This window comes from Chitinophagales bacterium, assembly GCA_041392475.1.
GTDB lineage: Bacteria > Bacteroidota > Bacteroidia > Chitinophagales > UBA2359 > JAUHXA01.
The window spans coordinates 2,825,904-2,883,574 of the sequence record JAWKLZ010000001.1 but is presented as its reverse complement, the minus strand read 5'-3'; the positions used below and the strand labels follow the sequence as shown (position 1 = coordinate 2,883,574).

Annotated in this window: 53 protein-coding genes (2 of these 53 cut by a window edge); 25 read left to right on the top strand and 28 right to left on the bottom strand. The window is 38.7% G+C overall.

Features of this window, described 5'->3' with window-relative positions:
• Nucleotides 1–2,804 carry the 3' portion of a T9SS type A sorting domain-containing protein gene (locus R3E32_10715; GenBank protein ID MEZ4885188.1) on the top strand. 538 nt of this gene lie to the left of the window's left edge, so the window shows 2,804 of its 3,342 coding nt (coding positions 539–3,342); its start codon lies beyond the left edge, outside the window; its stop codon occupies nucleotides 2,802–2,804.
• 158 nt (nucleotides 2,805–2,962) lie between these two features.
• On the opposite strand, the gene R3E32_10710 is transcribed toward R3E32_10715, so the two are convergent.
• Nucleotides 2,963–4,450, bottom strand: a complete 1,488-nt coding sequence (locus R3E32_10710; GenBank protein MEZ4885187.1) for a hypothetical protein — start codon at nucleotides 4,448–4,450, stop codon at nucleotides 2,963–2,965.
• Nucleotides 4,451–4,548: 98 nt separating this feature from the next.
• Between R3E32_10710 and R3E32_10705 the strand changes: the two genes are divergently transcribed.
• The 3 genes from R3E32_10705 (at nucleotide 4,549) to R3E32_10695 (ending at nucleotide 6,432) form a co-directional block, all read left to right on the top strand.
• Nucleotides 4,549–5,613 carry a T9SS type A sorting domain-containing protein gene (locus R3E32_10705; GenBank protein MEZ4885186.1) on the top strand — a complete coding sequence of 355 codons (1,065 nt, stop codon included), beginning with the start codon at nucleotides 4,549–4,551 and terminating at the stop codon, nucleotides 5,611–5,613.
• A gap of 287 nt (nucleotides 5,614–5,900) precedes the next feature.
• The gene (locus R3E32_10700) at nucleotides 5,901–6,149 is read left to right on the top strand and encodes a hypothetical protein (protein MEZ4885185.1); all 249 of its coding nucleotides are present in this window, start codon (nucleotides 5,901–5,903) and stop codon (nucleotides 6,147–6,149) included.
• On the top strand, nucleotides 6,133–6,432 hold the full coding sequence (locus R3E32_10695; GenBank protein MEZ4885184.1) for a type II toxin-antitoxin system RelE/ParE family toxin: 300 nt from the start codon (nucleotides 6,133–6,135) through the stop codon (nucleotides 6,430–6,432). Before R3E32_10700 ends, R3E32_10695 begins: the two co-directional genes overlap by 17 nt.
• An 8-nt stretch (nucleotides 6,433–6,440) precedes the next feature.
• Here R3E32_10695 and gltX read toward each other — a convergent pair whose 3' ends face one another.
• The 3 genes from gltX to R3E32_10680 form a co-directional block, all read right to left on the bottom strand.
• On the bottom strand, nucleotides 6,441–7,979 hold the full coding sequence (gene gltX, locus R3E32_10690) for a glutamate--tRNA ligase (GenBank protein MEZ4885183.1): 1,539 nt from the start codon (nucleotides 7,977–7,979) through the stop codon (nucleotides 6,441–6,443).
• 1,011 nt (nucleotides 7,980–8,990) lie between these two features.
• Entirely contained in the window at nucleotides 8,991–10,181 is a 1,191-nt protein-coding gene (locus tag R3E32_10685) for a glutathionylspermidine synthase family protein (protein MEZ4885182.1), read from the bottom strand.
• Nucleotides 10,174–10,707 (bottom strand): hypothetical protein, encoded by a 534-nt coding sequence (locus tag R3E32_10680; GenBank protein ID MEZ4885181.1) that lies wholly within the window; start codon nucleotides 10,705–10,707, stop codon nucleotides 10,174–10,176. Before R3E32_10680 ends, R3E32_10685 begins: the two co-directional genes overlap by 8 nt.
• Before the next feature lie 190 nt (nucleotides 10,708–10,897).
• Here R3E32_10680 and R3E32_10675 point away from each other — a divergent pair, with 190 nt between their 5' ends.
• Both R3E32_10675 and speD read left to right on the top strand, forming a co-directional pair.
• Nucleotides 10,898–12,448, top strand: coding sequence for a polyamine aminopropyltransferase (locus R3E32_10675; GenBank protein ID MEZ4885180.1), 1,551 nt, complete (start codon nucleotides 10,898–10,900; stop codon nucleotides 12,446–12,448).
• On the top strand, nucleotides 12,427–12,798 hold the full coding sequence (gene speD / locus R3E32_10670; protein MEZ4885179.1) for an adenosylmethionine decarboxylase: 372 nt from the start codon (nucleotides 12,427–12,429) through the stop codon (nucleotides 12,796–12,798). The genes R3E32_10675 and speD overlap by 22 nt, the downstream gene beginning before the upstream one ends.
• 18 nt (nucleotides 12,799–12,816) lie before the next feature.
• On the opposite strand, the gene R3E32_10665 is transcribed toward speD, so the two are convergent.
• On the bottom strand, nucleotides 12,817–14,097 hold the full coding sequence (locus R3E32_10665) for a cyclic nucleotide-binding domain-containing protein (protein MEZ4885178.1): 1,281 nt from the start codon (nucleotides 14,095–14,097) through the stop codon (nucleotides 12,817–12,819).
• A 239-nt stretch (nucleotides 14,098–14,336) separates the two neighbouring features.
• Here R3E32_10665 and R3E32_10660 point away from each other — a divergent pair, with 239 nt between their 5' ends.
• Nucleotides 14,337–15,701: a dipeptidase gene (locus R3E32_10660; GenBank protein ID MEZ4885177.1), complete on the top strand. Its 1,365-nt coding sequence runs from the start codon at nucleotides 14,337–14,339 to the stop codon at nucleotides 15,699–15,701.
• 227 nt (nucleotides 15,702–15,928) lie between these two features.
• Here the strand turns inward: R3E32_10660 and R3E32_10655 are convergent, their stop codons facing one another.
• The 3 genes from R3E32_10655 to R3E32_10645 all read right to left on the bottom strand — a co-directional run bounded on the left by R3E32_10655 (nucleotide 15,929) and on the right by R3E32_10645 (nucleotide 19,935).
• Complete coding sequence (locus R3E32_10655; protein MEZ4885176.1) at nucleotides 15,929–17,419, bottom strand: SDR family oxidoreductase; 1,491 nt, start codon at nucleotides 17,417–17,419, stop codon at nucleotides 15,929–15,931.
• A gap of 197 nt (nucleotides 17,420–17,616) precedes the next feature.
• Nucleotides 17,617–18,621, bottom strand: a complete 1,005-nt coding sequence (locus tag R3E32_10650) for a PfkB family carbohydrate kinase (protein ID MEZ4885175.1) — start codon at nucleotides 18,619–18,621, stop codon at nucleotides 17,617–17,619.
• 102 nt (nucleotides 18,622–18,723) lie between these two features.
• Nucleotides 18,724–19,935: a pyridoxal phosphate-dependent aminotransferase gene (locus R3E32_10645; protein MEZ4885174.1), complete on the bottom strand. Its 1,212-nt coding sequence runs from the start codon at nucleotides 19,933–19,935 to the stop codon at nucleotides 18,724–18,726.
• A gap of 370 nt (nucleotides 19,936–20,305) precedes the next feature.
• Here R3E32_10645 and R3E32_10640 point away from each other — a divergent pair, with 370 nt between their 5' ends.
• The gene (locus R3E32_10640) at nucleotides 20,306–21,511 is read left to right on the top strand and encodes a GNAT family N-acetyltransferase (GenBank protein ID MEZ4885173.1); all 1,206 of its coding nucleotides are present in this window, start codon (nucleotides 20,306–20,308) and stop codon (nucleotides 21,509–21,511) included.
• Nucleotides 21,512–21,569: 58 nt separating this feature from the next.
• On the opposite strand, the gene R3E32_10635 is transcribed toward R3E32_10640, so the two are convergent.
• Nucleotides 21,570–22,319, bottom strand: coding sequence for a PKD domain-containing protein (locus tag R3E32_10635; GenBank protein ID MEZ4885172.1), 750 nt, complete (start codon nucleotides 22,317–22,319; stop codon nucleotides 21,570–21,572).
• Between the two features lie 151 nt (nucleotides 22,320–22,470).
• A complete protein-coding gene (locus R3E32_10630) occupies nucleotides 22,471–23,181 on the bottom strand; it encodes an NUDIX domain-containing protein (GenBank protein ID MEZ4885171.1) in 711 nt (236 codons plus the stop codon).
• A 200-nt stretch (nucleotides 23,182–23,381) separates the two neighbouring features.
• On the opposite strand from R3E32_10630, the gene R3E32_10625 reads away from it, so the two are divergent.
• Nucleotides 23,382–24,086, top strand: coding sequence for a fatty acid desaturase (locus tag R3E32_10625; GenBank protein MEZ4885170.1), 705 nt, complete (start codon nucleotides 23,382–23,384; stop codon nucleotides 24,084–24,086).
• Here the strand turns inward: R3E32_10625 and R3E32_10620 are convergent.
• Nucleotides 24,070–24,915 (bottom strand): Hpt domain-containing protein, encoded by an 846-nt coding sequence (locus R3E32_10620; GenBank protein ID MEZ4885169.1) that lies wholly within the window; start codon nucleotides 24,913–24,915, stop codon nucleotides 24,070–24,072. The two genes, R3E32_10625 and R3E32_10620, sit on opposite strands and share 17 nt — an antisense overlap.
• A 325-nt stretch (nucleotides 24,916–25,240) precedes the next feature.
• Between R3E32_10620 and R3E32_10615 the strand changes: the two genes are divergently transcribed.
• Together R3E32_10615 and R3E32_10610 are read left to right on the top strand one after the other, a co-directional pair.
• On the top strand, nucleotides 25,241–25,819 hold the full coding sequence (locus R3E32_10615; protein MEZ4885168.1) for a sigma-70 family RNA polymerase sigma factor: 579 nt from the start codon (nucleotides 25,241–25,243) through the stop codon (nucleotides 25,817–25,819).
• Nucleotides 25,820–25,829: 10 nt separating this feature from the next.
• Nucleotides 25,830–26,366: a hypothetical protein gene (locus R3E32_10610; protein MEZ4885167.1), complete on the top strand. Its 537-nt coding sequence runs from the start codon at nucleotides 25,830–25,832 to the stop codon at nucleotides 26,364–26,366.
• 390 nt (nucleotides 26,367–26,756) lie between these two features.
• On the opposite strand, the gene R3E32_10605 is transcribed toward R3E32_10610, so the two are convergent.
• The 3 genes from R3E32_10605 to R3E32_10595 all read right to left on the bottom strand — a co-directional run bounded on the left by R3E32_10605 (nucleotide 26,757) and on the right by R3E32_10595 (nucleotide 28,660).
• On the bottom strand, nucleotides 26,757–27,395 hold the full coding sequence (locus R3E32_10605) for a Crp/Fnr family transcriptional regulator (protein ID MEZ4885166.1): 639 nt from the start codon (nucleotides 27,393–27,395) through the stop codon (nucleotides 26,757–26,759).
• Nucleotides 27,396–27,446: 51 nt separating this feature from the next.
• Nucleotides 27,447–27,923, bottom strand: coding sequence for a rhodanese-like domain-containing protein (locus tag R3E32_10600; GenBank protein ID MEZ4885165.1), 477 nt, complete (start codon nucleotides 27,921–27,923; stop codon nucleotides 27,447–27,449).
• Nucleotides 27,924–28,000: 77 nt separating this feature from the next.
• The gene (locus R3E32_10595) at nucleotides 28,001–28,660 is read right to left on the bottom strand and encodes a protein-tyrosine-phosphatase (protein ID MEZ4885164.1); all 660 of its coding nucleotides are present in this window, start codon (nucleotides 28,658–28,660) and stop codon (nucleotides 28,001–28,003) included.
• A gap of 138 nt (nucleotides 28,661–28,798) precedes the next feature.
• Here R3E32_10595 and R3E32_10590 point away from each other — a divergent pair, with 138 nt between their 5' ends.
• Together R3E32_10590 and R3E32_10585 are read left to right on the top strand one after the other, a co-directional pair.
• On the top strand, nucleotides 28,799–29,737 hold the full coding sequence (locus R3E32_10590) for a mechanosensitive ion channel (protein MEZ4885163.1): 939 nt from the start codon (nucleotides 28,799–28,801) through the stop codon (nucleotides 29,735–29,737).
• On the top strand, nucleotides 29,734–30,234 hold the full coding sequence (locus R3E32_10585) for a DUF6702 family protein (protein ID MEZ4885162.1): 501 nt from the start codon (nucleotides 29,734–29,736) through the stop codon (nucleotides 30,232–30,234). Before R3E32_10590 ends, R3E32_10585 begins: the two co-directional genes overlap by 4 nt.
• Before the next feature lie 78 nt (nucleotides 30,235–30,312).
• Here R3E32_10585 and R3E32_10580 read toward each other — a convergent pair whose 3' ends face one another.
• A complete protein-coding gene (locus R3E32_10580) occupies nucleotides 30,313–31,935 on the bottom strand; it encodes a lamin tail domain-containing protein (protein ID MEZ4885161.1) in 1,623 nt (540 codons plus the stop codon).
• Nucleotides 31,936–32,055: 120 nt separating this feature from the next.
• On the opposite strand from R3E32_10580, the gene R3E32_10575 reads away from it, so the two are divergent.
• Entirely contained in the window at nucleotides 32,056–32,847 is a 792-nt protein-coding gene (locus R3E32_10575) for an FRG domain-containing protein (GenBank protein ID MEZ4885160.1), read from the top strand.
• Nucleotides 32,848–32,959: 112 nt separating this feature from the next.
• Here the strand turns inward: R3E32_10575 and R3E32_10570 are convergent, their stop codons facing one another.
• The 4 genes from R3E32_10570 to R3E32_10555 form a co-directional block, all read right to left on the bottom strand.
• The gene (locus R3E32_10570; protein ID MEZ4885159.1) at nucleotides 32,960–33,724 is read right to left on the bottom strand and encodes an outer membrane beta-barrel protein; all 765 of its coding nucleotides are present in this window, start codon (nucleotides 33,722–33,724) and stop codon (nucleotides 32,960–32,962) included.
• A gap of 8 nt (nucleotides 33,725–33,732) precedes the next feature.
• Complete coding sequence (gene ubiE / locus R3E32_10565) at nucleotides 33,733–34,476, bottom strand: bifunctional demethylmenaquinone methyltransferase/2-methoxy-6-polyprenyl-1,4-benzoquinol methylase UbiE (protein MEZ4885158.1); 744 nt, start codon at nucleotides 34,474–34,476, stop codon at nucleotides 33,733–33,735.
• A gap of 243 nt (nucleotides 34,477–34,719) precedes the next feature.
• Nucleotides 34,720–35,349, bottom strand: a complete 630-nt coding sequence (locus R3E32_10560) for a metallophosphatase domain-containing protein (protein MEZ4885157.1) — start codon at nucleotides 35,347–35,349, stop codon at nucleotides 34,720–34,722.
• A gap of 11 nt (nucleotides 35,350–35,360) precedes the next feature.
• Entirely contained in the window at nucleotides 35,361–36,746 is a 1,386-nt protein-coding gene (locus R3E32_10555; protein MEZ4885156.1) for a DUF1343 domain-containing protein, read from the bottom strand.
• Between the two features lie 428 nt (nucleotides 36,747–37,174).
• Here R3E32_10555 and R3E32_10550 point away from each other — a divergent pair, with 428 nt between their 5' ends.
• From R3E32_10550 to R3E32_10530, 5 genes are all read left to right on the top strand, one after another.
• Nucleotides 37,175–38,527, top strand: coding sequence for an FtsX-like permease family protein (locus tag R3E32_10550; protein ID MEZ4885155.1), 1,353 nt, complete (start codon nucleotides 37,175–37,177; stop codon nucleotides 38,525–38,527).
• A 424-nt stretch (nucleotides 38,528–38,951) separates the two neighbouring features.
• Nucleotides 38,952–40,661 (top strand): hypothetical protein, encoded by a 1,710-nt coding sequence (locus tag R3E32_10545; protein ID MEZ4885154.1) that lies wholly within the window; start codon nucleotides 38,952–38,954, stop codon nucleotides 40,659–40,661.
• 23 nt (nucleotides 40,662–40,684) lie between these two features.
• Nucleotides 40,685–41,509: a hypothetical protein gene (locus tag R3E32_10540; protein ID MEZ4885153.1), complete on the top strand. Its 825-nt coding sequence runs from the start codon at nucleotides 40,685–40,687 to the stop codon at nucleotides 41,507–41,509.
• A gap of 23 nt (nucleotides 41,510–41,532) precedes the next feature.
• Nucleotides 41,533–43,542 carry a T9SS type A sorting domain-containing protein gene (locus R3E32_10535; GenBank protein MEZ4885152.1) on the top strand — a complete coding sequence of 670 codons (2,010 nt, stop codon included), beginning with the start codon at nucleotides 41,533–41,535 and terminating at the stop codon, nucleotides 43,540–43,542.
• 9 nt (nucleotides 43,543–43,551) lie between these two features.
• Nucleotides 43,552–45,219, top strand: coding sequence for a M4 family metallopeptidase (locus R3E32_10530; protein MEZ4885151.1), 1,668 nt, complete (start codon nucleotides 43,552–43,554; stop codon nucleotides 45,217–45,219).
• Nucleotides 45,220–45,239: 20 nt separating this feature from the next.
• Here R3E32_10530 and R3E32_10525 read toward each other — a convergent pair whose 3' ends face one another.
• Entirely contained in the window at nucleotides 45,240–45,992 is a 753-nt protein-coding gene (locus R3E32_10525) for an IS5 family transposase (GenBank protein ID MEZ4885150.1), read from the bottom strand.
• Nucleotides 45,993–46,139: 147 nt separating this feature from the next.
• Between R3E32_10525 and R3E32_10520 the strand changes: the two genes are divergently transcribed.
• The 3 genes from R3E32_10520 to R3E32_10510 all read left to right on the top strand — a co-directional run bounded on the left by R3E32_10520 (nucleotide 46,140) and on the right by R3E32_10510 (nucleotide 47,606).
• Complete coding sequence (locus tag R3E32_10520; protein ID MEZ4885149.1) at nucleotides 46,140–46,619, top strand: hypothetical protein; 480 nt, start codon at nucleotides 46,140–46,142, stop codon at nucleotides 46,617–46,619.
• Between the two features lie 73 nt (nucleotides 46,620–46,692).
• Nucleotides 46,693–47,307 (top strand): hypothetical protein, encoded by a 615-nt coding sequence (locus tag R3E32_10515; protein ID MEZ4885148.1) that lies wholly within the window; start codon nucleotides 46,693–46,695, stop codon nucleotides 47,305–47,307.
• Nucleotides 47,304–47,606 carry a hypothetical protein gene (locus R3E32_10510; protein ID MEZ4885147.1) on the top strand — a complete coding sequence of 101 codons (303 nt, stop codon included), beginning with the start codon at nucleotides 47,304–47,306 and terminating at the stop codon, nucleotides 47,604–47,606. The genes R3E32_10515 and R3E32_10510 overlap by 4 nt, the downstream gene beginning before the upstream one ends.
• A 13-nt stretch (nucleotides 47,607–47,619) precedes the next feature.
• Here R3E32_10510 and R3E32_10505 read toward each other — a convergent pair whose 3' ends face one another.
• Nucleotides 47,620–48,102 (bottom strand): transposase, encoded by a 483-nt coding sequence (locus tag R3E32_10505; GenBank protein MEZ4885146.1) that lies wholly within the window; start codon nucleotides 48,100–48,102, stop codon nucleotides 47,620–47,622.
• 19 nt (nucleotides 48,103–48,121) lie between these two features.
• Nucleotides 48,122–48,634, bottom strand: coding sequence for a winged helix-turn-helix domain-containing protein (locus R3E32_10500; GenBank protein ID MEZ4885145.1), 513 nt, complete (start codon nucleotides 48,632–48,634; stop codon nucleotides 48,122–48,124).
• A 54-nt stretch (nucleotides 48,635–48,688) separates the two neighbouring features.
• Here R3E32_10500 and R3E32_10495 point away from each other — a divergent pair, with 54 nt between their 5' ends.
• Both R3E32_10495 and R3E32_10490 read left to right on the top strand, forming a co-directional pair.
• On the top strand, nucleotides 48,689–49,036 hold the full coding sequence (locus tag R3E32_10495) for a hypothetical protein (protein ID MEZ4885144.1): 348 nt from the start codon (nucleotides 48,689–48,691) through the stop codon (nucleotides 49,034–49,036).
• Between the two features lie 176 nt (nucleotides 49,037–49,212).
• Entirely contained in the window at nucleotides 49,213–50,322 is a 1,110-nt protein-coding gene (locus R3E32_10490) for an Mrp/NBP35 family ATP-binding protein (GenBank protein MEZ4885143.1), read from the top strand.
• Nucleotides 50,323–51,092: 770 nt separating this feature from the next.
• On the opposite strand, the gene R3E32_10485 is transcribed toward R3E32_10490, so the two are convergent.
• Entirely contained in the window at nucleotides 51,093–52,442 is a 1,350-nt protein-coding gene (locus R3E32_10485) for an MFS transporter (protein ID MEZ4885142.1), read from the bottom strand.
• 183 nt (nucleotides 52,443–52,625) lie between these two features.
• Between R3E32_10485 and R3E32_10480 the strand changes: the two genes are divergently transcribed.
• Nucleotides 52,626–54,077, top strand: coding sequence for an NAD(P)/FAD-dependent oxidoreductase (locus tag R3E32_10480; protein MEZ4885141.1), 1,452 nt, complete (start codon nucleotides 52,626–52,628; stop codon nucleotides 54,075–54,077).
• 3 nt (nucleotides 54,078–54,080) lie between these two features.
• Here R3E32_10480 and R3E32_10475 read toward each other — a convergent pair whose 3' ends face one another.
• The 5 genes from R3E32_10475 to R3E32_10455 form a co-directional block, all read right to left on the bottom strand.
• Nucleotides 54,081–54,524 (bottom strand): hypothetical protein, encoded by a 444-nt coding sequence (locus tag R3E32_10475; GenBank protein ID MEZ4885140.1) that lies wholly within the window; start codon nucleotides 54,522–54,524, stop codon nucleotides 54,081–54,083.
• A gap of 114 nt (nucleotides 54,525–54,638) precedes the next feature.
• Complete coding sequence (locus R3E32_10470) at nucleotides 54,639–54,845, bottom strand: GDCCVxC domain-containing (seleno)protein (protein MEZ4885139.1); 207 nt, start codon at nucleotides 54,843–54,845, stop codon at nucleotides 54,639–54,641.
• Between the two features lie 93 nt (nucleotides 54,846–54,938).
• Nucleotides 54,939–56,060, bottom strand: a complete 1,122-nt coding sequence (locus tag R3E32_10465; GenBank protein MEZ4885138.1) for an acyl-CoA dehydrogenase — start codon at nucleotides 56,058–56,060, stop codon at nucleotides 54,939–54,941.
• Between the two features lie 105 nt (nucleotides 56,061–56,165).
• A complete protein-coding gene (locus tag R3E32_10460) occupies nucleotides 56,166–57,350 on the bottom strand; it encodes an acyl-CoA dehydrogenase family protein (GenBank protein MEZ4885137.1) in 1,185 nt (394 codons plus the stop codon).
• 119 nt (nucleotides 57,351–57,469) lie between these two features.
• Nucleotides 57,470–57,671: the 3' end of a phosphotransferase family protein gene (locus R3E32_10455; GenBank protein MEZ4885136.1), read on the bottom strand. 884 nt of this gene lie beyond the right edge of the window; the window shows 202 of its 1,086 coding nt (coding positions 885–1,086); its start codon lies beyond the right edge, outside the window; the stop codon is at nucleotides 57,470–57,472.

Here is a 57,671-nt window from a genome sequence, read left to right as displayed (position 1 = left end):
TATGTGATGCTAATATCGAATTGGCAGAAGGTCAAGAAACAGCGATTAATCTCTGTTCTAACGAATCAGCAGAAATAGCTATCAACGAAGGTACTTTGAACTTTGGCGGTGTAACACTTGGACTTGGGTTGGAGTATGGCACTTCTTGGCAAATGACTGCTGAAGATCCTATGGGCGGGCATCCTCGTTTTGACCCAAGTTTCTTAGGTTTTGTGCCTATTGACTTTGCTTTCAATGGACAAACAGACGGTACAGACCCATTTAATTTCGGTCTTCCTTGTTTGTGGATAACTCCTACTTCTACCGCTAATATCGCTGGAACGGGTTCTGCTTTCTTGGCATTTGACTGTCAAGCAGTCGGTACTGAATCTATCCAAATTTGCTTTATTGCAGATGGAGAAGGTGATTGTGGTGATTTCTGTGCAGAAGCAAATGTTGATTTGCTGGAAGATACGCCTCTTGAAGTAACACTTTGTGAAGGTGATGTATTCTTCATTGCACCAAATGATGCTACGATCAACTATGGTGGTTTCATTGGAGACAATCCTGTACCTGCTTACCTTTTCACAACTATTGAGCCTATTGATGGAAATCCATTGGCAGGTCCTGACAGTACATTCCTTGGTTTCCTTGTAACTGATCCTGACCCACTTACATTTGTTGGCGATGGCGTAGCAGATGATTTTTGGGTAACTATCACATTATTTGAAGATTTTAACGGTGAGATTCCTACTGTATATGAATGTGCTCCATTTTCTCAGCCTGTTCATGTTATCTTTTTAGATGCAGATGATCCTGCATGTTCAGTTGTTGAATGTGGCATTGCAGAAGGTGATGCTGGTACAATTAGCACAGACGATCCTACTACTTTTTGTGTTGGAGATGGAGAAGATGATATCGCAAACTTTACTTCCTCTTATGCAGGAATGGGTAACTATGGTTACTTGATTACAGATGCAGATGGTACTATTCTTAGTCCAGGTGTAGTGGGAACTACTTCTCTTACACAAAACTTCGATGGTGCTGGTGTTGGTGTATGCAATGTTTGGGGTATTACTTGGGAAGGTGAAGGATTTACAGACATTTTCGTACAAGGTGAAAATGTAATAGATATTCTTACTGGCTTAGGAGAAGATGCTTGTTATGAATTGACTGACCCTATTGCAATCACAAGAGAAGAATGTGATCCGTTAGCGACTTCTGCTGCTACAACTTCTGCTGGTGATGAAACTTACACAGTTTCTTTCAGTGTTAGTGGTGGTTCTGGAAACTACTCTGCTACTGGTGGTACGATTGATGCAAATGGTACTTTCACAAGTGATGCAATTGCATGTGGTACTGCTTACTCTTTCACTGTGACAGATACTGATACAAATGAAACTGCGGTAGTATCTGGAGATGCTCCTTGTGAGCTTGTAGTAGTTGATTGTCCTATTTTCCTTGACATTACTGAAGTTTGTGCTGCTAACGACGAAGGTGGTACAGTAAACGTAACCATTATCGGTGGCTCTGCTCCTTACACTGTTACAGGTACATATTCTGAAATGGTTGAAGGAAATAGCTTTAGCTTCGTTGTTGGCGAAAATGAAGAATACAATATTGATGTTGCTGGTAATGATGACTGTGGTTCTGCTATTGCTGTCGGTATCCTTGTTTGTAGCAAGTGTGGTAATGAAGGCGGTTCTGTGGTTGAAACTTCTGCTGGTAGTTCAACTGCTTGTGGTACAGCTAATGTAAGTGTAACGGCATCTGGTTCTGTAGTTACAGACGGTTCTGTTATTGTTTATATTTTACATTCTGACCAAGCTAACCCACTTGGAAGTGTTTTGACTTCTAATACAACAGGTGTATTTTCAAGAGCTGATGCTGGCGGAGTAGGTACTTACTATGTAACTGCTTATGTTGGTGTAGATGGAAACTTTAATGGTTCTATTGATTTCTTTGGAGATGAGTGTACTGTTAGTTCTTCTACTTTAGCTGTTACTTTTGCTGATGGTGCTGACCTTACTATTACTGCACAAGAAGATTGTGACCAAAACACAGAAACAGTTACAGTTACTTTCACTATTTCTGGTGGTACTCCTGGAGCAAGTTTTGCAGTGACTGGTGGTACTTTTGAAGGTACAGTTGGTGCAGGTGGTGGTTCTTTCAGTGGCGTAGCAGATGGTGATGTTTATACTATCAATGTTACTGAAATTGGTGGATGTGCTTCTGGTAGTCTTACTTCTGCTCCTGTAATTTGTCAGAAAGAAGATGCAGTAGAATGGTTGAGCTTCGAGGGTGAAGTTCAAACAACTGGTAACTTCCTTCAATGGGTGACTGCTTCTGAAACTAACAACGAATACTTCGCTGTTGAGCGTTCTTTGGATGGCAAAAACTTTGAAGTGATTGCTACTGTAAATGCTAAAGGTGAGTCAGTGACTCCTACAAGCTATAGCTACTTGGATCGTTCTGCTTCTGCTGGTACAAACTACTACCGTATCACTCAATTTGACTTTGACGGTCAAAATGATGCTACACAAGTAATTAGTTTGACTCGTGGTGAAGGTTCGTTCACTATCACCAATGTTCGTCCTGTTCCTGCGGTTGATTACATTGAAGTTACTTTCAGTGCAACTAACAGCAACAGCGTTGAATTAAGTGTTTATGACTTAACTGGTCGCGTGATGTTGAAAGCAACTGTTAATCCTACAACTGGTATTAACAATCAAACTATTGACGTTTCAGCTTACCCAGCAGGTATCTACATGATTTCATTGAACAATGGAACAGAAGTTGCAACTCAAAGATTGGTCAAAGAATAATCTTAAGTCAAAGTGCCAACAATAGCTTCTATTGAAGGTACTTGCAACTGAATGAAATACAAAAAAAGACCCCAAACTTTCTTAGAAGGTTTGGGGTCTTTTTTGTTATCAAATAACCAAAATATTCGCTGAGCTTATAAACAACGACAATAGACGGATCAAAGGGTAACGTTGTATTTTTTCTTTTGATATTCCACTTGATCGAGAAGCCAAGTTTTTTCTGACAGCATTTTGGCATCATTTATTTTCTTCAAAATGCTCTTGAGAATGCTCATAGGAGATTTAGCTTTAAATTTTACTTTTTCTTCAATTTTGCATAAATCGCTTAGGATGTTCAAGAAATTTCGATTGGCTTCTAAGTGATTTTCTGAAATGAGTCCTTTTTTGGAACTGATGAAACGCCTCAGTGCATTGATTAAATCGTCTCTCACTGCAACTTCTCCTTCATTATAGGCTATTTTTAGCAGCAATTTGCGTACATCTACTTTGAAGAAAATGTCCTTGAAAGAGGATTCTCGTAAAATGATTTTTGCCTTATCATATTCATTCTTACAAAAATAGAGATAGGCGGTACAGTATTTAAAAACATCGCCATCACCACCTTCCTCTAGTTTTTCTTGATTGGATTGGATAAATTGTTCGACCCACTCAAATTTTCCCAAGCGAGCGCCAAGTGTAACTATGTTTTTGAAATCTGCGCTTTTGAGGTAATTCTTTTCATAAAGTAATCCAGAATCAATCCCCATATTGTATAAACTCAATAATTCCTCGTAATACTTGGGTGCGCCTGCATTGCTCTTGACAATACAGTAGTTTTTAGCAAGGTTATACAACATTATTGCCTCAGAACGACTGATTTTTTCGATATTTTTGTCGAAGACTTGTCTGAATTTTTGATAAGAAATTTCTTCATTGATATTAATGAACATGAGTAGGGCATAGTAATAAATTGCCACACTTGGAATATCTAAAAAGCTTTTTTGGTAGTCAAGAAAAGCAATTACATCATCAAAAATGGTATTATTCATCTTGGTGACTCCAAAAATATGACGATGTGTTGCAATATGACAAGCTAATTCTAATTTTCTGAGTATAAAAGAAATATCAAGATTGTAGGAAGTAATTCTAATGTAATCACCTAAAAGATCGTGAAATTTTTTGGATCGGTAATCCTCTAAACTAAGATAAGATGTAGCTGCATAATTAACGATATACTGATTGTAATAATAATCATGATTTCTATGAGGAAGTACATCTATCATTTTTTGAGCAGTTTCTAAGGTAGATTTAGCGTGTTTTTTTAATAAATGGTCAGCATAAAAATCTAACACTTCTCGCTGCATAAGTACTTTTTGTTCTTCTAACTTAGAAATAGCTATAAACTTTTCTATCTTTTTCAGAAGACTAGAGCGGATTCGACGAATTTCTGAATCATCAAAAAGACGGTTAGGAAATAGGTAAGACCATAGTTTTTCAGGAGTCAGCAGTTTACTATCATAATTTGGGTGGAAACCACTCAGATATTCAAATAAATCAATAAGTGTTTGATTTTGATTGAAATAAGGCGAGCGAATAAATTTGCCAAATTGGAAAAGCTGACTATCCGAAAAAATGGTTAATATGTCAAATAGTTTGAAATTAGACATCCTTGGGTGTTTGAAATAATGAGATTCAACTGGACAAATTTAGCAAATGTAGTATGATTTTTGTCTGCTGATATTTGATTTTCAATTGTTTGTGAAAAATGACTTTTTTAAAATGGTTAAATAGATTTCGACAACACAAAAAAATGGTAATTGATATGAAAAATTGGATAGCTTATATTTGTGAAGCGTGTATAACTTTAGATAAAGTTAAACCAAATTTAATGAATTTTATAACTAAGGCTTGGGTTCTTATTTCTTTGTTGATAGTTACTACAAGCATAACGTTTGCTCAACCATGTAGTTCACCCAATAATGTATATATTGAAACAACTGCTTTTAACTCGATAAATGTAAGTTGGGATGCAGTACAGAATGGAACTTCGTATGAAGTGGAATATGAAAATATAGAAACCTCAGATTCTGAAACGGTAACCTCGAATAATAATTCAATCACGATCTCCAATATTCAAGGAGGGACTTATGAGATTGAAGTTACAACATACTGTGAAAGTGGTTCTATTAGTGTGAGTTTTGCGATTATTCAGGTAGTTGTTGATAATTTGGAAGACATTGAAGGTATGTGTCACAATTGTTATCAAAAATTTAAAGAGTGTGAAGCAAAGAATGGTTTTGAAAATTGTGATTGCACTCAATTGTGTGGTAATGTCGATTGCTGTGACTTTGTGACCAATGAAATAGTAGTGATTACTCCACCGACTACAAAACAGTGCGATTGTGAGGTATTGTGTAATAAAAGTGATTGTTGCGAATACATTAATGATGATAAAACTGCAATGCCTTTTAACTGCGAAGCTTGTGCAAACGCAGTGCGAGAATGTAACAAGGCTACAAAAATGAAAAGTAATAAAACAACTCTTCCTTTGATAGAGAAAGAAGGGTGTCAAATAGACTCAACACATCCAAATCCTTTCAGAGATGAGCTTCAACTCTCATTTGAATTGCAATACGATGCAACAGTTGTCTTCACCATTTACGATACAAAAGGACAGGAAGTGAATAGGTTGATAAACAATGAAAAACAAGAAAAAGGCAAGCATGAATACCGTTTGAAAACAGGTGATTGGAATAAAGGAGTTTATTATTCCATTTTGGAAACCAAAGAAGGTTGTAAAACGGTTCAAAAAATGCTAAAAATAGAATAGTTTATTGTGTTAAAAAATAAGTCATAGTGATTCACCCGACTGCCTCGGTGGTCGGGTAATCTTTATCTTTGGAATGTAAAAAACAAAATGAGAGCACAAAAGATGAAAAACGAAAGATGATAAGTGCCAATAATATAATTCTCTGACAAATAGCTTGTATATTTCCTACGTAAGTACCCCTTTTTGCTTCTGCAAAAAGGGGTTTCTTTATTGAAGTCTTGCCTCTCGAATAGAACATATTCCTTGCAGATTGGGTTATTATTAGAATCATCAATTGATCAAGTGTCATGACTTTAGAAATATTAAAATTAGAGGCTTCAAAACTGAGGAAATCTGAATTATTGGATTTTGCTCAATTTATTATAGAGGCATTGAAGGAAATAGAAAAAGGAGAGGATTCAAATTTTGCATTAAGTGAATCTCAAAAGTTAGAAATTGCCATCAGGATGGAAGATATTACAAAAAATCTATCTGCTTTTATTGAAGGCAACGAAGGTGAGGAAAAACTAATAGCGAAATATGGACTTCAAATATAAGTTACACAGGAAAGCGTTTGTCGACTTAGATGAAGCAATTGCATGGTACAATCAAAAAGGAGGTAAAAGATTAGCTGCTCAATTTTTTACAGAATATCGTAAACTTAGAAGTAAAATTGTTGAAAATCCTTTTCAATTTGGAGAAGTTGAAAATGGCTATAGACAAGCTGTTTTTACTAAATTTCCTTATACAATAATCTTTTCCCCCTCTGATTTAGAAGTATTTGTTTTAGCAGTATTTCATACCAAACGAAATCCTAAAGATTGGAAATCAAGAGCCTAATAGTTTTACTAAGCCGCCGTCATCTCACCAAATATCTTCGCACTTTCTTCCATCCTCCTCACGACTTCTGTCTTGCCAAGTAGTTCTGCCATCTCAAAAATTGGAGGACCAGATTTTGTGCCAGCCAACATCACCCGAAATACCTGCAAAACATCTCCAAAACCCAGTCCATGTTCTGCCATAAACGCTTTGACTGTTGCTTCTATATTTGCAGTAGAAAAATCATTTAAAGCAGCAAATTGGTCTTTGAGTTGGTGAAACAAGGGAATCCTCTCAGCTTTCCATTTGGTGCGAACCACTTTTGCATCGTATTCCTTGGGTGATTCAAAGAAGAAATAACCAGTTTCCCATATATCGGTGGTAAAAGTCATTCTCTCCTTCATCATTTCACAAGCCGCCGCTAAAAATGTTTTGTCCACATTTTTATAAGCATTGGGAGCAAACTGCAATGCTGCTTCTGCCAATTGTTCGCCAGACGCAGCTTTGATGTATTGTTGGTTGAACCACTGTGCTTTGTCCCAGTCAAAACGAGCACCTGATTTGCCAATGCGGTCAATGCTAAAAGCTTCAATAAGCTCGTCCATCGAAAAAATCTCTTGGGTTGTTCCAGGATTCCATCCCAAAAACGCCAATAAATTGACAAAAGCTTCGGGGAAAAACCCAATTTCACGATAGCCCGTTGAAGATTCATCCTCGGTAGGATGTTGCCAAGCCAAAGGAAAAACAGGAAAACCCATTTTGTCACCATCTCGTTTGCTTAGTTTTCCTTTGCCTGTTGGCTTCAAAATCAACGGAAGGTGAGCGAATTGTGGCATGGTATCTTCCCACCCCAAAGCACGGTACAACAATACATGGAGGGGGGTAGAGGGCAGCCATTCCTCACCACGAATAACGTGTGTGATTTCCATCAAATGGTCATCTACTACATTAGCCAAGTGATAAGTTGGCATTCCATCTCCTTTCAATAGGATTTTGTCGTCAACCTCATTGCTGTTTACCCTTACCACACCACGCACCAAATCATGGACAACTACCTCTTCGTCAGCAGGAATTTTCAAGCGAATGACGCAAGGTGTATTGACTGCCAATAGAGCTTCTGTTTCTGCCTTTCCCAAAGCAATAGAATTTCGCATACCCATTCGAGTAGTAGGATCATACTTGAATACTTGCTTTTGTGCTTCATATTCCAAACGTTTGGCGGTCAATTCTTCAGGAGTATCAAAGGCATAATAAGCATGACCACTTTCGAGCATTTGCTGTGCATATACACCATACATTTCCTTTCGCTCAGATTGTCTGTAAGGGCCATATTCTCCGCCAACGTGTGTAGCTTCATCACATTCAATGCCACACCATTTCAAAGATTCCACAATGTATTCCTCTGCACCAGGAACATACCTCGTTTGGTCGGTGTCTTCAATCCGCAAAATAAAACTACCGCCCATTTTGCGGGTAAAAAGATAGCAATAAAGGGCTGTGCGTATGCCTCCAATGTGTTGAAATCCCGTAGGACTCGGCGCATACCGTGTTCTAACTTTTTGACTCATTTTGTGTTCTTTATCATTTTGAAGCGCAAAATTAATTAAAATGGCTCAAAAGTTTTAGATTAGTTTTGCCAACGATTTAAAACACAGGTGTTGATTCTATAATGGAGGGATGGCGTATTGCCCAAAGTCCGATACTTGGAACGACTATCACTCTCAAACGTCTGGAAAGCAGTGGATATGAAAGTCTATTGGACTACTACCATCGGATTAGGCCGCACCGTATACGAGACCCGTACGTACGGTGGTGTGAGAGGCGCAGTGGCGGTTATTCACCCGTCACCCGTCTACTCGATTATGCTCAGGTTTCTTTTTCTGATTCTAACTAATTCTGTGGAATAGACCTAATCCTATTATTTCCACCGTTTAAAGAACCAGAGACGAGCAAATTTTGCAACCAGTTCTCATGGCAATAAAATTGGTTGACTTTGTGAGCAAGACTGATAAGCTGTCTTATTTTTCGAGTTTTTTTGTTGTAGGGTGCAAAATTGTAAATTAAAGCCCATGCCCTTACAAAACGATTAGCTTGATGGAAATGCCCATGAAAGTACTGCATATTTCTAAAAACTTTATTCAATCGCTTCATTGGTCTATCAACCGAATTGGAAGTTCGCACAGCATTTGGGTGGTCATAAGCAATAAGAAAGGTCGGTGCTTTATCACAAAATCGATTTAACTCCTTCTTAATGTATTATTTTTCAATATTATTTTTCGTCCATTCTTTAAGCCTAAATAAGTACCTAACCAGATTTAAAAGGATATTAAAATCTTCACAAGGGATTAATAATAAACATTTTGTGATTTTTGAAATGTACCAATAATTTTGATTAGGTACTTAATCGTTTCATTTTGTGAAGTGAAAGCAAAATGTCCAGAGAGTGAAAGACTCTTACAGACGGGTGTGACGACTCTAACTGTTAGCAAGCTGAAAAAAGATGGATGAATGGCTGCGAAACCGATTGAGATATTACCTAACAATAGCAACAAAACACAATATGTTTATTTAAAAACCGCCTACTCAGTCGAAATAATATGCCCCACAAACTCCGCATCATCATCAATAATCAAATCATCCTGTCGCCGAAAACACAAAGCACAAGCCTCACCTGTCCAATAAATGCTGGGTTGATAGCGATATTCTTCAATGTCCTCATTGAAGTCAGCAAGTTCTTGGAAAACTGTTTCTTGGTCGCCAAAATCACCTTTCGTTTTATAGACCGCTTTTTTGGCACCATTGAAGAATGAGATATTTTCACCCATTCTGCCAAAAATCGGTTTGCGGACATATTTGTAGTGGTAGAAATCGTCTGCTTTGAAGGTCGTCTTCAAAAGATGTGCATGTCTTGGAGCAATGTCGTACATAAACTTCATGATGGCCTTCGATTGCAGCAACATCGAAAAGGCAGGATTCATCACCACACACAAACGGTTGCGGATGATTTGCTCCAAAATATCCCACAATTCAGGCTCGTCATACGCAATGATGTCCCACGGCGTAAACTTGTACCAAAAGTCGTAGCGAGTATATTCACCCGTTTTGGCTTGCATAAAAATGCCCTCCTCTGCTGAAAAAATCACCTCCTCCAATGTGCTGTGTTTCACCTGTGTAAAACCCGCCGCACGAGCCGCCTCTTCAATTACCCGCATGTTCAAAACATCCTCTTCGTAGCCAAAAGTAGTCACAAGCAAATTGGCGGCCTTGTCGGGATTTTGCTGCAACAATTTCTTGAGTTTTTGGGTCAATCCGTGAAGGAGCAAATTGAAGGGGCGGTACTTCAATTGCTTACTTTCCAATTCCCAATACAACTCTTGAATGAAAGCCGTTTCGGGCATCAGCGAACAAGTATCGGCATTGATTTCCAGCATTTTGAGAGGAGTGCGGTCTATGCCTCCTGCAAAATCAAAGCGTCCTACGAGGTAGTTGTCTTTTTCGTGTTGAAGCGAATAAGCAATCAAGGAAACCGCATTTTCGGGAATCCCCGCATCTTCCCATGCTTTTCGGTCCACAATTCGCTGTGCGGCTTCCATTGCCAAACCAAAAAGCTCAGCGGAAGCTGCACGAAAATTGTCGAGTTCGGCACGGGTAATCTGCACAAAATCATCGCACAAATACCCTTCGTTTTCGTCTGCCACAAACCACTCCAATCCTTCTTTGCGAAGTTCGTGACGGGGTAGTGGGGGAACTGCAATTAATCTATTATCCACCAGATGAACGAGTTGAGCGACCACCACCAAATCCAGATTTGCCGCCAGATGGACGGGTTCGGGTAGTGCGTGCCGCAGTTTGCTGTATTTTGTTTCCTGCTTGTTGGGTCACACGTTGATGTGCCTTTGGGTCGGTGTAGGCAGTAGGTCTGGGTCTGTACGCCATTGAGCGACCCATGAAGTAGCCCATCAAGCCATAAGAAGCGGCTGTGGCAATGCCGCCTTGTCTGCCTCCGACTTGTCGTTGCGACATCAAGCGCACTTCTGCAAGGGTAAAAGTATCGACTGTTGCGTCCATGTATTTCGCAATAACAAGACTTTGAGAAGTATCGGGAATCGTTTGTTCGTCTTCAATTTTGAACAAGTCTTTTTCGACTTCCTGCAATACCGTTATCAAACCCTCCGTTGGCAATACGACTTCTTCCGTCACCGTTTCTGTGCCTCCTCCGCAAGCGGAAAGTAGAAAGAAAACAATTGCTGTAAGAAAGGAAAGCCGATAAGTAGGTCTTTTCATTGATTGTTTCATATACCAAAATTTAAGTGTGTAAAATAGCTTTTAAGCCTTACAAATATAGTATTTTGTTGAGATTTTTATGGATTAAATTGCATGAATTGGGTATATTTTGGATTTTAGAGAAGTGTATTGAGCAAATTTAGAAAAAATGGGTATCATTGTGCAGTGATTTTTAGGGTACTTCAATAAAAAATGTTTTTCTATGCTAAAAGAAGCAAGTTCAAAAGAACGGCTCGTATTTTTCTTAACGGTTTTCATTGCAGGTTTGTGTTCATTGATTTATGAACTGTTGATTAGCACCACTTCTTCCTATTTTTTGGGTGATAGTGTTACGCAGTTTTCACTGACCATAGGAGTCTATATGGCTGCAATGGGTTTGGGAGCTTATTTATCGCAGTTTTTGGACGACAAACTATTGGATTGGTTTGTGAAAATTGAAGTGCTGTTGGGTTTGGCAGGTGGGGTCAGTGTGCCTGTGTTGTATTTTGTATTTGGACAGGTTTCGACTTTTGAGTACCAGTTCATTATGTTGAGTTTGACGGCGGTTATTGGCGTTTTGACGGGTTTTGAGGTGCCACTATTGGTGCGTATCTTGAAGACCTATTACCCTTTGAAGTCCAACTTAGCCTATGTGTTGAGTTTGGATTATATTGGAGCATTGTTGGCTACCCTCTTGTTTCCGTTTTTGCTATTGCCCTTTGTAGGTATTTTTCGCACGTCACTGCTTTTTGGTTTGGTGAATGTGTTGTTGGGTTTGTTCATTTACCGTTTTTTCACCCAAGAATTGTCGGTCAAACGCAAAATGGGACTTCAATTGGCGGCTTTTGCAGTTGTGGTCTTGTTTGTTGTGATGGGTATTTTTGCAGGTAAATTGTTGAAGCACTGGGAAGATGATTTTTACACCAGCCAACTCATTTATTCCAAACAAACTGCTTATCAACACCTTGTTTTGACCAAAAATAAAGAAGATCTGCAATTGTACATCAACCACATCATTCAGTTTTCGTCTTTGGATGAATACCGCTACCATGAGGCATTGGGTTTGTTGCCTTTGAATGTTGCGCCCAACAAGAAAAAGGTCTTGATTTTGGGAGGGGGAGAAGGTTTGTTGGCACGAGAAGTATTGAAGTTTGAAGAAGTGGAATCGGTCAAAATTGTGGATTTGGATGGCGAGGTTTTTAAGTTGGCAAAAGAAAATAACTACATTCGGACTTTGAATCAAGGTTCGATTTCCAACGCCAAAGTAGAACCGATTACAGAAGATGCCATGCAGTTTTTGCAGTTCACAGACGAAAAATTTGATGTCATATTGTCGGACTTGCCCGATCCCTCCAATGAATCCCTATCAAGACTGTACAGCACCATTTTCTACAAATTGATACAAAGTAAGTTGAGCGAAAACGGCATTTTTGCGACCCAAGCCACAGGGCCTTTTCACACCCACAAAGCCTTTTGGTGCATTTACGAAACCCTGAAAGCCAGTGGCTTCAAGTATGTTTATCCTTATCATGCTTATGTGCCTTCGTTTGGAGATTGGGGTTTTGTGATAGCGAGCGACATCGAATTGCAGCCCGATGTTTTTGAAGCGAAAATATCATCTAAATATTTGGATAGCTTGCAAGTGCAAAAAATGTTTTATTTTGAAAAAGACATTGCGAATCCGCACAACCTAGCAGTGAATAGAATGGACGATGCGGTATTGATGCACTATTTTTTAGAAGATTGGAGAAAATGGCAGAAAAAAGAACATTGAAGGCTCTTGGAAAACATATCATTTTGGAACTTTACGGCTGCCCTACCGAATTGTTGAGCGAACCTGCTGACATTCAGCGCATCCTTGAAGCGGCTGCTTTAGTGATGGGCGCAACGATTGTCGAAAGCACTTTTCACCACTTTTCGCCTCTCGGTGTTTCGGGCGTGGTGATTATTATGGAAAGTCACCTCACAATCCACACTTGGCCCGAATTTGCATATGCGGCAGTGGATATTTTCACTTGTGGTGAGTTGGACATTGAAGCAGGAGTGGACTTATTGAGCAAGGAATTGCAGGCCGAAAAAGTGGAAATCCAAATGATAGAACGAGGAAAAAAATTGCTGATGTAATCCTTTTATTTTCAATTCTTAATGCCGTTCCTTCCTTCTCTTTGCAATCTCGGCTATGTGTTCTGCAAAATTGGGAAACCGCTTCAAGGTGTCTTCAAAAGTTCCTTTGTCCAAATAGTACAAATCGCAGTAATCAACCGTCCGCACACTTGCTGTTCGGGGCGTACTGTGCAGCAGCGCAATTTCACCAAAGTAATGACCGCTTTGCAGAGTAGCATACACTTGTTGCCCGTCTTTCGACACGACTTCGACCGTTCCTTTGCCGATAAAATACATTTCCTCTCCAATATCTCCTTCGCACACCACATAGTCGCCTGGCAGAAAAAAAGCGGGTTTTAGGTGTATGGATACATATCGAATCAAGTCAGGGCTGGCATCTTTGAAAAAGGGAACTTTCTCAATCAATTCTTTATTCAAATGTAGCGCAATTTGTCCTCGAAGACTGGGCGGCAATTCCTCCAAAATTTCTGCTTCATCTGTTCCTCGTCGCTGTAACCACAAATAATCATAGTAATCGTTTACTCTAGTTTTGAGGTCACTCGGAAAATTTCGGTAACGCATAAAAGCATTGATTTGCTCCACCTTTTCTTCGTATTGCGCTCTTGCCACATCCACATTCGTCAACAGACTCGCCAAATTACCAATGATGTAACCATACATACCTGCCCCAATGAGTTGCACCAAAATAGTGAAAAGCATCTGCCCATTCGTTTGAGGGGTAATGTCGCCATAACCAATGGTCGTCAGAGTAGTGATGCACCAATAGGCAGCACGAACATAATTGTCGAGAAGTGGCAAATCGGGATTTGTCATGCCCATTCCCATCCAGCCACAGGCAATCCAATGGGCTGCAATGGTGAGCCAAAACAAGGAAAACACAATGCGGGACAAATAGGGCGGAATGTCGGGATGGTAGCTCCACTGCTGCATCAGGGGTATAAAGTGAAATACCCGCAAAACTCTGGTCAATGCCAATATTTTGAAAACGGTTTCCCACGAACTTCCTGCAAAAAAGTCTGACAACCAATCGAATGGAATGATGGACAATACATCAATCAATAACCATTTTCGGATATACCGCCTCAAACGGGTTCTTTTATCTGCCTTTTGATACGCTTTTTTGTCTATCGGATTCTGCAACTGCAATGCTACTTCTATCGCAAAGACGAAAGGTAAAATGGAAGAAATGATTTGGATGGCTTCAAAACTGTGAAAACCATGTACCAACCAAAGCGGTATTTCGATGGCTGCAAAAAGCGTTGCGGCATAGGCAAATATATTCCAAATGCGTCGAATCATTTTTATATGACTTGTGTTTCGTTACTTCAATATAGGCATTTTAACAAGAAATTTCTATTTGTAGGATTTCATTGTAGCAGACAATCTCGATAATTTCCAATTTTGGGAGCATTTGAAACCGTACAAAACCCTATATTTGCGTTTTGCAGCCTGTCAATTTCCAGATGAAATAAATTTTGAATCGGCAAAAAAGAATACAGCAAAATAAACAAGATTTTTCAAAGCAACAACAAAAACAAATGCAACAATCTCAATACATTAAAGCCAATAAACAGCGATTTTTAGACGAACTATTTGATTTATTGCGTATTCCATCGGTCAGTACCGACAGCAATTACAAAACAGCCGTCCACCAAGCAGGGGAGTTCATTGCTGAAAAATTGAAGGAAGCAGGAGCAGAGGAAGTAGAAATATTTGAAAACCAAGGTAATCCAATCGTGTATGGCGAAAAAATCATAGACCCATCTTTACCAACCATTTTGGTCTATGGACACTACGATGTGCAGCCGCCCGACCCATTGGATTTGTGGATTACTCCACCTTTTGAGCCAACCATTCGAGATGAAAAAATCTATGCCCGTGGAGCTTGTGACGACAAAGGACAAATGTTTTCACACCTAAAAGCCTTTGAAACCATGATGCAAACCAACTCCCTGCCCTGCAATGTGAAATTTCTCATTGAAGGAGAAGAAGAAATTGGCTCACCTAATCTACTCCCCTTTATACGTGAAAACATTGAAAAATTGAAAGCCGATGTGGTTTTAATTTCAGATACGTCAATGGTTGCCAACGATTGCCCCTCTATTTCGGTCGGCACAAGAGGTGTTGCCGCTGCGGAAATTGAAGTGACGGGGCCAAATCGAGATTTACACTCAGGTACTTATGGCGGAGCAGTCGGCAATCCACTCAATGTATTGAGCAAAATGATGGGTTCACTTCACGATGAAAACAACCACATCACCATCCCAGGATTTTACGATAATGTAGCAGTGCTTAGTGACGAAGAACGTGCCGAAATGGCGAAACTTCCTTTTAGTTTGAAGGCTTATGAAAACTATTTGCAGATAGATTCAGTGCAGGGTGAAGAAGGATATAGTACCATAGAACGCACTTCGATTCGTCCGACTTTGGATTTGAATGGCATGTGGGGCGGTTATTTGGGAGAAGGTACAAAAACTGTTTTGCCCTCCAAAGCCTACGCCAAAGTCACCATGCGCCTTGTGCCAAATCAAAAACCTGAGCGCATCATGGAACTTTTCAAGCAACACATCGAAAGCATTGCGCCTGACTCGGTAAAGGTGGAAGTGACTTTAGGACACGGCGCACCGCCAGCGGTTACGCCTACTGATTCGGTTGCCTATCAAGCTGCTTCAAAGGCTATGGAAACAACTTTTGGCAAAGTGCCGATTCCTACACGTATGGGCGGTAGCATCCCGATTGTGGCATTGTTTGAATATGAAATGGGTATCAAAACGATACTGATGGGTTTTGGCTTGAACGAAGATGCCATCCATTCTCCAAATGAGTCCTACGGCTTGTTCAACTACTTCAAAGGCATCGAAACGATTCCGTATTACTACAAATATTTTACGGAATTATCATAGTAAATCACAGATTCTATAAATTACGCAGATTGCACAGATTAGTAAACGACTATAAGAAAAGGAAGGCTGTTTTTTTTAGTACATAAAAAATTGGATTTCTGAATGCTTGCAGTAGAGCAATCAAAGACTTCGGAAGTTTACCTCGTAGAAATCAGTAAACTATTGCAGTAATGGTTCATATTTTGTTGGGAGAAACTTCCGAAGTCTCATTTCACCGATTAGAGGTTTTAACTTTTCGATACGTGTTCCACCGCATGGTCATCTGCTTGATAACCAATAATTCCCTTTGCCATTCCAGGGAATACCAAAAAATGAAGTGGGTAAACGCTGTACCAATACAAACGTCCTAAAAGTCCTTTGGGACGGAAAGTAGCTTTTTGATGTAAAATATTTTGTTGTTTATCGCCATTTTCTTCAATGGTAAATTCGAGCCAAGCTTCTCCCGGTACTTTCATTTCTGCAAATAACAGCAGTCGCTTTTTAGGTTTGTCTGCCACAAGTACCCGCCAAAAATCCAAAGCATCTCCTTCAGTCAATTCTGTTGCGTCTCGTCGTCCCCGACGAAGCCCAACGCCTCCCACCAGTTTATCCAAATAGCCTCTAAGCATCCACAAAGGGTTGTAGGCGTACCAACCCGTATGACCGCCAATTCGCCAAAGGTTGTTCAATACTCTTTGTGTGTGTTCTTTTGGGAAAGTAAAACTTCGGTTATCATGAAAACAAGCCTGTTCGGGAACTTGAATGAAATCGGTGTAGTGTTCGTCAATTTTCCCGCTGACTACCGCATCTTTCCAGCTCGAAATAACTGAGCTTTGTTGGATGATATCAAAAGCCAATTTGACTGCATCTTTGTAGCCTACTTTTTCGGTTTTTACGATTTGGTCAATGTCGTTGTTTTGCACGATGACTTCATTTTTCATACTATCTACCAAGGTTACTGCCAATGTGTAAGAAGTAGAAGTGACAAAATATAGCCAATAGGAGGATAGGCGAGGACTGAAAACAGGAACGGTGAGAATGAACCGCTTCAATTCTCTGACTTCGGCAAATTGCAGCAACATTTGTTTGTAGGTCAATATATCTGGCCCACCAATATCAAAACTTCGATTGTAGGCTTCTGACTGCAACATGACTCCTGTCAAATAATTCAGGGTATCACGAATACTAATGGGTTGACATTTGGTATTCAACCACTTTGGAGCAATCATCACGGGAAGTTTTTCGACCAAATCTCGGATAATCTCAAAAGAAGCACTACCTGAACCGATAATGATGGCAGCTCGTAGAATGGTGACAGGAACTTTGCTTTTTTGAAGGATGGTTTCGGTGTTGTATCTCGATTGTAGGTGTTTGGAGAGTTCAGTGTCGTTTACAATTCCACTTAGATAGATGATTTGTTGGGTAGAAGTAGTGTCCATGTAATCCTTAAAATTCTCTGCCATTTTTTGCTCCAAATCGTTGAACTTCTTTGCATTGCTGTTCATGGAGTGAACCAAGTAAAAAGCTACATCAATTTCAGTAGGGAGGTCGGTAAAAGTAGAAGCATCGAGTAAGTCACATTCCCAAATATGGATGAGGTGTTTGTTTTTGAAGCGTTCATTGAGGCGAAATCTGCGTTTGTCTCTAACGGTGCAATGAATTTCGTGACCTTGTTCGCTCAAAGCGAGAAGAAGTCGTTTTCCGATATATCCATTTGCGCCCGTCAATAGAATTTTCATATTCAATGGTTTTTGTATTGTTGTGAAATAGGAACAAAAAACAATTGAAGTAAGAAAAGGTTGTGGCTATGGAGTGATTGGATTTTCCAAATAAAGTGGAGACTTTTGAAGTTTACTCTTTGAAGAAGTTTGATTTTTATTACAATCGAAAATCTTTAAAACAAAACTTCAAAAGTCTAAATCGTGGAATTATTTTGTTATTCCTCACTTAAATAAGCGGCTGCTTCCTTCAAAAGTTCATCTCGATTGACCGCTACAACACCCACTTTTTCACACACCATTCCCGCTGCAATATTCGCCAATTCGGTGGTCGCAAATATATCCAATCCCAAAGCCAATCCCAAAGCCAACATACTGATGACAGTATCACCTGCTCCCGACACATCGGTGATGTTGCGGAGGTAGGCAGGAATGATTTCGTGGTCACCATCCATGCCTACAAAAATGCCCTTTTCGGATAGGGTAATGATCGTATAAGTGTTGTTCAGAATAGCACGAAGTTGTTCATCAGCAGAAACCAAACTTTCAGGACGACCAGGATTCAATACCGCAGCCAAACCGTCAGAAGCTTCTCGAAGATTGGGTTTGAAGAGAGTACAGCCTTTGTAAAGGAAAAAATTGTCTTTTTTGGGATCTACTGCAACGGGAATCTCCATTTGATTGCTGTTGTAAATCACACTCGCAATCACTTTTGGAGTAAGAACACCCTTATTGTAGTCCTGCAAAATCACCACATCGGGCTTGGTTCGGTAGAGGATGTCTATGATGTTGTCAATCAGTAGCAATTCCGTTTTTGTATCGAGTGGGTCACGCTGTTCAGAATCAAATCGGACGAGTTGATTGTTTCGACTGACTACCCGTGTTTTGACTGTAGTTTTGCGCTCTTGATCGAGGATAATGTAGTTGGAGTCAATGTGGTGGTATTGCAGGTATTTTTTGAAGGCATGACCATCATAGTCATCACCAACTACAGAACAAAGCAGGGGAGTTGCTCCTAATTCTTTTACATTCAGCGCAACATTTGCAGCACCTCCCAAACGATTTTCTTTTTTATATACATCTACTATGGGAATAGGAGCTTCGGGAGAAATGCGGTTGGTGTGACCAAAAATATAACTATCCACCATCACGTCACCCACAATAAGAACTTTTAGCCGTTCAAAAGATTTGAAAATATTGATAATAGCACTGCTGTCTGTCACTATTTTGGGTATTTATGGTTTGATAATATGGAAGATTTAGGATGGAAGGAATCAATTATTGTCAAATCTACTAATGGTTCATTCCATCCTAAATCTAATAATTTAAGCCAATTTAGCCAAACTTCCTTTGATACGTTGCATGGCTTCAATCAATTGCTCGTTTGAAGCCGCATAGGAAATTCTAATGCATTGGTCATTGCCAAATGCAGCACCTGTTACAACAGATACCTGACAATCATCGAGTAAATACATGCACAAATCATCTACGGTTTCGATGTTGGTTTTACCCTCTGATTTACCCAAATAGTAACTTACATCAGGAAAAACATAAAAAGCACCGCTTGGTGTATAAGTTTTAACACCTAGAATTTCCTGCAATGCATCCAACACCAACTTTCTGCGTATTTTGAATTGGTCTCGCATTGCATAAGTTGGCTCCAATGTACCTGTCAAGGCTGCAATAGCAGCACGTTGTGTGATGCCGCAAGTGCCAGAAGTAAACTGTCCTTGCATTTTGTCGCAAGCTTGTGCAATTTCGAGCGGTGCTGCAATGTAGCCTAATCTCCAGCCTGTCATGGCGAATCCTTTAGACAAACCATTGACAACGATTACTCTATCTTTGATAAAATCAAATTGAGCAATGCTTTCGTGACTGCCTTCAAAGGTGATGTGTTCGTAGATTTCATCGGAAATGATATAAACCTGTTCGTGTCTTGCAAAAACTTCTGCCAATGCTTGTAGTTCGTCTTTGGTGTAAATAGAACCTGTTGGGTTGCAGGGAGAAGAAAATACAAAAAGTTTGGTTTTGGAAGTTATCGCTTTTTCTAAATCATCAGGTGTGATTTTGAATTGGTTCTCAATGTACGTAGGTACTTCTACCAAAACACCTTCTGCCAATTCTACTTGTGCAGCATAACTGACCCAATAAGGAATGGGCATAATCACTTCTTCACCAGGGTTTACAATACTTAATATCACGTTTGCCAACGATTGTTTTGCCCCTGTTGAAACAATAATTTGATTTGGAGTAAAATCTAAATTATTGTCACGCTTCAATTTATGGACAATTGCTTCTCTAAGGTCTAAATAACCAGGCACAGGCGTATAATGGGAATAACCTTCCTTAATAGCCTGAATTGCAGCTTCTTTGATGTGTTCTGGTGTGCCAAAGTCAGGCTCTCCAATACTCAGATTGATTACGTCTTTTCCCTGTTGTGTCAATTGACGTGCAAGAGCAGCCATTTTGAGGGTGGCAGACTCTGCCATGTTGATGATTCTATCAGATAAGACCATTGTTTTTTCTAAAACTTGCATGATTTTTTTGTTAATTGGAGTTTGTTTTGAGGCTACGAATTATTTAGGTTTAAAATGACCCATTTTGCTAGTAACAAATAAACCAAATAGGGCGCAAAGGTAAGCTAAAAAAGGTTAAATTTGCAGCTATTTGAAATCAATTGACCATTTTTGTTGTTGTGATATGCTATGGCTAAATCTATTATAATGACCCATTTATTTCTTTCAATGTCGTTTATTTAACAGTTTTTAATAGAATTGTTTATGTATATTAGCAATTCTCTCAATGATAAACGAAGATTTTTCATTTTCGTCTTCCTTCATCCAAAAACCAGCAAGTCTCCAAATGTATAGCACTTCTACTTGTAACAAAAGCATAATACCCTGTCCTATGTCTGTAATGAAAGTTGAGAAAAACGTTGTAGTACAGGCAACTGAATTAAAGTTTTTTGAATCAATTCATAAAGTTCCTGTGGGGTTTTGGGACAATTGTATTCCTGCTTCTCAGATTTTTTTGCAACGCAAATATTTGACAGCTTTTGAAGAAACACATAAAGACAAAGTAGGTGTTCGATATGTGGTGATAATGAAAGGAGGGCAGGCCGTAGCATGGGCCTTTATTGTTTTGGTTCGCATTGAAGGGAGCAACCTTCAATTGGAGGAAAAAAAAGATAAATGGGTGCAAAACATAGGTGTAGCGTTTAAGAATTATATGCGTTCGAGGGTAAATAATTTGGAGCCGAGGTTATTGATTTGTGGCAATCCTTTTATCACTGGCCAACATGGATTTTGCTTTTCATCAGAAATTGAGCCAACTGCTGCCTTTGCCGAATTGAGCAATGCGATTGACCACATCATTGAAGAAGAGAAAACTAAAAAAGAGTCAGTAACGGCAGTGATGGTGAAAGAATTTGAAGGAGAGACGCTGAAAAATGCTCGATTATTAAATGCAGAGGGTTATGCTGAGGTAGAAGGTTTGCCTGACATGGTATTGTCAGTGAGAGAAGAATGGAATAGTTTTGAGGACTATCTACAAAGTATGACGGCCAAATATCGAACACGTACCAAAAGTTATCGAAAAAAGGGAGCTAAGTTGTTTCGTAAAGATTTGAGTTTGGAAGAAATTGTAGAAAATCAGCAATTGATCTATAAATTGTATAGAGAAGTTGCTGATGGTGCCGAAATCAATTTGCTGTCTGCTGCACCACAATATTATACGGAACTGAAAAAACAATTTGGGGATTACTTTAAAGTTCTGGGGTATTATTTGGGAGAGGAGTTGGTCGGATTTATCAGTTATTTTTTGACTGACAATCATTTAGAAGCACATTATGTAGGCTATCAATATGCTCTGAATCGAGATTATGGCTTGTATGCCAATATTTTGTATGATTTGGTGGAGGAGGCGATTCAACATGGAGTTAAAACGCTTGCATTTGGTCGAACTGCTCACGAAATCAAGAGCACCGTTGGAGCAACTCCTATACATGCCAATAGTTTTATGCGTCATCAGAATTTTATGGGGAATCGAATATTGGTGCCTATTATCAATCGCTTAAGAAACGATGAGTGGGAACAACGGCATCCATTCAAATAGTGAATATAAAGTCTTGTATTTTAAGTAATCAAGAGAGAACCTAATAAGAATCAGAAAATCACCGACTTCGGATTACTTCAATTTCTTCGCAGTAGGTTTCTACCATTTCGGTTACTTCACTACTTACGGTCAAACATACATGGTATGCTCCTTCAATGTGGAAGAGCACTTGTGGATTTCGTGCATTGGAACTTTGACCATCTCCAAAATCCCATACATAGGTATCAAAATTACCAGTTGACGTATTGATAAATTGAATGTTGAGGTTGTCCTTATCCTCGTAGATAAAGGTAGCAGATAGCGAGAAATCAACGTTGGAACAGGGCCCTTCCTCCCAATAATATACGCCATGATAGTTTTGGGCAAAACAGCTGTTCATATACGTTTGGTTGTCACATCCACATACAGGAATCCAATCAGGCTCACACAAAAATGGATCACCTAGTGTAATGACCTTACACTTTTTAGTAGGTTTTTCAGTAGGAATTGGGCTGTTGATAGTCAGACAGGTTTCATAATTACCAAGATTCTGGAAAGTATGGTTAAATTTTTGTTTGGAAAAAATTGTGGTATTATCCCCCATTTGCCATTGAAAATCTAAGCTGTCTTTCTCTACTTTAGATGTTTCGAAGGAAACCGTCATACCAGAAATTTGATATTGATAATCAGGTTGTTCTCCTTCCTCAATGCAAGTTGTCTTGATTTGTGTAGTGTCAATTTTTCCAGTGCGATTTTTGCCATCTTCGCAAAATACCGATATAGAGAAAGTGAGCCACAAAAAACAAGTAATGCTATAAGTTTTATACATTGGCTATAAGCTTGTAGAATTTGTTTGGAGTGTAGTGTTTATTTAAGACTGATTTTTGTGAGAAAAGGATGCTTTAAGGTTAATAAAAATAATTGTTGCAAAATAGTAATTCCTATTTTAATATAATAAAAATAGGAAAGATTTTATTATTCTACTTCAATAGTTTTTGACGCAATTCAAAATCAAAACCCTCTTTGAGTTTACGATCGTATTTTGTTTGATCAAAACTGTACAATCGTGCAGCTCTATGTGATACATCCTTTTGAAATTCGTCTAACTCTTTTAAGATATCCATCTTCAATATATTTTTTCGGAAATTTCGCTTATCCAACTTTCCTCCTAAAATAGTTTCATACAGATGTTGAAGCTCAGATAAGGGAAACTTTTGAGGTAAGAGTTCAAAACCAATAGGTTGCCATCTTACTTTCCCCCTGATTCTATCTAAGGCCATATCCAAGATTTCGTTGTGATCAAAAGCGAGCCTTGGCAAATCTACCATCGAAAACCATTTGACTTCCTTTGCATCGCTAGCGGCTTTTGCATAATGGAAATCCGTTTTTTTGACCAAAGCAAAATAAGCTATCGAAATTACCCTTCCTCTTGGATCTCTATTAGGTGTTCCGAAAGTGAACAATTGTTCAAAAAAAATATCTTTCAAGCCTGTTTCTTCTTCCAACTCACGTTTGACAGCCATTTCTAAATCTTCGGCCATATCTACAAAACCTCCTGGCAAAGCCCAATAGTTGGCAAAAGGATTGTGTTTGCGTTGTATTAAGAGTATCTTTAAATCTGTTCCATCATAACCAAATACCACCGCATCAACAGTTACAGACGGTCGAGGATATTCATAAGTGTATGGCATAAGTCCGTTTCAACTTTAAATTCATCGTACAAAATACCGATAATTTACACAAAGTTTCAAAATATTAATAGCCTCAAAGAACACCGACCCTATTTATATAGTTGCACTTTTACGAAAAAGGTAAACAATAAAAACTTTTTTTAGAAAAAAAAGTTAGCAACTACTATATAAATGATTCAAAAACAATTTAGTCGCTTATCATGAACCAAAAAAATAGCTTTCCTGAGAAACATACGGATTATCAAGGCGTTTGGATTGCTTTGGCAATCATTTTTTTGTGGACAATTAATTTATATACAGCCTTAAAAGTAGAAATTAATTATCTGTCGCCTTTGCCTTACATTCTTTTTCTACTCCAAATTCACCTTTATACAGGGCTTTTTATCACTGCTCATGATGCGATGCACCACAGCCTTGCTCCTCAAAACAGAGTTTTGAATGACACCTTAGGCCGTTTTTGTACTTTTTTGTATGCTTTTTTTCCCTACCAACGATTGTTTGAAGAACATCACGAACACCACCGCTATGTGCATACGGATAAAGATCCAGACTACTATGAAGGGAATTTTTGGAGTTGGTATTTTGAGTTTGTTAAGCACTATGTAAGCATTTGGCAGTTATTGTGCTATGCAATTTCTTTCAATCTATTGAAGTTGATAATACCAGTCGAAAATTTATTGATATTTTGGATTGCACCTGCTATTATTAGCACTTTTCAATTGTTTTATTTCGGCACTTATTTGCCGCATAAAGGTGAGCACGACAACAAACACTACTCTCGTAGCCAATCCAAAAACCACTTGTGGGCGTTTATGACCTGTTATTTTTTTGGTTATCACTACGAGCATCACGAGAAACCCAATGTGCCGTGGTGGAAATTGTGGAGAATCAAAGAAGGAGAATAAAATCTGATTCATCCGTTTGATCATGCACTATTTCTGAAGGTGCTGCATCCTCTGGGTGATTTTTCAGGTATTCCAATGCTGCTGTCAAATTGGGTACTTCCGCTTCCGAAAGTATCTGAAATTGTCTAAAAAAGTCAGGAACAAGGTGTAGTTCTGCTGGGGCAATAATTCTGGTTCTTCCTTCAATAGCCAAACAGATACTTACCAATGATTGCAGACCTGCGATTTTGAAAGTAGATTTGATGCGATGACTTTGAAAAAAAACTTCCTCCCAATTTTCAGAAGCAATCGCTACTTCCATTTTTTGTGAGGTTTCTGGAATTTGTTGCAGCAAAATTTCAATCATATCCATCATGTATTGCCGCTTATTATTAAACATTTCCCTTAAATGACTGAGGTAAATGTAAGGGTCAAAAGAAGCCTCTTCTTTTGGAAGAGGGGAAGATATATCAGGCATGTAATTTTCGTCAAAAACAGGTTCTGTTTTTAATTCAATTAAATCACTATCCATTGAATTGGTGTCTTCAATAATTTGTTCTACCTCAATTACAATATTTTCATTATCAGGTGATGGGTTGCCCTCATAATCCAATGAATCTTTTTCTAAACCCGTGAATTCACCCTCTGATGGTGTGTTTTCTTTAGTAGCTTTATCATCATCGGTATCAGCAGATTTATCTTGGGGAGATGATTTATCTGTGGTTATCTGTTCAGTTTTAGAAGTGATAAATGATTGATTGAAATGATTATTCTCTTCAAAACCATCTTCAGCATTATTAATAAGAGTAATTTGACCCTTCTCACAAGAATCAGTATATGAGAGATTCAATATTATAGTAGTTTGAATCATAATGAAATATTAACAATTCATTTAAAAAAAACAATTAAACTTTAGACTGGGTGGTGTTTGTATAAGACTAAGAAAATATACAAATCAATAATTGAGTAATATTTGTATATAAACGAAGTAGATGGAATGGAGGTAGTTTGATAATTACCGCAAAATAAATGCCAAGCTATACAAGAAACTCTTTACAGTACTTAATTTGATACAATTTCCTCCAAAAAAACAAAAACTGTAACCTATTTTCTATGACCAGCGACTTATACTTCAAAACAACGGTTGAACAGTTGATATTTTACCGCCACAACCTATGCAAACAGACTCAGATATAAAAGACATTCGGCAGACAATCAAGGGAAATCATGCGGCTTTTGAGCGTTTGATGAACCGACACAAGGCATTGGTCTATACCTTAGCCTTGCGTTTGGTAAGCAATCCTCAAGAGGCGGAAGAGGTGGCGCAAGATGCCTTTGTCAAAGCATTTCATTCACTTACTAGTTTTGAAGGAAAATCGAAGTTTTCGACATGGCTCTACAGCATCACTTACAAAACCGCAATTAGCCATTTGCGAGCCCAAACCAATAAAAAAGCACTCTACAACAACAGAGAGCCACAGGATTATGATGTGTCAAGCACACAACTTCCACAATTCTCAAAACTCAAAGCAGAGCAAAGACAACAGTTTATACAACAAGCCATTGCGACTTTGCCATCAGATGAAGCAAGCATCATTACTTTATTTTACTTACATGAGCTATCTTTGAAAGAAATTGTAGAAGTGATGAATATTTCGCTCAGCAATGCAAAGGTGAAATTGCATCGAGCCAGAAAAAAACTTCTCCCTGCTTTACAAGATTTATTGAAGGAGGAAGTTAGAGAAATTTTATAACTAACAGCAAATGAGTTTAATAACAGAACAAGATATATGGGATTTGTTGGATGGCAATTGCACAGAAATGCGTGCAAAGCACATTCAAGAACAGCTTCAATTGAAGGAACATCGAGAAATGCTTCAATTCTATCAAACGATGCAGGTGGTGAACAGCGATTTACATGCGATGCAAGTCACACAACCTGCCGCCAACTTCAATGTTGAGGTAATGGCCAAACTACAAGTTGCTCCAAAACCTAATGCTGCACTATCTACTGATAGTCAGCCATTTTGGCAGCCAACATCTAAGTGGTTTTTGGCAGCTTTCTTGACACTTGCGGTTCTCATTTATTTATTGAAGGATGTAGCTGTTGGAAGTGACAGCGAAACAATGGGGTGGGTAGGAATATTCATTCTTGAAGGTTTCGAACGATTGGCATATATTGCCCGTCATCCTCTATTTTTTATGGGTTTAGGAATTGTGTATGTATTGGGATTATTGACCTTATTAGATGGGTTTTTGAAAAGACTATTTCGCTACAAACGAATGGCCAATCACAGATAGGCTGCTTCAATTAGTACAACAAAAATTAAATAAATGGCGGCTGTTTAGTACACTGAAATGGAAATTATTTAATACTACTTCAAAACTGGCGCATCCTCCCCCTATCCTCCTCCAAATGAGAAATGTATTGATAGTGAGGAAATTCTCCCTTTGAAGGGGGACATAGGGGGTGAAAATTGACAAATTTTGTCATAGAACGATGTTAAAAAAAACTTCTGTTACATTGTATTTAGTATTTCAAAAAAATACATTTCATATAAATTAGATTTTATACGAAAGGAGTAGAAGGCAAGATGCGAGATATAAAAAAATGATAATCAAAATCTTAACTCATTGATGCAATTAGAAATAAATCCTTGTTTCTTGCATTTTTGCTCCTTCGTCCAAAGTTTACATAGAAATATCTATTATTTTAATCTTATTTCTACCTAATTTAATTTTATTCATTTTCTCCAATTTCTTCAAGAGGCGAGAAATAACCTCTCTCGATGAGTTCAAATCACAAGCAATCTCATGGTGCGTAACCTCAAAAACAACCTTACCCGTAATCTCTGCTTTGTCAGATAAATACTTCAGCAAACGTTCATCCATTTTCATAAAAGCAATACTGTCAATTACTTCCATCAGTTTTTCAAAACGCTTTCGATAGACATCCATCACAAAGTTTTTCCAGCTTTTGAACTGAGTCAACCACTCGCTCATAAAGCGTACAGGTATCACAATCATGCATATATCCTCTTCAACTACTGCTTTTATTTCGCTTTGTGTATTTGCCATACAAGAAGTGAGTGACATCGCACAAGTTTCGCCAGCTCCCAAATAGTAAAGCAATACTTCATTGCCATTTTCATCTTCTCGCAAAATCTTAATATTACCCTTGATTAAAAGGGGAATGTGGCGAATATAACCCCCAAAATCAATAATCACATTTCCTGCTGATACGTCCATTAATGTACCATGTTCTACAATCAAGTCTTGTAGTTGAGATTCTTGCAGCACAGGAAAATGTTGCCTAAGTAGTTTTTTCATAAAGTATAAAACTTATAATAACAGAATCTATTTTGGGGAGATATTCAATTTCTAATTTTTAACTTCCAACTGTTCAACAGGCATGTCCTTAGAAATCCAAGCCGTAATACCTCCTTGAAGATCATAGACTTCTTTGAAATCCATGTTCCTCAACATCTCACAAGTACTGCCACTTCTACCACCACTTTTACAATACACCATCACAGGTTTATTTTTGTCCAAACCCGCAATTTTTGCTTCAAAATCATCTCCGTTGTAGTCAATAGGAAGTGCTTGAGGAATCCTACCCGTTTCATTTAATTCCTCCATTGTACGCACATCAATGAGTTGTTCATTAACCAATTCCTCCATTTTTGCTTTGAAATCAGCTACATTCAGTTTTTGAGAAATATGGCTGACAGAAGTATTATTCTCTGTATTTTCGGCAGTAATAGAAGGCGTTGTCGTAGGTGTATTGGTATTTGAATTACTACATGCAGCCATTAGTGTAAATAAGCAAAAAATAATTAAGTGATTGATTTTCTTCATAAAGAAAAATGATTTAAGAATAGTGTGAAAAAAGAAAGTTAAATATAATCATTTCAAATTGGATTTTTTAATCAGCCTTATACTTTGGACAGCATATAGAATGTCTCGGTCGCTATCTGACGGCATCGCTCATCGTATTTTAGGGTTTCTTTAGGGGTATCATCTGCTACTTTCGGATCTTCATAAGTCACTGAGAAGCGTTGTATTGCACCCAAAACCAAAGGGCAGTTTTCGTCTGCATCTGAGCAAGTCATAATGGCGATAAAGTTTATTGAAGGATTGGCAAAGTGGTCATAAGCTTTGGAAAAACAAGTCATTGGAGGGGTATCATCTGCAAAATACAACTGATAGCGAGGATTTTCACTTTCATTATCTTGCTCCAATTTTTTTACTTCAAAACCTGCTCTTTGAAGGGCAGCTACCGAGCGAATATTGAAGGAAGTAGCCTCGGTACCTCCCGAATAAGTATGGATATTTTTCAATCCATAATGGATAACTGCTATTTCAGCCCAAACTTGTCCAAAGTGACTTCTTCGGCTATTGTGAGTACAGATGAAATTCAAGTTAATTCGTTGATTATTATTTAATTGTTGCCTGATAAATGTGCCAACCGATTCAAGTATTTTTTGACGAATAGTAGGAATGTTCTGAAAATCATTGGTCACAGACTGAATATAAGATTGAAGTGGTAGAAACATTTTGATAAAAGGTATGTTGTTATGTAATATTTGTTTCATTTGTTGGCTTACTGCAATATTACAATATTTGAAAGTAAAATAAACAAATCAAATAGCTTTATTTATCCTTATCTTTGTGTGTTAAAAACTCGAAATTCACTCATTTATTAAATAATCAATCAATAAAAAATAGCATACATGTTGCAGTATCCAACAGATAGTTCTTCCCTTATTCGCCAAGCTCAACAGTGGGATGATAGCTTTACGGATAGTACCAAATTAATATGGGGTAAGCTAATGAACTGGATAGAACTACTGATATCTATGTTGCCCAATATTGTGTTGGCCGCCATTATTCTTTTCTTTTTTTATATAATTGCCAAAGGAAACGCTCGGTACTCTTATCGGGTATTTAGACGTGTTGCAGGGAGCGAAGCCGTAGGACAGTTGCTTACCAATATTGCCAGTTTTCTATTATTTCTATTGGGATTGTCGATAGCATTGAGTGTGATGGCTTTGGACAAAGCCGTAGCTTCTATACTAGCAGGAGCAGGAATCATCGGTTTGGCTTTGGGTTTTGCATTTCAGGATTTGACCGTCAATTTTATATCCAGTATCATTATTGCCGTCAAACGCCCCTTTGCAATGGGTGATTTGATAGACAGCAATGGTTATTTTGGAACGGTCAAGCAAATGCACTTTCGATCCATCATTTTGGAAAATACTTCTGGACAATCAGTTATCCTTTCTAATCGAGCAGTGTTGGAGAATCCATTGGTGAACTACAACTTTACAGGACGGCGACGGGTAGATTTGGTTATCGGTGTTTCATACGCTGAAAATTTGAGGCAAGTCAAGGAACTAACCACCCAAACAATTAGCGAATTACCCATAGTGTTGCCCAATTGGAAAATAGAATTGTTTTTTGAAGAATTTGGTGAGAGTTCTATTAACTTTGTGGTTCGTTTCTGGATTCAATTCAGCCGACAAGCTGAGTATTTAGAAGCTCGTTCTGAGGCAATTATGGCTATTCACGAAGCCTTTCACCAAAACAATATCACGATTCCATTTCCCATTCGTACATTGGATTTTGGTATCAAAGGCGGAAAAGAATTGTCCACAATTATCAAGTCATGAAAAAAATAACGTATATACTATTGGTACTATTATCAGGCAATTTAGCGTTTGCCACGCACGAATTTTATGTCAGCATCTGCAATATTCAGCACAATGCAGATGCGACAACATTGGAAGTGACACTAAAGGTGTTCACCGATGATTTTGAACAAGCATTGTTTGAAGAATTTAGTGAAAAGCTACAACTGGGTACTTTGCAAGAAAACCCCAAAGCAGATGAATTGATTGTGTATTACCTTCAAAAATACCTGCAAATCATTGTCAACAATGACCTCAAGGATTCTTTCACATATATAGGCAAAGAGGTGGAAATAAACGAAATGTGGTGCTATTTGGAGATAGAAGGAGTAGAAAATATTGAAACCATTGAAGTCAATAACATGCTGCTGACCAATACTTTTCCCAAACAAAGCAACATCGTGAATATCCGAGCCAATGCTCGTTTAGAAAGTTTGATGCTAAACAAAGATAAGACATTGGATAGGATAGAGTATTGATGGTAAAAAAAACACTGCGACGAAAGTTTTTGGATGTTTTCGTTGCAGTGTTTTTCTAAAATTACTCAGACCAAATTATTACTCAATCACGACTCGCTCAACATGATATTCATTTGTCGTTTTGCTTTGAAAATGAACAAAATAAATACCTGTTTCAAGCTTGCTTACATCCATTTGATGGCTATTCTGCACAGTTTCCAATGTCAGTAGTTCTTGACCCAGAATATTGAAAACACTTAGTTGCCAATCGTTTGTACCTTCAATTTGAATAGACAGATAGCTACTTGCAGGATTGGGGAAAAGATCAATTCGTGTGCCATCCAAAGTTTCGATGCCCACATCCGTTTTGCAGCCATCCGCACCAGGCGTTGCATAAATGACCACCCCTTGGTAAACGCCCGCCGAGTCCAATTCAGTGGCAATAGACCAATTCACTCCATCGCTATTATCCAAAGAAGTATTGCACAAATTGAGCGAATACCCATCACCGTCTGCCTCCGTAGGCCAGGGTGCGGCATCGTCATACTCGACCACATCAATCACATCGCCCACTGTATTTTTAATCTCAATCGGCTCGCCACCATTTTGCAGTCCTCCAAAAGAACGCATAGACGAAATACCGAAAAATTCTTCCATAAACTCAGGGATTTTAGACACCACAATGTATTCATTTGGCTCAATTGTCATGGTTGGGAAGGTAAAAGAAATACCATCTGAGAACGCATAACCTCCTAATTGTGCAGTGCTTGTTCCTAAATATTGGAGTTCCACAAATTCAAGGCTATCTTCGCCACCTGGATCGTTGTACATAATTTCAGTAATCACCAATTCTGCAACCGTATTGTTGAACACCACATCAAAACTCATAGCTTCAGACATGGCATTTCCCGCCAAATCTTTCACATTCGCAATGGTCAAGGTTTCAAAAACACCCAAAATCAAAGGCGTGGAGAGTTGAATGTTTACCAGCATATTGCTCGCATCTAATTCGGCTGCTGCAATGGACAAACCTGTGTAGTTCGCCAAATTGGTTGCTGAAACCGATTCAACTGCTTCACTGTATTTTATTTCGAGTGTCGTTGTAGTTGTAGCATTCACTGTTGAAGGAAATGGAGGAATCGCATCTATTTCGGAACAGGCTCCATTGGGATGAGCAAAAACTGTTTGCCCTTCACTGTTCATTCCTGCTTCAATTGTGGCAAAACTCCAACTTGTGGCTAGTGAATTGTCAGCATCAGGGTTGCACAAGACCAAAGAAGGCCCATTGCCATCAGGTTCGATAGTCCATTCACCTTCATCATCATAAAATACAGAGTCAACGACTGCACCACTGACATCTACCAACACAATGTCTTCGCCACTGTTGCTCAATGCGCCTCCTTCCCATTGAAGAACAGGAAAACCAAAAAAGGCTTCAAAAGCACTTGCATTGACGGCTGATACCAGGTATCCACCTGCTGCAATGACTGTATTTTCAGGAAATGTAAAGGTCACACCTTGTGAAAAGGAATAACCAGACATATCAATGGGAGCAGCACTTTTATTATACAACTCAATGAATTCCAGCGAATCTGTGCCACTTTCAGGAGGGTTGTACATGATTTCGGTGATGACGATATCGGATTCCGATTGTGCGTTTGCCGAAAAATAACTGAAAAATAATAACAAAAAACTGCCTAAGTAAAGTAAATTTCGTAGCATGGTTTTTGGAAATTTTTTGAATGTTTATAAAATTATAATAGCTAAGATAGTGTAAATATATTTTTTTTGAAACAATTGATTCTGAAAATTTTGCACTCAAAACCTTCAATGACAAATAATATGGACAATACAATAAAAGTAGATACTTGGATAGCCCTGCAAGAACAGCTTTTTCACAATTCGTGGGATGAGAAACTGGGACGGTTTCGTTCACCTTATGTTTATCGAGGGCTATCGGATGTAACCTACAACCTCAAAACCAGTTTGATGCGATTGGGGGGAAGTTATGAAGATTTAGAACGGCATTTGCTTCGTAATTTTCGCAAATATGCACGGCGTGACAAAATATCGGCAAGCGGTACTATATGGAATTGGTTGGCAGTAGCGCAGCATTATGGCTTACCAACCCGCTTATTGGACTGGACCTATTCGCCCTATGTAGCACTGCATTTTATGACTGCCAACATTGACGAATACGATAGGGATGGCGTAATTTGGGCGATTAACTATGTGAAAGTCAAGGATTATTTGCCCACCAAATTGAAGTACGCACTCATTGAAGAAGGTTCCAATATTTTTACAGGTGAAATTCTTGAAGAAGCATGCCATACGCTACACGAATTTGACAGTCTTCAAAAAACACCTTTTTTGGCATTTTTAGAACCTCCGTCTTTAGACGAGCGCATTGTGAATCAATATGCACTTTTTTCGCTATTATCCGATTCAACCTATCTTCTCAATGATTGGCTCGATTTGCACCCCGAATTGTACTTCAAAATTGTGATTCCTGCCAAATTGAAGTGGGAAATTCGAGATAAATTGGATCAAGCCAACATCACCGAAAGGGTGTTGTTTCCTGGATTGGACGGTTTGAGTGTTTGGTTGAGAAGGCATTATACACCGAGGATGTGATTTTGAGAAGTTTTCAAAAAAAGATAACCGAAATTTCTAAAATTTCGGTTATCTGTATGCCAATAAACTCTTGAATTTGAGCTTGAATTTTGAATTTTAAACGTACCCGCTTCTATCCTTCAAATTGCAGTGTAAATGTGACTCCTCTCGACTGCAATTTCTGCAAAATATTGGAGTAGCGAAGCCCATCAGTTGGCACATGAATGTTTGGCAAGCCGCTGGTAAATTTGATTTCGGGCGAAAAGATGAAGAGTGGGAAATAAAATTCCAATCCAAAACCATATTCTACAGCCGCATCGTATCGGTCTAATTTGATGATGTCAAATGCTTTACGAGCTTTGGAGTTGGATCCCAAATCCCAATCGAAGCGCACGCCACCCAATACATAAAATCGGAAATTGTTGAAAAATCGGTCGGATTTGTACTTAAAATAAAGTGGGAAACTGAGGGTAATGGATTCGATGGTTTGCGGAGTTTCTACTACTTCGCTCGCAAATTTTTCATCGTAAATCAAATCTTTTTCCATGAAAATCAAGGTGGGAATGAACCTCAAATCAGCTCGTTTGCCGATGTGTAAATCCGAGATAATACCCACATTGAAGCCAGGAGAACGAGGTGATTCTACCACTAAAATCGTATCATGATTAATAAAATCTTCAGAATGGGTGACTTTGAAATTACTCCAGTTTAAGCCCACTGCAATGCCAAAATGTAGATTTTTATTTTCATGCCCAGGCATGTTTAACTGCGCTTGGGAAAGCGTTGGAAACAATACCAAAAGCGACGCAAATAAAACACAATGAATCAAATAAACTTTGAATCGTGAATTTGCAGTTGAACTTTTTTCTAAGGTTGAACTTGAATTTTTAAGCAGCATTTGACTATTTATTTTGTTCCTTCGTAAATAGAGGATATCCCAAAAGTAAGAGGTATCCATTTGGTTGATTTAAAACCTGATTGTGATAAAATGTTGATAAACTCCCCACCTTCGGGGAAGGCTTGCACCGATGCAGGTAGATAAGTGTAAGCACTTTCGTCGCTCGAAAAGAAGCGGCCGACCAAAGGTAGAATGTACTTGAAATAAAAATTGTAAAACTGCTTGATAGGAAATGTTTTAGGTTTAGAAAACTCCAATACGACCAATTTGCCGTTGGGCTTCAATACTCTATTGAGTTCTTTGATGCCTTTTTGGAGGTGTTCAAAATTTCTTACTCCAAAAGCAACGGTTATTGCATCGAAGCTATTGTCTTCAAAGTCCAAATTTTCTGCATCACCCAGCTGCATCGTTACCACCTTGTCCAATTTTTTCTTCTTCATCTTCACCTTTCCGTACTCCAACATTTCGGCTGAAATGTCCACTCCCACAACCTTTTCAGGCTTCAATCGCATGGCTGCAATGGCTACATCACCTGTACCTGTGGCTACATCCAGAATATTTTTGGGTTGGATACTTTTCAATCGGTTGATCATTCGCCAACGCCAATAGTGATCGACATTGAGAGAAAGCAAATGGTTCAAAAAATCATAGCGAGGCGCAATGTTGTCAAACATTTTGGCAACCTGATTTTTCTTACTCAACTCAGAATCTTTATAGGGAACAACTTTTTGTGATTCGGTTTTTTCGTTCATTGAAGGTGATATTTACTATAGTGAAGTCCGTTCAAGTGTGGTTGCTTTCCGAAAAATAATTCATTGTTTTTCATCCCCCTGCCCCCCTTCAAAGGGGGAATACAGCACACAAACTCCCCCTTTGGAGAGGAGCGGGGTGAGGATTTGATATTTTATTAAACCACGAATTAAATATCGAAAGTCAATTAAACTTGAATGAAAATTTTGTAGAAAGCCTACTGACTTTCGCTGCAAAATTAGCACTTAAAAATCAATACACACAGGCGCATGGACCATTTGATAGTTGAGGTTCAAACAACTTGCATTGATAAAAGTTGTCGCATCGTTTTGGCTAATGCTGTATGCCTCATGTATGTGTCCGAAAATGTGGTATTTAGGTTTGATTTGCAGGACCTTCTCCAACAAATCTTCACATCCCACCAACTCGCCCCTTGAAGTTTTATCACCTTGTCCATAAGGCGGGCCATGTGTCACCAAAATATCCACATCATCGGGAATTTGCTCCCAATATCGGCGAATATCTTGCCCACGATGCCGATTGAAGGCCCAATCGTAAAACCAGGGTGTGATGGGAGAACCCCAAATTTTGATGCCTTCGATTTCGATGGATTCGTTTTCGAGATAGGTGATATTGTTGGGTAAAAGCGACTTGAAAAGTTGAGGATTTCGCTCCAATAAAAAATCGTGGTTGCCGCCAATCAACACTTTGTGCGGATGTGGCAATTCGCTGTACCACTCCAAAAAGTCATTGACTTGCGCCAATGTCCCCATTGAAGTAAAATCACCAGCATGGACAATCATTTTACTTGCAAGTAATTGCAGTTTTTTGTTTCGGTGTTGACCGTGTGTGTCTGACAAGAAGGTTATTTTCATAGTTTTTTTAATCAAAAATCAGGATACAACAAATACCGCTTCCGTTTCTCCTTAAACTGACTCAAAGCAGGTTCCCAGCTTTCTCTAATTTTATGTTCGGGTGTACCTGCAATAATCTGTTGGCGCAATCTGGAATTACCCGCCAACTTATCGAAGAAATTGTCTTTGTTGAAAAATTCTGCTTTACTGGGAAAATCACGATAGACTTCAATCAGCCATTTCAAATCCAATTGATGCTGATTGTAAAAAACCTCCAAACGCATGGTAGAAAGGTCAAAACCGTAGCAGGTTTTATTTTCGTGTTTGGGATATTTTGCGCCCTCCATACTGACAGGCCTAAATTGGTAGGGCATTTTTTTGGAGGATAATTCGGGTGCGCCAATGAGTTGAAACTGTTTATCGGTGCCACGTCCAATGCTGACCGCAGTTCCTTCAAAAAAACACAAAGACGGATAGAGATAAATCGAGCGGCTATTCGGCAAATTTGGAGAAGGTTTGATAGGGAGATTGTAAATCGTGCGGTGCGAATAGTTGTCGCAAGGAATCACCGTCAAATCACAACGCATCCCATTTTTCAGCCAACCTTCACCATTGATCATTCTCGCCAATTCGCCAACCGTCATTCCATGTACTACAGGAATCGGGTGTATTCCCACAAAAGATTGATAAGCAGACTCCAAAACGGGACCATCCACATAATGACCGTTCGGATTTGGACGGTCTAAAACCACCATTTTGACCCCATTTTCGGCGCAGGCTTCCATCACATAGTGCATCGTTGAAATGTAGGTGTAAAAACGTGCGCCCACATCCTGAATGTCAAAAATCACCAAGTCAATGCCCGATAATTGTTGGGCAGAAGGTTTTTTGGAGTTGCCATACAGCGACACAATCGGCAATCCTGTCCGCACATCCCTCGAACTGCTTACCTGCTCGCCCGCATCAGCTGTACCTCTAAATCCATGTTCAGGAGCGAAAACCGTTTTTACCGCCACTTGCTGCGACAACAAAACATCTACCAAATGTCGACTGCCAATCATTGAAGTTTGGTTCACGACCACTGCCACATTCAAACCACTCAAAATAGGTAAATATTGGTTCAATTTTTCTGCACCCATTTGAAGCCTTGCAGCCGCTACAGGGGCAGTAGGCTTTTCCTTCAAAGGAGGTGTAGGACGTTCGGCAGGCGAAACCATTTCTGGTATTTTGGTTTTTGGAGTCGGGGCTTCAACAGTTTTGGAGGGGGCTTTGGGAGTAAACTTTGTGGGTTTTTCGCCCGTAGGCATATCTGTCCGAACTGTTGTTGGCGTTTCAATAGGAGATTTTTGCACCCTGTTTTTTGGGGTACAAGCAAAAACCATAATGATAATAAAGCCTATTACAGCAAGTTTTTTCATACTTTTGACTTTGATAATGGTGGTAATGGTTGGATTGTCCTATTGCTGAATGGTTAAATGGCTGTATTGTTTCATTGCCCAATAGTTATATGGTTGAATTGTTTCATTGCCGAGTTGTTGTATTGTTAAATTGGTGGTTTCTAAAAAATAGTTTGTGGTTTTGAGTTGAATTCACTCCGTAGGAGTAAAATTTTTGAATATTAATCATTCAACAGTTGAATAAAACAATATAACAGTAGAACCATTTAGCAATAGAACAATATAACAGTAGAACCATTTAGCAATAGAACAATACAACAGTAGAACCATTTAGCAATAGAACAATACAACAGTAGAACCATTTAGCAATAGAACAATATAACAGTAGAACCATTTAGCAATAGAACAATGCAAAAGTAACATCTTCATTTTTAAATCAAAACGTTGAAGTGAATTTAGAGTTTTTTATTACCAAAAGAATCGCTTTTAGCGGCAATAAATCTTTCTCCAATTTTATTGCCAAAATTGCAGTGACGGCAGTAGCCTTGTCGGTGGCGGTGATGGTGATTACTACGGCATTGGTGAATGGTTTTCAGGACGAAATTAGCCGCAAAATTTTTGGTTTTTGGGGACACATTCACATTTCGAGTTTTGACAGCAGCCGTTCATTTGAAGACACGCATCCTATCAGCAAAAATCAGCCTTTCGTCAAAAGTTTGGACACCCTCGCCAACATTCACCACATACAAGTCTATGCCCACAAACCTGGCATCATCAAAACGGATACCGATATTGAAGGGGTGATATTGAAGGGTTTAGATACAGATTTTGATTGGGATTTTTTCAAGCAATACCTCATTGAAGGGGAACCTCTTGCACTCAGCGACACGGGGAAGGTCAATGAAGTAATCATTTCTAAAATTACCTCAAATCGGCTTCGATTGAAGGTAGGGGATAACCTGTTCATCTATTTTGCAGAAAAACCCATCAAAATTCGCAAGCTAAAAATCAAGGGCATTTTCAGCACAGGCTTATCGGAATACGACGAAAAATTTGCGCTGACGGACATCAAACACATTCAACAACTCAATCAATGGGAAGACGACGATGTGGGTGGTTTTGAAGTTTTTTTGAAGGACACGCACCAAAACACGCCGATTCACTCCTTTCTTTCGGGCTTCACTTTTTATGTGTATGACTATCTTCAGTCTATTATTTTCTATTTTTTTTATGAACATTTTGGGTGGGAATGGGCAAATACCGAAAAGTTGGATGCCATAGACTCAATGGCAGAACACATTCACTACAATGTGTTGCCAAATGCACTCAATGCACGGACTATTAAAGAGAAACAAACCAATATTTTTGAGTGGTTGAAGCTGCAAAATGTGAACCGCTTGGTTATTTTGGTCTTGATGGCTTTGGTGGCAGTTATCAACATGATTACCGTTCTGCTCATCATCATTTTGGAGCGCACCAACATGATTGGGATATTGAAGGCTTTGGGCGCACCGAATTGGCGCATCCGCAAAATTTTCTTGTACAATTCTGCTTTTACCATCGGACTTGGTTTGATTATCGGCAACATCATCGGAATTGGTTTGTGCTTGCTGCAACAAGAATTTGGCTTTATTCGCCTGCCCGAAGAGTCGTATTATATTCAGATTGCCCCTGTTTCACTCGACTTTTTTGTGATTGCAGGGCTGAACTTGGGAACGATTGTGATTTGTATTTTTGCGCTGATTTTGCCTTCTTATTTGGTGACGAGGATTGACCCGATTAAGGCGATTCGGTTTTCGTGAGGTGCTGAGAGATTATCAAAGTGGAAAATAATATAGTAGTTTTTTTTTGCTGCATTGTTGTTTTTTTGAAAAAGTTTTGTTACCTTGCAGAAGAATGGGGATTCAACACTGAAAATAAATGCTTAATCCTATTTCTTAATCACTCAAAATTGTCTTACAATAACCTAACTTAAAAGGAAACCTTTTCCTTTCCCTTTCCCTTTCCCTTTCCCTTTCCCTTTCCCTTTCCCTTTCCCTTTCCCTTTTCCTTTTCCTCACTGTTTTTTAGCAGTGTGATGGGGATTTTATGTTTTATGAATAAGGATATTATTTGGTTTATTCATGTAATGGATAAAATTGGAGGAGGTATATCTATTTGGTTGAAAATGATTTCATTGTTAAATGTTAATATTTTTTATTTAGTTTATTAAACCCAATTTAGAATATGAAAAAAATAATGCTCTTGCCTTTCTACATGAGAAAGAAGAATTGTAAACAAACAAAACAGATTGTTCTGTTAATGATGCTGTTGCTTTTTATACTGCCTACAAACACTTATGCGTTTGAAATGAGTGCGGGACCAGATAAAGTGATATGCGAAAATGGAGAAACGGTTTTGGAAGGTTCTGCAAGTGGTAGTGTCAATGAAAGTTATACTTTTTCTTGGGAACCTCCTGAAAATTTATCTTGTACGGATTGTCCAGATCCTACAGCAAATCCTTCTACTACAACTATCTATACGCTTACGGTGATTGATTTTGGAGGGTTTGTTTGTACGGATGAAGTCGTGGTGACGGTGGCGGAACTAACTGTTGGACCCATAGATTCTGATTTTGAGACAGACAAAGAGGGGCGAATCATGATTTCTACGACGCAAGATGATGTCTATTATACCTCTGCACAAACAGAAGATGGCAAAGTAAAGATAACGGCCTATTTGACACCTACGGAAGAAGTAGAAGGTCAAGTAGTTTATTTTAGGACTGTAGATCCTGACCCTGATGATGCTTCACCTTATGAGAAAATAGAAGGTACAAATAATCAAGATTTGAATGGTGGAGACAATAGAGATACTGATATTGGTAGTGGAAAATTTGACAATGGAATGTCAACCACAAGTGCTGTTGTTAACTTGATGGAAGTTAATGGAGTTCAAGTAGCTGTAGCAGAAGTAGAATTGACAATTACCGACCAATATTCGGGCGACAACTATCAAGTAGAAGCTTGTTTGGACGGTGATTTTGAAGGGTGCAATATTGCTCGAACTTCAGTTTTGGTAGCTTGGAAAAGGGTTTATTTAGAAACAGCTAAAATGTATCGACAAGGAGCAACAATTTTAGAATATTTTGAACCTGATGTTGATGATACCAGTCCTGATGAGATAATAGTAGATAATACCTCAGATTTCAACACTGGAGATGAGATAGAATTATTTGGAGCCTTAAAACATGGTGGCGCATCAGTTGAAGTGTTTTCTACAACAAGCACAATTATAAGTAAAACTGATAATTCTATTGTAGTCAATGATGTACCTCATCAAATAGGAGAATTTGAAACCATTGCATTTTCGAAGTATAGTGGGATTAAACTCTTAAATAATGACTCCGTATTTGATGCCTATACTTCTTCTTCAACAGAAAATTCTTTTGGGAAAAAAACGAAAGGGGAAGATGGTGGTTGTTTTGTAGAATTTAAAGTAATTGCAACAATTAATATTCCTAAATATAGAGTAATACCTACAGAGAGTATATCTGATGCATATTTAGCAAAATGGAGTGTAACTGCTGTTGATAATAATCGAATTTTTTTGGCAACACTTAGAGATGTATCTGATACTTTTACCGACGATGGTGCCCTATCAGGTTATTCAAAACATGTATTTAATCGTATGGCTGTAGTATTTTTTAGAATGTCAGGGCCTGTAGAACATATTGAAGATATTTTCAACACGACTATTTCACATGAATTAGGTCATCAATTTAATGTTAAAAGTGATCATGTTGATTCAGATGATCCTATTTTAGGAAATGTGTTAAATCATGAAGGAAATGACAAATGCATAATGTCTTATTTAACAGTAGATGACGGTAAAAATCAGAGAGAATTTGATGAAATATGTATCTATGAAATTAGGGATCATGTTGATCCTATTTAAAAAAATACAAAAAGTAAAATACAATGAGTTATTTATTTAGATGTTTATTGTTAACGATGCTATTTTTTACTAATGTAAATTATGCACAAAATAAAACCACTGAAGTTTATAATAAGGAAGTAAAAATTCTTATAAAACAAACAATAAATCTTCCTCCTAATATTCTAACAGTTGAATTGACAAATTTAACTGATGGAATAATACATACCTCACCCATGGGTTTTAACGATAATAGAATCTTTCTTGAAAATGCTGAAGGAGATGTAAATGAATACTGTATTTGGGCTAAGTCTAATGCAATTGAAATTCAACCTAAATCTACTAAAACTTGGGATATCGATATTGATGCAATACTAAATTTATTTAGTCATAAAGGGTTTCAGAAACCTAATATTTATAATATAAAATTGAAAATAATTTATAGAGATGTCGATAGACAAAAACAAGAGCTAATGTCAAAACCATTCAGTTATGTAAAGAAATCAAATCCAGATTTAGCGTTTAAGTTACGTGCCAAAGAGAGTGATAATAACACTCTAATGTTTTATATCTCTAACTTTGGGGATGGTGATACCATTAATATAAGTAACCAGTACGCTATGGTTATTACTGATTCTAAAGGATGTTCTATTACCTATTTTTCTAAGGAAAAATCAAAATTTATCCCACTTCTTAATAGTCGTTTTCATGTATATGATTTTAAAATGAACAAAATTTTAAAATCATATAAATCTGCAGGTTTACAACAATCAGGAGAATATACGATACAATGGGAGTTCAATTATTCATATTCAGATCATAAAGAATACGAAATAACCACTCCCGAATTTACCTACACCAAACATTAACCCAACCTTAAAATAGAATTCTTATGAAATCAACTATAAAATTTTTTGTTCTATTTCTCTGTTTCCACTTTCATCTCCAACATTGTTATGCATTAGTGGTATTTGCTGAAAATGCTTGTGATGAAACCTATGGAAGTGTGGTGGGAATATTGATTAATGGAGGCTGTGCTCCTTACGATGTATATTTAGATGGAGAGCAAATTGTCTTTGAAACAATGACCAATTATCTGGAAATACCCAATGTGTTGATTGGAAACCATACAATTATGGTGGAGGATCAATCGGGGTGTACGGCAGAGGATGCAGTAACTGTTGACAGTCCTTTGCAATGGTCATTGAACAATTATGAATGTACTACAAATAACAATGGAGTAACGACCATGAATTTTAGTATCAACTTCTTTGGAGGTAATCCAATTGGTAGCGTCTATAATGTTACCTACCCTGACGGAACTACTGCGATGAATGCAGGAGTTGCTAATTCAATGTATGAAATTGAACCTGGTGAAAATATCACTTTTACCATAAGCGATGGACTCGGTTGTACGATTGTAGCCTCTTTCAATTGTCAAGGAGTTGTGCAAGACTGTAGTTTACCCATTGATGTTTTTGTATCGAGTGTGGTTTGTGAAAGCGCATTTGAGTGTGATGATTTTGGAGGAGGGCCCGCTACTTATGAAGTAGATTTTATCGTATCGGGAGGCTTTCCACCCTATACGCTGTTAAATGCTTATACAGGAGAAATTTTGGAAGAAGGTTTCAATGGAGGGAGTTATAGTGTTGGAGGTGTTCCAAGTGCCATGCCCTACAAATTTATCGTGGTAGATGCACGGGGTTGTCAGGCAAGTACAAGCGATGAAGGAGAACATTGTTGCCTCCTTACAGGAGATGGAAACAACTGGCCTCCTGAATTGGAAATCAACGACCCCGCAGGTACTTATGCCACCGACTTTAACCCCTGTGTAGGAGAAGAAGTATGCTTTAGTGTGCAGACCTACGATTTTGGAGACCTCGAAATGGTATTTGAATACGATGATGTGGCTATGCCCAATGCCAATATCACCATCAATAGCGGCAATGATTTCGGTATTTTCTGTTGGACACCTACCGAAGACGAAATAGGCTCGCACAAAATCATTGCACGTTTGTATGAACATGGCGAAAGAGTAATGGACGAAATGGAAGCAATTCCACTGGTTTTCCACATCAATGTACAATGCGGTGGCAACTGCCCTGCTTGTCCTACTTGTATCAATGCCTACAATATGGGTATCAACAATGCAGTAGCAGACTGCAATGGCAACATCCTAGAAAATGGGAGCATTGTGGTCTATCCCGACCCTGCGGCAACTTGCCCTGTAGTCGTTCGACATCCAGATGGAACAGGAGCTTATTTTAGTTTTAGAGATTTAGTGCCAGGAGATCATAGTGGTTTAGAAGTTAGTTTGGATGGAGGCTATACCTATCAGACACTTCCTACCATGACCGTAGGCTTGGACCAAATGAATGGAGAAGAAGAGGTTTTGTTGTCTTACAATGCCAGTAGTAGCCCACACGACGAATGTACAGGAAGTGCCGTAGTCAGTGTTTTTGAAGGAGAAAGCAACTATCAATACAGTTGGTCGGACTGCCCGAATTGCAATCAAGCAGATAGAACAGGTTTGTGTGCAGGAACTTACACGGTCATGGTAACAGATACAGACACAGGTTGTAGCAATGTGATAGAAATTCGCATTCCACTCCGAGTAGGACATCCTTATGGTGGTCATGGAATCATAGATTTTGTGTTAGTGCCAACGGTTTTCTCACAAAGCACAGACATCATTTACCAATTGGGGAGTTCGCTCAATATTTCTCTCACCATTTATACACTGCAAGGTCAGCCTATTCAGACGCTTATCAACAATGAACCCAAAAATGCGGGACAACACGTTTTTCCATTAGATGCCAGTATTTTAACCAATGGAACCTATCTGTTTAGCTTGGAAACAGCCAATGAGATTCGTACAACAGTCGGAATTAAGTCTAACTAAAAAAAAACAATGAAAAAATTATATTATATCTTCAATATTTTCTTTTTAACTTTTGCCATCCAAATCAGTTTTGCACAGGGAGGGAGTCATCACCTTACTTCAAACTGTGCCAACTTCAATGCCTTTATGGACAATGGCAATATGGTTCAAATAGAGTCCTACACCTACAATCATTATCCAAATGGCACATTGATGATTGACCCTGCTCAATTGTACAATGTGACCGCAGACGATTTACTCAATTTGATGAGTATAGATGCAGGAACAAGTTTTAGCTTTGTCAAAGAGTTTCCCAGTCGATTTAGGGCAGATGAAGTTTTTCAGAAATACCAACAGTACTTCAATGGAGTGATTGTAGAAGGAGGAGGTTATACAGGAACATTTTATCGGCAAAACATAGGAGTAGGTTCAGGACCTTGTGACCCATTGGCTATATTTTCTCCTCATATACTTACAGGGATTACTGTAAATACGAATCCCACAGTTTCCAGTTCAAGTGTTCCAGCGATTCTTCAAACGGGGCCTATACGTTACCTAGAACTGGTTGTTGCCCATGATTTAGACGACCAATGTGATTATGTCCTTACTTGGAAAGCTACCTATATGCAAAATGGACAGAAAACTTCGTGGGTCAATGCACACACAGGAACGATTCTCAAAACTATTGATTCTGCTATGGGAATCAAAGCATCTTTGACAACTACTGGGCCTAATTATCCCCCAAACCCAATATTAAATGATGCCACCATTGGAGGAACTACTTTTCTTCAATCTCCTGATGGACAGATTACTCTCTATGATTTTGGAACTGATTGCCCAGAAACTACTTTAAATACTGATGAATGGGAACCCAATTTGGTTCCTTCCACAAGCAATAGCGAATGGGGAACAGAAACGACTCCTGAAGCATATCAAGCTTTTTATGTGACTTCCTTGGTTATAGATGCCTTTGAATCATTGGATATAAACTTTGAAAGCGTAAATGTAGCTTCTTGTTTAGGATTTGGTGCATTTTCGCTTTTTGATTCTACAATTGAAGAAACTTATATTTATATTGGGCTTTTTGACGGAGATACAGGAGCCTTATTTGATATACTTGGACATGAATTAGGACATACTTTTTTAAATCAATATCTTATCTACGATACTCCTGGAGGACAATCTTTACACGAAGGCATTGCCGACATATTGGGGACTTATATCGAATCAATTATTACAGGAAGTACAGATTGGGTAATAGGAGATGATGAATCTAATGTTGCTAGTCTTACAGGTAGAGATTTACAAAATCCAGAATTTGATTGCTTTACAGATGTAAGCCATTTAGGTGGAAACCAAGGGGAGCAATATGATAGAGGACAGCCTCTAGGTCATTGGTTTTATTTGGCTTCACAAGGCGATAATCAAAGTATTCCTCCGATTCCTGCTATTGGAATGGATGCTGTGATAGAAATACTTATAGAAGCATTACAAGAAGATGGATTTGGTGAAGGAAATACAGATTATCCAGATCTAATGGCAGCTACTTTGATTGTTGTAGAAAATGATTTTGGTAGATGTTCAGATGAGTTTTTGGCAATTGCTCGTGCTTGGGAGGCAATTTGTGTAGATACAGGCTTGGGAACGGGTGTGCCCGATTGTAATTTCAGAGGCTGTCTTGATTTGTCATATAATTAAATAATCCATTCGTATTATTATTAAACGACTCTTGCCACCATGATCCGAATCATCGCCAGTTGAATCATGGTTTTGCTGGTATCTGGATTAAACTCATAATCTTTGCTTAATCTTCTATAATGCTCAAACCAACCAAAAGTACGCTCTACTATCCAGCGTTTAGGCTGCACCGAAAATCCTTTTTGTTGCCTGCTTCGTAAAACTATTTCTATGACCCAATGTTTGAATCTCTTCGCCCAGTCTCCTCTATAAGTTCCGTCTGCTAATATTTTCACCAATCGCCAAAATTTTGATTTTACCCCTTTAGCTAATAGGATAAATCCTTCTTTATCACTAACATTAGCAGCTGTAATGGCTATGGCAATAATCAACCCCAAAGTATCTACCATAACGTGTCGCTTGCGTCCTTTTATCTTCTTATTGCCATCAAAACCTTTCGTTTCTTCGATAAACGTACCAGTAGCTACGCTTTGGCTATCCACTATGCCTAAGCTTGGACTGATGAATTTGCCTTCTTTTTGGCGTACTAATCGGCGTAAGGCTTCATGTAGTTTTGCCCATATTTTTTGTTTTTTCCAACGGTAAAAATAGTCATAAACAGTTTTCCAAGGTGCAAATTCTTTAGGTAACATACGCCATTGACAACCTGATTTCAATACATAAAATATCCCATCAAGTATTTGAGTACGTAAGTCCCATTTACGTTTTCTTTGGTTATCTAAAAGTTTTTCAATAACTTCCCATTCGGCATCGGTTAGACTGCTACTATACATATTTATTGTTTTTAAGTTTATGAACTATGTATTAGTATATATAACTAACTGATGCCTTTTTAGTTCATTTCTCTAAAATCAAGACAGCCTCTCAGTATCTTAAATACAGGTTCAGACATAGTTTGTGAGGAAGATGATTTTTTACACTTGTATCTTGGAGGAGGGCTTGCCACAACGGATTATAATTGGAGAATTCATGGCGGAGGTTCATTTGTAACTACTGGCAATCAACAAGGAAACAATGTATATGGCACAACTTCACTCATTATTACCGATTTGCCAAAATATCCCTACTATCCTCAATATCTGATTATTGAGGTCTATTCTCCTACCTTGGGAACAGACTATACCGAACGAAAACGCATCACCCTAATAGACTGTAATGGAGACGATCCAACTTGTAAGGAATATTATGGTTTGAAAAGAAGCAATGAAGATATTTCTCCTATTTCCGATTCCGTTGCCAAAACTATAAGGGGATTTGATTTGACAGGTCGTTTGGTTTTTGAGCGTGATATGGACGAATTTAATAGGCAAGACTTAAAAACCAATGAATTGATGATTTTGGTTTCATACGATGCAAATGGACAAATGGTAGAAGTCAAGAAATCCTTCATCGGACATTAAAAGTTTATTTTTATAGTGGCAAAAATCAAATTGGTTTTTGCCACTTAATCATTACTTCAAATAAAAGACAAAAATGAAGAATCATCTATTCCTTTATTTCTTACTATTCTTCTTTACCGAATACTGCTATGCTCAAACCTACATCAAGCCTATCATAGGAAGGGATTTCACAAGATTGGAAGAGAAAATAGAACCAGAGGTCATTAATGGACTTATTCTAGATTTTCATATTCGTGAAAAGGGATTTAATTTTGAAAGCACATTATTTGGAGTGAAATTAGAAACACAATTAAGTCCTAAATGCAGTATGGGATTGATTTCTACTTATACTAAAAAGAAATTTGGAGCAACAATTTCTCTTGGTGTTGCCTATCGAGAAGGTTTTACTTTCAATTACTTTCGCAATCAAATAGGGCTTAATTACAAATTAAATGAATACTTATTTTGGGGTTTAGGAGGAAACTTTAACATCATAACAAATTTTAAAGACAATAAGTCTAACTATCAACTCATCTCTGTTTTAAAAGATTTTGGAGTTCATGGAATTATAGGAGCAACCTTTCAGAATGTTCAATTGGAAATTTATTATTTACATAACTTAACCTCCCATGAAGATAAAAAATCTGGAATCAATTTAGCTCCCATCCAATCTTTAGGAGCAACTTTAGGCTATAAAATTCGACTATGAAAAACCATCTACTCCTCTGTTTTTTACTATTCTTCCTCACTGAATATGGGGTCGCTCAAACCTACATCAAGCCCATAATAGGAAGAGATTTTACCAAATTAGAGAATATTAAATCAAGATTGCTTACAATCAATGGAAGTACCTATACAAGACAATATAGTATGAGTACAAGGGGTTTTAGATTTAATAGTACCTTATTTGGTCTAAAAGTAGAAAGTCAATTAAGTCCAAAATACAGTATTGCATTGACTTCAACTTATACTAAAAAAGAGGTAGGTGCAAGTTTTAGGAATATATAGGTTTCCGCATTGATTAGGTATAAAACCCCACTTTTGTATTCCTGAAGAAACTTTTAACAAGTTCCTTATTCGCTTTGATTTCTTCTAAAGCTTCAATTACCCTTCTTTTTAACTCATCTTCTGTTTTACAAAAAACATTAACTAACAATACATTTTTTACATAATTCCAAACTTGCTCTGAAGCATTTAGTTCGGGAGAATAAGCAGGTGTGTTTTCTAATCTAATACGAGGATTTCTATGTGTTTGATGTAAAGCATTTGCCACCTCCTTAGCCTTATGAATGGTAGCATTATCCCAAATACAAACCAAAGCGGTTTGCAAGTCTGCCCAGCAGTTATTCATGAATCGAACAATTGCATTATGATGAAAATTACATTGGCGTACTTCGTAATATAGGTCTCCATCTTCTGTGATGACTACTGCTGCTGAAATTTTTCTATAATGCTTGCATTCATGCTGTAAAACAGGCGTTTGTCCTTTGCGGGCATAGGTCACTTGACAAGTAGGTAATAAACTAAAACCTGCTTCTTCTTGATAACTTATTGTTCGATTTTCTTCTTTTGCTTTTTTTTATGCTGGGTAACTTTTCCTCCTTCCATTCCTGCACTTTTTCTGGATTTTTACGATAATCTTCTAATTGTGGTTTTTGGCGGGTATAGGTAAGTTTTTTTAGAATACGCCCAACATGTTGGGTACAATAGTCTATTGCGAATTTTTCCTTTATGACTCTTTGAACTCGACCACAATTCCAAATTCCCCCTTCAAAGCCGTAGTTTTCAGCTCCTTGGTCTAATATATTTCCTAATTCTTGTAATTGTTCGCTTGTTATTTTAGGAGTTGCCCCTTTCGCTTTTGAAGGTTGAATAGCTTTCTGCCCCCCTTGCTTATAGGCTCGAATAATTTTGCTCACATAAGGTTGAACTACATCTACAACTTCAGATATATCAACTTGTTTCATGCCTTTTTCATGCAAATTAATAATAGTTTGACGACGGTTTAATTGAGCTTCAAGTCCTTTTAATTTCATGATGATTACCAAATTTACAGCAAATATACATAGTTCTTAGGATATTACTACTCAATGTGGAAACCAATAATTCCTATCAGTGGTTATGTTTTTAATTATTTTAGAAATCAATTGGTAGTCAATTATCAACTCAACGATTTTGTCTATTTTGGAGTAGGAGGAAATGTCAATATAATGAGTAAGTTTCAATACAGACTTGTTAATAGTGATGAACCTTATGGCGATTTGGGTTACCTTCTAAAAGAATTTGGCATCAATGCAACAACAGGCATTCACTTCAAAAACATAGAATTGGAGTTGTATTATATCCACAACCTGACGACTCACGAAGAAAAAAAAGGCTTGAATTTGAAGCCCATACAGTCTTTTGGAGCGACTTTGGGCTATAAAATTCGACTATGAAAAACATAGAATCAAAAACAATCCTCCTAATAAACTTTTTTGATTTTGGTTCAGATTCCTATATCTTTGAGGTGATTTTTTGCATGGTTCATGAGTTTGTAATTCTAAACTAAACCTTATGAGCCATTTTTCATTATATCAAAGATTTAATTCAAAATCAACCTATCCTATCTACCATGGCAATTACAAAATCAGAAGTACTCAAAGCACTAAGCTACGTCGACGACCCCGATTTGGGCAAAGACTTGGTGACACTCAACATGGTGGACAACATCGAGATTGAAGGAAAAACAGTGCGTTTTCGCTTGATATTGACAACTCCCGCCTGTCCATTGAAGGAACACATTCGCAATGCTTGTATCACTGCCATCAAACATTTTATTGACCCAGAAGCACAAGTCGAAGTAGAAATTACTTCAAATGTCACTTCTCGCCGACAGGACAACCGAATGGTTTTGCCTTTTGTGAAAAACATCGTGGCAATCGCTTCGGGCAAAGGAGGTGTAGGGAAATCTACGGTAGCGGTGAATTTGGCGGTGGGTTTGGCAAAACAAGGCGCAAAAGTGGGCTTGATTGATGCCGATATTTACGGCCCTTCCATTCCTACAATGATGGATTTGGAAGGAACAAAACCGCAAGTCGGCACCTTCAATGGGCAACAAAAAATCATTCCTGTCGAAAAATATGGTATCAAAACCTTATCCATTGGTTTTCTCACCGATGCAAGTCAAGCAGTAGTCTGGCGAGGTCCGATTGCGTCTTCGGCTTTGAAGCAGTTCATTACGGATGCCGAGTGGGGTGAATTGGATTATTTGCTGATTGACCTTCCTCCTGGCACTGGCGACATTCACCTGACGATGGTTCAAACCGTTCCTGTGACGGCTGCAATTGTGGTCACAACTCCGCAAGAGGTCGCTAAAGCGGATGTAGTGCGTGCGGTAGCAATGTTTAAAATGCCCAATATCAATGTACCTGTCTTGGGAATCGTTGAAAACATGGCCTATTTTACGCCAATGGATGCACCCGACAAACGCTATTATATTTTCGGCAAAGGAGGCGGTCAAGAATTGGCTGCCAAATACCAAGTTCCGCTATTGGGGCAAATTCCGATTGTGGAAGCGATTCGTGAAGGAGGTGATTCTGGTCTTCCCGTAGTATTGAACGAAAATCCCAACAATCGAGTTGTGGCAGATGCTTTTGACCTACTGGCGCAAACGGCAGCGAGAAACATAGCGATGCGAAACGCAAATATGGCTCCTACAAAGATGGTGGAGATTACGACTTAAAAAATGAAAATGAAAATGGAGATTAGGTGTAAAGACTTTGGAAGTTTTCTTTTGAGGGCATACTGATTTTCAAACATCCCATATCTTTCAGACTAAACTTCCAAAGTCTAAATATCAATTTAGACTGAAACAGAAATCATTTAATATTTCAGCAGCATCGCTGCGGCACTATTTGTAGAGACAATGGCAAGTAGATTTTTATGAGGGGCGTAGCCTCGACACCACACCTAATCACTCATTTAGCCGTGCCGAAGCTACGCTCCTAATCGCTTCAATTCAATGTGTTTTTCTACAAATGGGGTCTGAGCTACGCCCTTTTGACTATCAAATAACTTTCGTTACAGACTTTTGTAGTGTTATTTTAAAAATTTATCAGAAGGAAGAAAATCAACATTCTATCAACAGAAAACTACAAAAGTCTTTGTCTTAAAAAAAGAAGTCATTCCTTTTATGACGATATTTCGCTAAAAATTATTCCCATTCGTAGCCCATGAATTAATTCATGGGCTACGAATGGAGTTTATAATCAAGCGGTTATTCTGTTTTTAAAAATAGTGTTTTATCACCAATAATGGAATATTTTTTCGTTTTTGCTAAGTCAAAACCTTTTCCGGTTTAGACTTTTGTAGGTTTATTTTAAAAATTTATCAGAAGGAAGAAAATCAACATTCTATCAACAGAAAACTACAAAAGTCTTTGCATCAGTGTGGTTTAATTTTTTCTTCTGAGTTTAAGCGCATTCGGAATAGCAGGTAAAGAAAACCTCTGTTTCACTCTGCCTCTGTATTCAGTTCCTCCAAAATACCCTCATATACCTCTTTGGTCAAAGGATAAAACCACATCACCAACACAATCCCAACACCACTTACTGCAATCCCCAAAGTCGCAATGGCATGAATCCCCTGCAAAGCCTCAACAGATTGGTCCACATTTGGCGCATAACCAATACCCTCCAATAGTAAACCCAAGATAAACGAACCCAATCCGAGCGACAACTTCAAAAAGAACAAACCCAAGCCAAATAAAATCGCTTCGGCACGAATCCCACTTTTCCACTCCCCATATTCCACTGTATCGGGCAACATCGCCCAAAAAGAAAAAGCTGCACAGCCAATACCCGTACCAATGATTGCCATGTGAACGTAGGCCCAATAAACTTGCTGCTGCGCCCAAGGATTGAAGTAAAAAGTAAGGCTGCCCAAAAGAATCACGGCACAACCCGCCAACAAAGTATTGCGCTTGCCTATTTTCGCGCTCAACTGCAGCCAAACGGGTAGTGAAAGCATCAAACAAGTAAATAAATACATCATTCCTTGCCCCAAAGCTGCTTCATTTTGTAGGTTATATTTGAAGTAATAACTCAAAGATTGATAGAAAATCACCACACCTGCCATGCCAAACATAATGAAGGCACAGATTTGCCAAAAGGGACGATTGTGCTGCAACATTTGAAGTGTATCTTTGAAGGAAACGCCTTGTGCGCTTGGTTTTGGAGGTAATTCAAAGGTGTTTTGGAAGCAAAAAACAAACAAAAGGGCGGCTAAAATGGCAAACACGATTCCGACATAAAAGTACCCATTTTCGTTAGGCAACCAACCCATTACAGCCATCAACGAACCTGTAAAAACAGAAACGGTCATCGCTCCTGCATAACCCAAAAACATCCGATAAGCTGCTAATTTACTTCGGGCTTGGGAGTTGAAAGTCATTTCGGAGGAAAGCGAAGAGTAGGGAATGTTGCCGAGGGTAAAAAAGGTGCGAAAGAGGATTTGCAAGGCGATTGCCCATAGAATCAATGCAGTACCTGTGTAAGCGACTTGGTAAAACATAAACATGTAAGACAGCCCCAATGGAATTGGTGCGAGCAGTAAGTAAGGACGGTAACGCCCCCAGCGTGTTCTGGTTTTACCTGCAAAATAGCCCATCAGTGGATCGGTGACAGCATCCCAAATCGTGGCAATTAAAAATATTGTACCTGCGGTTGCAGCTTCAATACCCAGAATGTCGGTATAGAAATACAGTAAAAAGAGCGTTGCGCCTTGAAAATAGAGATTGAAGGCATAGTCACCGAGTCCAAAACCCAAGTAGTTGCGAAAAGACAGCTGTTTGGTAGTTTTCATCGTGTTTGTTTTGTGGGTTGAATTTACGAAAATAGATTTGGTGCAAAGACTTTCAAAAATCTAAAACCAGCTTTTTCTTCAAAGAACCATTTTTTTATGAAACGAAACTACCGAAGACTATATTGGAAACATAATTTAGCTGAGATTTCTTAACTTTAATACATTTATCGGGTTAACAACAATATGAGCAACAATTACGACGCAATCATCATCGGTTCTGGTCCAAACGGACTATCTGCTGCCATTGAGTTAGCACAAAACGGTTTGAAAGTCTTGGTCTTGGAAGCGGCTGCAACGATTGGTGGGGGAACCCGCACCGTTGAACTTACCCTACCCAATTTTCAACATGACTACTGCTCTGCAGTCCATCCCACAGGTATTTTATCTCCTTATTGGCGCACGCTGCCCTTAGAAAAATACGGTTTACAATGGATAAAACCCTCGGCTTCAGTAGCCCATCCTTTGGACAATGAGGAGGCCGTTTTGATGTCCCGATCCGTTGAAGAAACAGCCGCAAATTTGGGCATTGACGGAGACGCTTGGCAGAATATGTTGCGTCCATTTTTGAAGAATCCACATGGTTTGTTGGAAGATGCTTTGGGACCGTTGAGTATTCCCGACCATCCGCTGATGTTGGCTCGATTTGGCTTGAAAGCTATGTGGTCCGCCACACGTTTGGCAAATTGGCAGTTTAAATCTCACCGAGCAAAGGCATTGTTGGCGGGTTGTGCAGCGCACAGTGTTTTGCCTTTGGACATGGCGTTTAGTGCGGCAATCGGTGTGATGTTTGCAGTGATGGCGCATACCGAAAACTGGCCTGTTGCAGCAGGTGGCTCTACGAATATCACCCAAGCATTGGCCGCTTATTTGAAGGAATTGGGAGGTGAAATCCAAACCGATACGCAAATTACCGACTTCAAACAATTGCCACCTGCAAAAGCCTATCTTTTTGATACCGATCCACTTCAATTGACACGCATTGCAGTCAATGAACTTCCCCAGTCTTATATCAAACGCCTGCAAAAATTCAATTATGGCCCTGGTATTTTTAAGGTGGATTGGGCTTTGGATGGTTCTATTCCGTGGTCTGACAAGCGGTGTTTGCTGGCTTCAACGGTGCATATTGGAGGAACAATGCAGGAAATCAATGTCAGCGAAAAGGCAGCTTGGCAGGGGAAACACTGCGACAAACCCTACATGATTTTGTGTCAGCAAAGCGAATTTGATAGCAGCCGTGCGCCTGAAGGCAAACAAACGGGTTATGCCTATTGTCATGTTCCGCAAGGTTCAACGGTAGATATGACCGAGATCATGGAAACCCAAATCGAGCGTTTTGCACCCAACTTCAAAGACCTGATATTGGCCCGACACACCACAAATACGGCGCAGTTTCAAACTTACAATCCAAACCATATTGGCGGATCAATAACAGGGGGCACCAACAACATCAGCCAATTGTTTACCCGTCCTGTTGCACGTTTTGACCCTTATTCAACACCCAACCCCAAAATTTTTATCTGTTCATCCTCAACCCCTCCAGGTGGTGGAGTGCATGGAATGTGTGGATTTCATGCAGCAAAAAGCGTATTGAAGCGGCTGAAAAAAGGAACGAATATAAGTGAAAAACACATTTAGTAATCAAGGATTTGCACTACAAAATCGCTTGATTAATTTCGCTCTCCTTTTATTTTGAACCTGAACTTTAGACCAGGAAACGATGATGGCATCATACTCAGGTGAAACTTCTTTTTCGGCTTCGGTCAACACAATCAACTGATTGGCAACACTTCCGTTTTGTTCGAATCTTGGTTTTCCAAATACTTCAAAATACCTGTTTTTGCTGCTCAAATTTGCACCCCAATTCCCTTCTGCAAAGGCTATGCGCTTTCCTTCAAAATCAAACTCACCCCGATTTTCCTTCAATGAGGTATTGAAGTATTCGACTTCACATTCATTCAGCAATGGCTGATTGTCTGTGCCACAGCGTTCTATTTGAAGGGTTTGAGCATTTGCTGATTGAAGGAAGCTAATAAAAAATATTAACCTTAAAACATTGATAAAAAATGATTTAGATTTAATCATCGAATTTATTATTGGTGAAAAAAATTAGTACAGCACTCTTTCATCACCAAACGCCAAGTTCGCCTTCTACATTGTGTTTACAGGGGGCAAAATTTATATCTGCCTTCCTATTTGTTATTTGCAACAATCCGTTTTCCCCACTTGAATTGGAGGACATTTCACCGTTCCATAACTGCAAAACACACAACAGTCTCCCGCTTTGGGCTTCAATATTTTGTGGCAGTTTTCACATTCGTAAAAATATTGACAAGCATCGGTAGGCATGGTTTCTACTTTTTGATGGCTGCAATGTGGGCAGGTGAGTTGGGATAGTAAAAGCATGAGTGTTAATTTTTTGTATAGGATTACAAACAGAAAAGTCGGCAATCCTTTTGAAGTTTTACCGACTTTTCAATTTGTCAAAATTATATCATGTTAAAACCCATTCAACCTCGCAAACCTATCCAAGTGATAGTTGTAATCGCCCAAAGTCCGCTGAGCCACTCTCGCACGTTTCATAAAAAAGCCAATTTCCTCATCATCTGTAACACCAATACCACCGTGCATTTGAATCGCTTCATTTGTCACCAACTCAATCACCTCACCGACTTTTGCTTTGGTCATACTCGCCAATTTTTCCAAGTCACTGCTATCGTCATCAATCGCCTGCAAAGATTGAATCACCAAAGATTTACACAATTCAATTTCTGAATACATCAGTGCTGCACGGTGTTGAAGAGCCTGGAAACTACCAATTTGGACACCAAACTGTGTGCGTTCTTTGAGGTAAGCAATCGTGCGGTCAAAAGCCTCTTGCATTGTGCCCAACATTTCAGCAGCCAGACCAATTCGAGCAATATCCAAGGTTTTTTCCAAAGCTCCAAACCCATCACCATCTTCACCCAACATCTCAGCAGGCACATTGTGAAAAGTCACGGTTGCTGCATTTCGGCTGTCCATCATCCATTTTCTCTCGACACTTAATCCCTCTGCATTGGCATCCACCAAAAATAAATGGATACCTTCAAGTCCATCAGCAGTTCTTGCCACAACAATCAACTTATTCGCCACATGTCCGTCCAAAACAAAAACTTTTTTGCCCGTCAGTATGTAACCATCTCTCGTCTCGATGGCAGTCGTTGTAATTCTGCTAGAGTGGTGCCGATTTCCTTCTTCCAAAGCAAAAGCAACGACCATGTTGCCTTCTGCAATGACAGGTAAAAGGCTTTCTTTTTGAAGTACATTTCCTGCCAATTTGATAGCAGTTGTACCCAGCCAAATAGTTGAAAACAAGGGGGAAGCAGTCAGCGTACGCCCCATTTCTTCCATTATTTGCCCCAAACCAACATGTCCAAAATCCAGTCCGCCATAGGTTTCTGGGATGGTCAAAGATGCCCAACCCATCTCAGCCATTTCTTGCCACAAACCAATGTCATAACCTTTTGAATCATTGTTGTCTCTCAACAATCGCAATGCCGATACAGGTGCACGGTTTTTTAGAAACTCCTTTGCAGAGTTTTTGAGCATTTGCTGCTCTTCATTGATAACTAAAGACATATTTTTTATTGTTTTATTGTTTTATTGTTTTATTATTATATGGTTATATTACTGTATTGTTTGCCCAAAGCAATGTAACAATTCAGTAATATAACAATTCATCCATTACCTACTCGGCAATCCCAAAATTCGCTTCGCAATGATATTCAACATCACCTCCGAAGTACCGCCTTCAATAGAATTGCCTTTGGTGCGACACATGTCTCTCGCCAATTTACCATCGTTGTAGGTTTCGCCCCACTCTACACCTTCAAAACCCTTGACCAACAAGCGCATTTCAAAATGCTCTTTGTTGAGTTCGGTAGCATAGTATTTGAAGAAAGAAGACTTTGCCCCTGGAGATTGACCTGCCTTTGCTTCGTCTGTTGTGCGTTCAATGGTCAATTTCAAAGCTGTTTCATTGATCATCCATTGAGCAATTTTTGGGCGCAAAATCGGATCCATCAATACCTCATTTTCGAGTCCAATCTCTTCAATTGCCAATTGATGCAAGGGTTTCGCTACTTGATTCAAGCCAATTCCAGAACGCTCATGCGTCAATAAATACTTCGCAATCGTCCAACCGTCGTTCAATGTTCCCACCAAGTTTTCTTTTGGCGCAATGGCATTGTCAAAGAAAGTCTCACAAAAAGGTGACTTACCACTAATCAATTTGATGGGGCGAGTTGTCACTCCTTCTTGATCCATGTCTATCAACAAAAAACTGATGCCCGTATGTTTAGGAGCTTTGGGATTGGTACGAACCAAACAGAAAATTTTGTCAGCTTTGTCGGCATACGAAGTCCAGATTTTTTGCCCATTGATTAAGAAATGATCGCCCATATCCTCCGCCTTTGTCTGCAAACTCGCCAAATCACTCCCCGAGCCTGGCTCGCTGTAGCCCTGACACCACCAAATCTCACCTCTACAAATCTCTGGAATGTATTTCATTTTTTGTTCTTCGCTACCGAAATGCAATAAGGCTGGACCCAACATCATCAATCCAAAACTGAACAAAGGTGGTCTGGCGTTGATACGTGCCATTTCCTCTTTGAATACCTTATGCTCTAGCTTGTCCAAACCGCCACCACCGTATTCTTTGGGCCATGCGGGAGCAGTCCAACCTTTGTCCCTCATTCGCTCAAACCATAGTTTTTGGTCTTCGCTATCAAAATGTGGCTTTGTTCCACCCCAAAATATGTCTTCATAACTTTTGATGGGGGTTCGCATACTTTTAGGACAATTTGCTTCGAGCCATGCCCGTGTTTCTGCCCGAAAAGTCTTAATATCTGTCTGTGTTGTTGTGTTCATATTTGATTGTTATTTTAGTTGTTATTCTTTTTTTATTTGAAACCACTCCAACTGTTGCCAAAATTGGAAATTGTACCGACTCCTTCAGCATGTTCCATTGGCAAAGTTTCTATTAATGTCTAAAAAAGGTCATCTATCCGTTTCTTCTCAATTGCTCTCACTGCAATTTGACACAAAGTTTCCGCCATTTTGTTCATGTAGGCAAAGCGTTTATCTTTTGTAAAACCCTTGTGGTATCGGTAGTAAATTTGCTGCAATACCACTGCTAATTTAAACAGTCCGTATGCATAGTAAAACACAAAATCGCCTACATCTCGTCCA

What these genes read in the sequence shown, in the direction of transcription:
- R3E32_10465 (MEZ4885138.1), bottom strand. Translation starts at nt 56,060, where the DNA reads ATGTCTTTAGTTATCAATGAAGAGCAGCAAATGCTCAAAAACTCTGCA.
- R3E32_10680 (MEZ4885181.1), bottom strand. Translation starts at nt 10,707, where the DNA reads ATGAAACAATCAATGAAAAGACCTACTTATCGGCTTTCCTTTCTTACA.
- R3E32_10655 (MEZ4885176.1), bottom strand. Translation starts at nt 17,419, where the DNA reads ATGAAAATTCTATTGACGGGCGCAAATGGATATATCGGAAAACGACTT.
- R3E32_10600 (MEZ4885165.1), bottom strand. Translation starts at nt 27,923, where the DNA reads ATGAAGAAAATCAATCACTTAATTATTTTTTGCTTATTTACACTAATG.
- R3E32_10610 (MEZ4885167.1), top strand. Translation starts at nt 25,830, where the DNA reads ATGAGTTTAATAACAGAACAAGATATATGGGATTTGTTGGATGGCAAT.
- R3E32_10495 (MEZ4885144.1), top strand. Translation starts at nt 48,689, where the DNA reads ATGTGGAAACCAATAATTCCTATCAGTGGTTATGTTTTTAATTATTTT.
- R3E32_10545 (MEZ4885154.1), top strand. Translation starts at nt 38,952, where the DNA reads ATGAAAAAAATAATGCTCTTGCCTTTCTACATGAGAAAGAAGAATTGT.
- R3E32_10530 (MEZ4885151.1), top strand. Translation starts at nt 43,552, where the DNA reads ATGAAAAAATTATATTATATCTTCAATATTTTCTTTTTAACTTTTGCC.
- R3E32_10470 (MEZ4885139.1), bottom strand. Translation starts at nt 54,845, where the DNA reads ATGCTTTTACTATCCCAACTCACCTGCCCACATTGCAGCCATCAAAAA.
- R3E32_10460 (MEZ4885137.1), bottom strand. Translation starts at nt 57,350, where the DNA reads ATGAACACAACAACACAGACAGATATTAAGACTTTTCGGGCAGAAACA.
- R3E32_10595 (MEZ4885164.1), bottom strand. Translation starts at nt 28,660, where the DNA reads ATGAAACAAATATTACATAACAACATACCTTTTATCAAAATGTTTCTA.
- gltX (MEZ4885183.1), bottom strand. Translation starts at nt 7,979, where the DNA reads ATGAGTCAAAAAGTTAGAACACGGTATGCGCCGAGTCCTACGGGATTT.
- R3E32_10605 (MEZ4885166.1), bottom strand. Translation starts at nt 27,395, where the DNA reads ATGAAAAAACTACTTAGGCAACATTTTCCTGTGCTGCAAGAATCTCAA.
- R3E32_10560 (MEZ4885157.1), bottom strand. Translation starts at nt 35,349, where the DNA reads ATGAAAATAACCTTCTTGTCAGACACACACGGTCAACACCGAAACAAA.
- R3E32_10485 (MEZ4885142.1), bottom strand. Translation starts at nt 52,442, where the DNA reads ATGAAAACTACCAAACAGCTGTCTTTTCGCAACTACTTGGGTTTTGGA.
- R3E32_10645 (MEZ4885174.1), bottom strand. Translation starts at nt 19,935, where the DNA reads ATGCAAGTTTTAGAAAAAACAATGGTCTTATCTGATAGAATCATCAAC.
- R3E32_10630 (MEZ4885171.1), bottom strand. Translation starts at nt 23,181, where the DNA reads ATGCCATACACTTATGAATATCCTCGACCGTCTGTAACTGTTGATGCG.
- R3E32_10710 (MEZ4885187.1), bottom strand. Translation starts at nt 4,450, where the DNA reads ATGTCTAATTTCAAACTATTTGACATATTAACCATTTTTTCGGATAGT.
- R3E32_10635 (MEZ4885172.1), bottom strand. Translation starts at nt 22,319, where the DNA reads ATGTATAAAACTTATAGCATTACTTGTTTTTTGTGGCTCACTTTCTCT.
- R3E32_10675 (MEZ4885180.1), top strand. Translation starts at nt 10,898, where the DNA reads ATGCTAAAAGAAGCAAGTTCAAAAGAACGGCTCGTATTTTTCTTAACG.
- R3E32_10700 (MEZ4885185.1), top strand. Translation starts at nt 5,901, where the DNA reads ATGACTTTAGAAATATTAAAATTAGAGGCTTCAAAACTGAGGAAATCT.
- R3E32_10695 (MEZ4885184.1), top strand. Translation starts at nt 6,133, where the DNA reads ATGGACTTCAAATATAAGTTACACAGGAAAGCGTTTGTCGACTTAGAT.
- ubiE (MEZ4885158.1), bottom strand. Translation starts at nt 34,476, where the DNA reads ATGAACGAAAAAACCGAATCACAAAAAGTTGTTCCCTATAAAGATTCT.
- R3E32_10615 (MEZ4885168.1), top strand. Translation starts at nt 25,241, where the DNA reads ATGCAAACAGACTCAGATATAAAAGACATTCGGCAGACAATCAAGGGA.
- R3E32_10570 (MEZ4885159.1), bottom strand. Translation starts at nt 33,724, where the DNA reads ATGCTGCTTAAAAATTCAAGTTCAACCTTAGAAAAAAGTTCAACTGCA.
- R3E32_10580 (MEZ4885161.1), bottom strand. Translation starts at nt 31,935, where the DNA reads ATGCTACGAAATTTACTTTACTTAGGCAGTTTTTTGTTATTATTTTTC.
- R3E32_10705 (MEZ4885186.1), top strand. Translation starts at nt 4,549, where the DNA reads ATGACTTTTTTAAAATGGTTAAATAGATTTCGACAACACAAAAAAATG.
- R3E32_10585 (MEZ4885162.1), top strand. Translation starts at nt 29,734, where the DNA reads ATGAAAAAAATAACGTATATACTATTGGTACTATTATCAGGCAATTTA.
- R3E32_10480 (MEZ4885141.1), top strand. Translation starts at nt 52,626, where the DNA reads ATGAGCAACAATTACGACGCAATCATCATCGGTTCTGGTCCAAACGGA.
- R3E32_10500 (MEZ4885145.1), bottom strand. Translation starts at nt 48,634, where the DNA reads ATGAAATTAAAAGGACTTGAAGCTCAATTAAACCGTCGTCAAACTATT.
- R3E32_10555 (MEZ4885156.1), bottom strand. Translation starts at nt 36,746, where the DNA reads ATGAAAAAACTTGCTGTAATAGGCTTTATTATCATTATGGTTTTTGCT.
- R3E32_10625 (MEZ4885170.1), top strand. Translation starts at nt 23,382, where the DNA reads ATGAACCAAAAAAATAGCTTTCCTGAGAAACATACGGATTATCAAGGC.
- R3E32_10510 (MEZ4885147.1), top strand. Translation starts at nt 47,304, where the DNA reads ATGAAAAACCATCTACTCCTCTGTTTTTTACTATTCTTCCTCACTGAA.
- R3E32_10575 (MEZ4885160.1), top strand. Translation starts at nt 32,056, where the DNA reads ATGGACAATACAATAAAAGTAGATACTTGGATAGCCCTGCAAGAACAG.
- R3E32_10590 (MEZ4885163.1), top strand. Translation starts at nt 28,799, where the DNA reads ATGTTGCAGTATCCAACAGATAGTTCTTCCCTTATTCGCCAAGCTCAA.
- R3E32_10540 (MEZ4885153.1), top strand. Translation starts at nt 40,685, where the DNA reads ATGAGTTATTTATTTAGATGTTTATTGTTAACGATGCTATTTTTTACT.
- speD (MEZ4885179.1), top strand. Translation starts at nt 12,427, where the DNA reads ATGGCAGAAAAAAGAACATTGAAGGCTCTTGGAAAACATATCATTTTG.
- R3E32_10640 (MEZ4885173.1), top strand. Translation starts at nt 20,306, where the DNA reads ATGTCTGTAATGAAAGTTGAGAAAAACGTTGTAGTACAGGCAACTGAA.
- R3E32_10525 (MEZ4885150.1), bottom strand. Translation starts at nt 45,992, where the DNA reads ATGTATAGTAGCAGTCTAACCGATGCCGAATGGGAAGTTATTGAAAAA.
- R3E32_10490 (MEZ4885143.1), top strand. Translation starts at nt 49,213, where the DNA reads ATGGCAATTACAAAATCAGAAGTACTCAAAGCACTAAGCTACGTCGAC.
- R3E32_10475 (MEZ4885140.1), bottom strand. Translation starts at nt 54,524, where the DNA reads ATGATTAAATCTAAATCATTTTTTATCAATGTTTTAAGGTTAATATTT.
- R3E32_10665 (MEZ4885178.1), bottom strand. Translation starts at nt 14,097, where the DNA reads ATGATTCGACGCATTTGGAATATATTTGCCTATGCCGCAACGCTTTTT.
- R3E32_10535 (MEZ4885152.1), top strand. Translation starts at nt 41,533, where the DNA reads ATGAAATCAACTATAAAATTTTTTGTTCTATTTCTCTGTTTCCACTTT.
- R3E32_10660 (MEZ4885177.1), top strand. Translation starts at nt 14,337, where the DNA reads ATGCAACAATCTCAATACATTAAAGCCAATAAACAGCGATTTTTAGAC.
- R3E32_10515 (MEZ4885148.1), top strand. Translation starts at nt 46,693, where the DNA reads ATGAAGAATCATCTATTCCTTTATTTCTTACTATTCTTCTTTACCGAA.